The organism is Streptomyces sp. NPDC034084 (assembly GCF_055575535.1).
Genome location: NZ_JBVISK010000002.1, coordinates 169,728 through 226,750 on the forward strand (window position 1 = coordinate 169,728; position 57,023 = coordinate 226,750).

Genomic DNA, 57,023 nt, shown 5'->3' on the forward strand with positions numbered 1-57,023 from the left:
ACGTGATGGACCGACTCGAGGACCGGGTGACGGGCCCCACAGAGGTGCCGTCGGGCCAGGCCCGTCACGCCAGGCACCGACATCTTCGTCTCGTACCGGACTCCTCGCCGCTCGCTGACGTACCCGCGCGCGCCGACCGCTCGGACACCTCGGCCGACGCAGCTTGAGGGCGTCGGGCGCGCCGGGTGCTTCCGTGGCGGGGACTGATCCTTCTGGCTCCGAGAGGTTTTCACTCCTCTCTCACAGGAAGAGGAGGCGTGGAATCCGTGTCCGGGGTTACGAGCGGGGTACGGCGCCGCCGACGCAGCGGCGCGACCTCCCGACGGAACTGGTTGACGATGTCTGAAACGAGCCGGCACGAGACCACCCAGCCGCCCTCGGCACCCCCGGTGCCGTCCTGGCCCACCACCGCCCACCAGGTCCACGGACGGCTCACCCTTCCCGTCCAGGCCACCTTCCACTACGACCCCCACGACCCCTGGGCGGTACGCGTCTCCTTCCGGTTGCCGCCCAGCACCATCGTCAACTGGACCTTCGCCCGCGAACTGCTGCACTCCGGGACCCGCGTCCTGAGCGGCGAGGGCGACGTCCGCCTGTGGCCCCTGCGTACCGGAGGCAGGGAAGGACGCGTCCGCATGCGCCTGGGCAACGCCGAGGCGTCCGCCGTCGTCGAGGTCGACCGCGCCGGCCTGCGGACCTGGCTGGCCGAGACGTACCGCGCCGTGCCCGAGGGGCAGGAGCCCGCGCGCATCGACTGGGCGGCCGAGACCACCCAGCTCCTGACCCCGCCCTAGAACCGCATTCCGAACGACAGGACAGACGAACACACACGACAGGAGGAACCGATGCTGGAGAACTGGCGCGCACGTGCCGCCTGCCAGGGCCTCGACCCCGACCTCTTCTTCCCCGTGGGAACCGGCGCGCCGGCGCTCGTCCAGGCCGAGGAGGCCAAGGAGATCTGCCGGGTCTGCCCCGTCCGCGAGGAATGCCTGCGCTGGGCCATGGACGATTCCCGCCAGGTGACCGGCGTCTGGGGCGGCCTGCGCGACGACGAGCGACAGGCGCTGAAGCGGCGATCGCGCCGCCGGGCGAGCAAGGCGGAATGAGCCCGCGGGGTGTGCTGCGGCACGGGGTGTGCTGCGTCTCCCACTCCGTGCCGGGGGGCATCACGTGCGGCGAGAAGTGACGGTCCGACCAGGTCCGGACATGCACGAGCGGCCTCACCAGAAGGGGGTTGGTGAGGCCGCTCCGTTCGGGGGATCCCGTCAGCGTCGAACGCTGCCCACGTCTACGACTGGTCGAGCATGCCCCGGCGCAGGCGCTCCAGATTGCGGGAGAGCAGTCGTGAGACGTGCATCTGCGAGATGCCGAGCTCCTCGCCGATCTCCGACTGCGTCATCTCCTCGACGAAACGCAGATGCAGGAGCCGACGGCTCCGCTCGTCGAGCTGACCGAGCAGCGGAGCGAGCGTGTGGAAGTCCTCGAAGAGCTCCAGCGCGGGGTCTTCCGCCCCGATGAAGTCGGCGAGGCCCGCCGCGTCCTCGTCACCGTCCGGACCGACAGCCGCGTCGAGCGACGCGGAGTTGTATCCGTTGGCGGCGATCCGCGCCTCGATCACCTCGTCCTCGGAGAGGTTCATCAGGGCCGCCAGCTCCGCCACCGTCGGCGCGCGGCCGAGCCGGGAGCCCAACTCCTCGGTGGCCTTGGCCAGCTCCACCCTGGCCTCCTGCAACCGGCGCGGCACATGGACCGCCCAGGAGGTGTCCCGGAAGAAGCGCTTGATCTCGCCCACGATGTAGGGGACGGCGAAGCTGGTGAACTCCACGCCCCGGGCGAGGTCGAACCGGTCGATCGCCTTGATCAGACCGATGGTGCCCACCTGGACGATGTCCTCCATCTCGTCAGGGCGGGCCGCCCGGAACCGCCCAGCCGCGTAGCGGACGAGCGACATGTTCATCTCGATCAGCGTGTTGCGTACGTACTGATAGTCATGTGTCCCCTCCTCCAAGACCGCCAGCTTGTCGAAGAACACCTTCGACAGCTCACGCGCGTCCTTCGGAGCGACCTTGCGAGGAGATTCAAGTACGGGAAGGCCCCCCACGCCCGTCTCGACGCTGGCCCTCGTCTCCGTCGTCACCGCAGTCGGCACTCTGATGACCTTCTCTCGTTCATCGGCAACCGGTACCCCCCGTGAGGCGTCCCCCTACCCCCACTTCGCCGAAGCATGTAAAAAATCTTGAGAAGAATAAACCCGACTGATCGGGTCCGGTCACCAGGCCTGTCACACGAGGGAAAGACGCGCCCGGACACGCTTGCCGGACCGCTGCGGCTCGACCACGACGCTCTCGCAGACCGCCATCACGATCTCCAGACCGTGCTGCCCGATGCGCTGCGGATCATGAGGCCGGGCGGCAGGAGCGGCCGTGAGCCCGTCGACCACCGAGATCTCCAACGCGTCCTCGAACCGTTCGAGGACCATCCGGCAGGGGCCGGGCGCGTGGCGCACCGCGTTCGTCACCAGTTCGCTGACGACCAGCCGCGCCAGATCGACGCGTTCCCGGGGCACCCCGCCCCCTCCCCCGGCCGGCGCGGACGTGAGCAGGTCAGCCGCGAAGTCCCGGGCCGAAGCGATCACCCCCTCCCCCACGTCACCTTCGTACGCCACGCTCGCCGACAGCGAGGGCCGACGCAGCACGCTCGCCCTGGTGATCACCTCACTCATAACCCGTCCTTCCCTACGAAAATGTCGCTCTTGCCCCTACCCGTCGGATTTCCCCGCGTACCCGTCCCACACATGCCCACACCCCGGGAAGACGGAAGCCCTGGCCGTTATCGGCGATGCAGGAGGTCGGCCCGGGGAGGGAATCGGCATTCTTCCGATTCCTGGTTTGCCGTCGCGTTTCCCGGTCAGGCGGTCTTCGTCAGACATGTCGAGCGAACGAGGAGTGATCGCCGGTGTCCGGTGAGAAGAAGATGAAGGCCAAGGGCGAGCAGGCCAAGGGCAAGCTGAAGGAAGCGGCCGGCCGGGCGACCGGGGACGAGCGTCTCGAGGCGGAAGGCCGCGCCGAACAGACGAAGGGCGACGCGCGCGACGCCGCGGAGAAGATCAAGGACACCTTCAAGCACTGACGCACTCACCTCACCCTGCAGCGACGAGGGGCGGCTCCGCGACGGCGGGCCGCCCCTCGTCGCTGCACAGGCAGGGCGTACCACTCACCCTTCGGCGTCGCCTGGCGCTCGTACGCAAGATCAGCAAACGGGGGCTTCAGCCAGGCCGACGTCCCCCATTCCTCTCCCGGAGGTGACTCGGCCCGGGGAGTCCCGCGCGTCGCGATGAACCTTCCGGCGTCCGGCGGTCGTACTGTCGAACCCCTTACCGAGGAGGACTTCTGATGCGCAGGGTGACCTATTCGATGAGCGTCTCCCTTGACGGCTACATCGTCGGGCCGGACGGCAACTTCGACTGGACGGTGCCCGACCAGGAAGTCTTCCGCTTCTGGATCGACGAGATCCGAGACGTCGGTGTCCACCTGCTGGGACGACGGTTGTACGAGACGATGCTGTACTGGGAGACCGCCGACCAGGATCCCTCGCTCGACGACTCCATGCGCGAGTGGACCTCGCTCTGGAAGCCGCTCCCGAAGGTGGTGTTCTCCACGACCCTGTCGGAGGTGGAGGGCACGGCCCGCCTGGCTTCGGGCGGCCTGACGGAGGAGATCGAGCGGCTGCGCGCCGAGCCGGACGAGAGCGACATCGCGATCGGGGGCGCGACCCTTGCCGCCGAGGCCGCCGCGTCGGGTCTGATCGACGAGTACCGGACCATGGTCTACCCGGTGCTGGTGGGCGGGGGCACTCCCTTCTTCCCCCGGCACGAGCGTCGGGTGGATCTCGAACTCGTCGAGACCCGCACCTTCAGCTCACAAGTCGTCTACCTCCGCTACCGCGTGGCGCGCTAGGGGCCGCCGCTTCGGCCGTGGTGCCGGGCTCGACCGGCCTGACGCTGCGTCCGTGGGAGCCGGGTGACGCCGACTCACGCGCGTGCGGGCCGTCCCGCCGTCTTCGCGCTCGCCGTCCGTGTCGGTGGTGGGGCGGTGCTCTTCCTGGTGACGAGGCTGGTCGCGAGTTCCATGCGGGTCACCGAGGGCTCCCCGGCGCGCAGCCGGAGCAGCATCTGGACCGCCTGCTCGCCCATCTCGCGCAGCGGCTGGTGGACGGTGGTGAGCGGGGGGCTCGACCAGCGCGCGATCATCACGTCGTCGTACCCGACGACGGACAGGTCCTCGGGCACCCGCAGCCCGCACTCCCGGGCCGCCTCCATGACGCCGAGGGCCTGCAGGTCGCTTCCGGCGAAGACGGCGGTGGGCCGGTCCGGCGTCCGCAGCAGCTCCATCGCGTGCGCGTATCCGCCCTCGACGTGGAAGTCGCCGAACCGGACGAGGGAGGCGTCGTGGTCCAGGCCCGCCATGTTCATAGCGGACCGGTAGCCGTCGAGTCGGGCCAGTGAACACAGCATGTCCTCGGGGCCGGTGACGATGCCGATGCGGCGATGGCCGAGGTCGATGAGATGGCGGGTCGCGGCGACGCCGCCGGCCCAGTTGGCGGAGCCGACGGACGGTACGTCCGGTTCGGGGTCACCCGCCGGGTCGACGATCACGAAGGGGATCGACCGCGCGTCGAGCTGCCGCTTGACGGCATCCGGCAGAGACGAGAAGACCAGGACCACACCGATCGGCCGGCGCTGGAGCACCCCTTCGATCCAGTCCGGTGCCGGGGCGTGCCGTGTGCCGCTCTCGGTGAGCACGACGCTCGCCTGGTGTGCCTTGGCGAGGTTCTCCACCCCGCGGATCAGCTCCATGGCCCACACGCTGTCGAGCTCGTGGAAGACGAGCTCGATGAGGGGCGCCTCCCGGGCGACGCGGGTGGTCCGCCGGTACGAGTGCGCTTCGAGGAGCCGCTCCACCCTGCCCCGGGTGGCCGATGAGACGTCCTGTCTGCCGTTGAGGACTTTCGAAACTGTCGAAAGCGATACCCCGGCCTGCTCCGCAACTTCCGCCAGCGTGATTCGCCGGTTCTCCTCGCTCTCTCGCATCCGAGCAGCATAAAGCACCGCTCTCCACGCCGAACCGTCACGCTTTGATAACGGGCTACCGGAGGGTTGACCCCCTCAGCGTGCCCGCTTTAGCGTCCGGCCACGTGAAGTTTCGGTGACTTGACCGAAACTCTTTCGAAAGGTGGGACGATGAAACGGCACGCACGGCTCCTCAGAATCACTGTCGCCGGTGGGGCGTCGCTGGCCATGACCCTGTCCCTGGCCGCCTGCGGGGGCTCGGGGGACGCCGCCGGAGGCGGCCCGGACAAGATCCACGTTCTGGTGTACGGCGATGCCGCCAACAAGGTGGAGAAGCAGCTCGTCGACACCTTCAACAAGACCTCGAAGGTCAAGGCTGTCCTCGACACCGTTCCGGGCGCCGACTACCAGTCCAAGCTGCAGACGATCATCAGCGGGAAGCAGGCGCCGGACGTCTTCTTCAACTGGGGCGGCGGCAGCATCAAGCCCTACGTCGACGCCGGTCTCCTCATGCCCCTGGACGACTTCATCGCCAAGGACCCCGGCCTGAAGTCCCACTTCCTGCCGTCGGTCTTCAACACCGCGGTCGTCGACGGCAAGCCCTACGGCATACCGATGCGCGGCACCCAGCCCGTGCTGCTGTTCAGCAACAAGAAGGTCCTGGCGGAGGCCGGCGTCACCGCACCGCGCACCTGGGACGAGCTTCTGACCGCCGTCAAGGCGCTGAAGGCCAAGGGCGTCACCCCCATCGCCCTCGGGGGCGGCGACAAGTGGCCGACCCAGATGTGGTTCCAGTACGTCTACGACCGGGTGGCCGGCCCCGACCACTTCCGGAAGGCGGTGGACGGGGACAAGAGCGTCTGGGCGAGCGCCGACAGCAGGAAGGCCCTCGGCATGCTCAAGGAGCTGATCGACGCCGGCGCCTTCGGCACCACGTACGACTCCGTGAAGTTCACCGACGGCGGCTCCCCCGCCCTCCTCGCCACCGGAAAGGCCGCCTTCGAGCTCATGGGCTCCTGGGAGTACTCCACCCTCCAGGACGCCTACCCGGACTTCGTGAAGGACGACCTCGGCTACGGCACCTTCCCGACCGTCGAGGGCGGCAAGGGCGACCCGGGCAACCTCGCGGGCAACACCAACAACTTCTACTCGGTCCTGAAGAACACCCAACACCCCGAGGCCGTGGCCGAGTTCCTGAAACTCATGTACTCGGACGAGTTCGTCAAGGGCCAGCTCGGCATCGGCAACCTGCCCACCACCACGAACACCCCCGCGTTCCTGGACGGCTCTGCCAGCCCCGCCTACTCGAGGTACCAGTACGACCTGGTGAAGAAGGCCCCCGCCTTCCAGCTCTCCTGGGACCAGGCCTATCCCCCGGCGGCCACCACCACCATCCACCAGGCCGTCCAGCAGTTCTTCAACGGACAGTCGGGTCCTGACGACTTCATCGCCGCCATGCAGCGCCTCCCCGCGGCCTGACCCCCGGAGCGCCTGACATGACCACCGCCACAGCTCCCGCCGTGGACAGCGCCGAGAAGACCGGCCGCCGCGCGCGGTCCGGCCGCCACGCCACCGGTGTGGGCCGTCCGGGCATCGCCTGGGCAGCGCCCGCCGCCGTCTTCTTCGGCCTGTTCGCCCTCGTACCGCTCGCCCTCGTCGCGGTGCTCTCCTTCACCCGCTGGAACGGCCTCGGCTCCCCGGAGTTCACCGGCCTGGACAACTGGGGCCGGCTGCTCGACGACCCCGTGATGGTGAAGAGCCTCTGGCTGAGCCTGCTTCTCACCGTCCTCGGCGTCGTCGTCCAGACGCCGATCAGCATCCTCCTCGGCGTGTGGGCCGCCGGGCACCAGCGCAACAGGGCCGTCCTCTCCGCCGTCTACTTCGTCCCCCTCCTGCTCTCCGTCACCGCCGTCTCCGTCCTGTGGCGCGCCGTCCTCGACCCCAACTTCGGTGTCCCCTCCCAGGCGAAGTGGCTCTTCGGCGACGGCAACCTGTTCGGCACGCAGACGGGCGCCCTCGGTGTCCTCGTCTTCGTCGGCACCTGGCAGTTCACCCCCCTGCACACCCTGATCTACCAGGGCGCGGCCCGAGCCGTCCCCGACGTGCTCTACCAGGCCGCCCAGATCGACGGTGCCGGCCGGTTCCGCCGCTTCTTCCACATCACCCTGCCGCAGCTGCGCAACACCATCGTGACCTCGATGATCCTGATGGTCGTCGGCGGACTCACGACCTTCGACACCGTCCTGATCCTCACCCAGGGCGGACCGGGCACCGACACGACGAACACCGCCTACTACATGTACCAAAAGGCCTTCAAGGGCTTCGACTTCGGTACGGCCTCCGCGACGGCCCTGCTCCTCGTCCTCGTCGCCACGCTCGTCTCGCTGGTCCTGGTGCGTCTGACCGGCTACGACAGGATGCGCAGCACCATGGAGGGCGTGTGATGAGGGGACGCCCCAACTACGCGGCCGGCTTCGGCTCGTCGATCTGGCTGCTCGTGGTCGGCCTTCCGCTGTACGTGATGCTGATCGCCACCTTCCAGTCCCGGACGGAGTACGCGCGGAACGGCCCCCTGGCCTTCCCCGAGCACTTCACGCTCGACAACTACGTGAACGACCTGAACGACGGCTTCGCGCGGTACTTCCTCAACACGGTCGTCGTGACCGTCTGTGTGGTCGGCATCGTCCTGCTGCTCGTGCCGCCCCTGGCGTACGCCATCGTGAGAAGCGACGGCAGGGCCACCGGGCGGGTCTTCCGGCTCTTCCTGCTCGGCCTGGCCATTCCGTCCCAGGCCGTCATCGTCCCGATGTTCTACCTGATCAACGAGGCCGGCCTGTACGACAACCTCCTCGGCGTCATCCTGCCGACCGCGGCCTTCACCATGCCCGTCTGCGTCCTGATCGTCTCCGGCGTCATGCGGGACATCACGCCAGAGCTGTACGAGGCCATGACCGTCGACGGGGCCTCAACAGTGAGGATCTTCTTCCAGCTGGTGCTGCCCCTGTCGAAGAGCGGTCTGTCCACCCTGGTGGTGTTCTCCTCGCTCCAGGCCTGGAACGGCTTCCTGTTCCCGCTCGTCCTCACCCAGTCCTCGGAGAACAAGGTGATCACCATGGGGCTCTACGACTTCCAGACGGAGCACGGGGTCGACATCCCCGGCCTTCTCGCGGCCGTCGTCCTGTCCATGCTCCCGATCCTGCTCGTCTACCTGTTCGCCCGTCGCGCCCTGGTCCAGGGTCTGATGGGAGTGGGAGGAAAGTGACCGACCACCTGGCCACCGAGCCTCACGTCCCGTACCGCGCCTGGCGCGATCCCGCGCTGAGCGCGGAAGCCCGCGTCGACGCGCTGATCGGCGAGATGACCCTGAAGGAGAAGGTCGCCCAGCTCTTCGGCGTGTGGGTGGGGGCGTCCGACGAGGGCGCCGAGGTCGCCCCGCACCAGCACGACATGGAGGAGCCGGTCGACCTCGACGACCTGCTGCCCGACGGTCTCGGCCAGCTCACCCGGCCGTTCGGCACCGTCCCCGTCGACCCGGCGCTCGGCGCCCTCTCCCTGATGCGGACGCAGGCGCGGATCACCGCCGCGAACCGCTTCGGCATCCCGGCCGTCGCCCACGAGGAGTGCCTCGCCGGCTTCGCCGCCTGGGGCGCCACCGCGTATCCCGTCCCCCTCTCGTGGGGAGCCACCTTCGACCCCACGCTCGTACGGGAGATGGCCGCCGCCATCGGCCGTGACATGCGCGCGGTCGGCGTGCACCAAGGGCTCGCCCCCGTCCTCGACGTCGTCCGCGACGCCCGCTGGGGCCGCGTCGAGGAGACCATCGGCGAGGACCCGTACCTCGTCGGGACGATCGCCACCGCCTACGTCCAGGGGCTGGAGTCCGCCGGCGTCGTCGCCACCCTCAAGCACTTCGCCGGCTACTCCGCCTCCCGGGCGGGCCGCAACCTCGCCCCGGTCGGCATGGGCCCCAGGGAACTCGCCGACGTCATCCTGCCCCCGTTCGAGATGGCGGTCAGGGAGAGCGGGGTCCGTTCGGTGATGCACGCCTACACCGACACCGACGGCGTCCCCTCCGCCGCCGACGACCGGCTGCTCACCGGGCTCCTCCGGGACACCTGGGGCTTCACCGGCACCGTCGTGGCCGACTACTTCGGCATCGCGTTCCTGAAGAGCCTGCACGGGGTCGCCGGCACGTTCGGCGAGGCGGCCGGGGCGGCCCTCGCCGCCGGCGTCGACGTCGAACTGCCCACCGTGAAGACCTTCGGCGCCCCCCTCCTGGAGGAAGTCGGGCAGGGACACGTGTCCGAAGGGCTCGTCGACCGGGCCGTCCGGCGGGTCCTCCTGCAGAAGACCCGGCTCGGTCTGCTCGACCCCGGCTGGAGCCCCGTCCCCCCGGCACTCCGCGACGCCGACACCACGGCCGGCCCCGACGCTCTCCGGGGCTCGGTCGACCTGGATACGGCCGCCAACCGGAGACTGGCCGGCCGCATCGCCGAGCGGGCCGTCGTCCTGCTCCGCAACGACGGCACCCTGCCGCTCGACCCGCGTGCTCCCCGCCGGATCGCCCTGATCGGACCCAACTCCGAGGCCCCCACGGCCGTCCTCGGCTGTTACTCCTTCCCCGTCCACGTCGGCGGACAGCACCCCGACACTCCCCTCGGCATCGACCTGCCCACCCTGCGCGAGGCACTCGTGGCCGAGTTCCCGGGCGCCGAGGTCCTCGTGGCGCGCGGAACCGGCGTCGACGACCACGGCACCGAGGGGTTCGCGGAGGCCCTCCGGCTCGCCCGCCGCGCCGACGTCGTGGTGGCCGCCCTCGGCGACCGTGCCGGGCTCTTCGGGCGGGGCACCAGCGGCGAGGGCTGCGACGCCGAGTCCCTCGTCCTGCCGGGAGCGCAGCAGCAACTGCTCGACGCCCTCCTCGACACCGGCACACCGGTCGTGACGACCCTGCTGGCCGGCCGTCCCTACGCGCTCGGCCGGGCGGTCGACGAGTCCGCGGCCATCGTGCAGGCCTTCTTCCCCGGCGAGGCCGGAACCTCCGCCGTCGCCTCCGTCCTCAGCGGACGGACCGCCCCGAGCGGACGGCTGCCCGTCAGCGTGCCCCGCCACCCCGGCGCCCAGCCGTCCACCTACCTCGCCTCCCGTCTGGGCCACGGCAGCGAGGTCTCCAGCATCGACCCGACGCCGGCGTTCGGTTTCGGACACGGCCTCACCTACACCACCTTCGAATGGAGCGAGCTGACCGTCCAGGAGACCGAGGTTCCCACGGACGGCGCCGTGCGGCTCGCCTTCACCGTGGCGAACACCGGCGAGCGCGCCGGCACCGAACTCGTACAGCTCTATCTGCACGATCCCGTGGCCACCGTGGTCCAGCCCGTGCGGAGACTCATCGGGTACGTACGTCTCGACCTGGTTCCCGGCGAGAGTCGGCGGATCCACGCCGAGGTCCCTGCGGACCTCGCGTCGTTCACCGGCAGGACGGGCACGCGCATCGTGGAACCGGGCGAACTGGAGCTGCGGCTGAGCGCCTCCAGCACGGAGCCACGGCTGACCGCCCGGGTGACCCTGACCGGCCCGGTGCGACGGGTGGACCACCGCCGGCACCTGCACCCCGACTTCGAGATCCACCCGGGGACGCCCCACTGACCGGGTTCCGGCCGTGGCACCGGTCGGAACCGACAGACCAACCGCACGGATCACCCATCACGACCCACAGGAGTCGCTCATGTCCCACCCCACCCCGACGTCACGCCGCCCCTTACGGATCTCCGCCGCCCTGCTGACGGGCGCCCTCCTCCTCGGCGGTGTCATGACCGCACCCGCCGCCGCGGGCTCCACCGCCACCACGGCGGCGACCGGCGCGGTGCGCGTCAACCAGGTCGGCTATCTGCCGGACGGCCCCAAGCGCGCCACCGTCGTCACCACGGCGGCCCAGTCGCTCACCTGGCAGCTGCGGAGCGCGTCCGGGACGGTGGTGGCCTCGGGCGCGACCGTCCCGCGCGGCGCCGACGCCCCCTCGGGCCAGTCCCTCCAGGTGGCCGACTTCTCCTCGTACCGGGAGACGGGCCAGGGCTACGTCCTGGCGGTGGACGGCAGCAGCAGCGTGCCCTTCGACATCCGCCCGGATCTCTACGACGCGCTGCGCGCCGACTCGATGGCCTTCTTCCACCACCAGCGCAGCGGCATCGCCATCGACGCCTCCCTCGTCGGCTCCGCCTACGCCCGCCCGGCCGGCCACCTCGGCATCGCGCCGAACAAGGGCGACACCTCCGTCCCCTGCCAGGCCGGGGTCTGCGACTACACCCAGGACGTCAGAGGCGGCTGGTACGACGCCGGCGACCACGGCAAGTACGTGGTCAACGGCGGCATCTCCACCTGGTTGGTCGTCAACTCCTTCGAGCGGGCCAAGCGGGCGGGGAAGGACGCGGCCCTCGGCGACTCGACCCTGCGCGTCCCCGAGCGCGGCAACGGAACGCCGGACGTCCTCGACGAGGCGCGCTGGGAGCTCGACTTCCTGATGCGGATGCAGGTGCCCGCCGACAGGCCGTACGCGGGCATGGCGTTCCACAAGGTGCACGACGCGGCCTGGACCGGCATGCCCCTGCGCCCCGAGCAGGACCCCCAGCCCCGCGAGCTCCACCGCCCGTCCACGGCGGCGACCCTCAACCTCGCGGCGGCCGCCGCGCAGTGCGCCCGGGTCTTCCGTCCGTACGACTCCGCCTACGCCGACCGCTGTCTGTCGGCGGCCCGACGGGCCTGGACGGCGGCGCAGGCGAACCCGGCGCTGTACGCCCCGGACTCGGACAGCACGGGCGGCGGGGCCTACGGCGACACGCGGGTCACCGACGAGTTCTACTGGGCGGCCGCCGAGCTGTACGCGACGACCGGCGAGAACGTCTACCGGGACGCGGTCACCGCCTCGCCCTGGCACACCTCCGCCGACGCCTTCACGCCGTACGGCTTCGGCTGGGCGGACACGGCCGCGCTCGGCCGGCTCACCCTGGCCACGGTCCCCAACGGGCTGCCCGCCACCGACGTGGCCCGTGTCCGCGCCTCGGTGACCGCGGCGGCCGACGGCTATCTGTCCAGGATGGCCGCGCAGGGCTATGCCGTGCCGGTCCCGGCGGACGGGTACTTCTGGGGCTCGAACGGCGAGGTCGCCGACGACGCGGTCGTCATGGCCGTCGCCGGGGAGCTGACGGGCGACGGACGCTACCGCGCGGGCGCGCTGGAGGCGCTGGACTACCTCCTGGGCCGCAACGCCCTCGGCCAGTCCTACGTGACCGGCCACGGTGAGACGTCCTCGCAGAACCAGCACCACCGTTTCTGGGCCCACCAGTACGACGCCTCGCTGCCCCACCCTCCGGCGGGGTCGCTCGCGGGCGGGCCCGACAGCGCGCTCCAGGACCCGGTGGCGGCGGAGAAGCTGGCCGGCTGCGCCCCCGCCGCCTGCTACATCGACGACATCGGCTCGTACTCGACCAATGAGGTGGCGATCAACTGGAACGCCCCGCTGGCCTGGCTGTCCGCTTACGCCGCCGAACGGTCCTCCGCGGGCGGCGAACCGCCCGCCGCGGCCTGCGCCGTGACGTACAAGGTCGACAACGTCTGGAGCACCGGCTTCACGGCGACCGTCACGGTCAGGAACAGCGCCCCGGCGGCCGTGGACGGATGGCGGCTGACCTGGGCCTACCCGGGCGGCCAGCGCGTGACGTCCGCCTGGAACGCGACCGTCACCCAGAGCGGCACCGCCGTCGTCGCCCGCGACGCCGGCTGGAACCGGGCGATCGCCCCCGGTGCGTCCGTGAGCTTCGGAGTCCAGGGCGCCCACAGCGGGACCAACCCCTCCCCGCAGGCCTTCGCGCTCAACGGCAGCGCCTGCGCCTGACCGGCAGATTGAACGGCCTCCTGACGGACGCGGTGTCCGTCAGGAGGCCGTCTTCGTCGCCTAAGCGCCGACCCGTCGCTTGTTCCAGACGTCGAAGCCGACCGCGGCCAGGAGCACGAGACCCTTGATGACCTGCTGCCAGTCGGTGCCGATGCCGACGAGGTTCATGCCGTTGTTCAGGACGCCGAGCACCAGGCCGCCGATGATCGCGCCGAGCACCGTGCCGACGCCGCCGCTCATCGAGGCGCCCCCGATGAACGAGGCGGCGATGGCCTCCAGTTCGAAGTTGAGCCCGGCCTTCGGGGAGGCCGCGTTGAAGCGGGCCGCGAAGACCATGCCGGCGAGCGCCGCCAGCATGCCCATGTTGAGGAAGACCAGGAAGGTGACCTTCTTGTCCCGGACGCCGGACAGCTTCGCCGCCGGCAGATTGCCGCCGATGGCGTACACATGGCGGCCGATGACCGCGTTGCGCATCAGGTAGCCGAAGCCGACCAGGAGCGCCGCCAGGATCAGCAGCACCACCGGCGCGCCCTTGTAGCTGGCGAGCAGCATCGTGAAGATCAGGACCGAGGCGGTCAGCGCGGCGAGCTTCACCGCGAAGAGACCGGCCGGCAGTACCTCCAGCGCGTACGTGCTCTGCCGGCGGCGGTCGCGGACCTCCTGGCGGATCACCACGGCGATCAGCACGAGCCCGAGCACCAGGGTCAGGTTGTGGTAGTTGGTGCTGGGGCCGACCTCGGGCAGGAAGCCGTTGGCGAGCTTCTGCAGGCTTTCGGGGAACGGACCGAGGGTCTGTCCCTTGAGGAAGACCTCGGTCAGTCCCCGGAAGACCAGCATCCCGGCGAGCGTCACGATGAACGACGGCATCCCGGCGTAGGCGATGAGGAGTCCCTGGGCGGCTCCCGCGACGGCGCCGATGGCCAGGCACAGCAGCACCGCGACCGGCCAGGGCAGGTCGTGCTGGACCATGAGGACGGCCGCCACTCCGCCGACGAAGGCGGTGATCGAGCCGACCGAGAGGTCGATGTGCCCGGCCACGATGACGATCATCATGCCGATGGCGAGGATCAGGATGTAGCTGTTCTGCAGCACCAGGTTGGACACGTTGCGCGGCAGCAGCAGGTCGCCGCCGGTCCACACCGCGAACAGCGCCACGATGACGCCGAGGGCGATCAGCATGCCGTACTGGCGCATGTTCCGGCGCATGCCGTCGAGCAGGGGGCGGGTGGTGCCCCCGGTGGGGCGGGACACCGGCGTCTTGGCCGTGACCTCAGCGCTCATCGTCGTTCTCCCTCGTGTCTTCCCTGGTCATATGGCGCATCAGCACGTCCTGCGTCGCCTCGGAGCGGGGCACCTCGCCGGTGAGCCGGCCCGCGGCCATGGTGTAGATCCGGTCGCACATGCCGAGCAGTTCGGGCAGTTCGGAGGAGATGACGATCACCGCCTTGCCCTCGGCGGCCAGTCGGTCGATCACCGTGTAGATCTCGTACTTGGCGCCGACGTCGATGCCCCTGGTCGGCTCGTCCAGGATCAGTACGTCCGGCCCGGCGAAGATCCACTTGCTGAGGACGACCTTCTGCTGGTTGCCGCCGGACAGCCGGCCCACCGGCTCGAAGACGGTGGGCGCCTTGATGTTCATGGAGGTGCGGAACCCCTCGGCGACCCGGCGCTCCTCGTGGGCGTCGACGACGCCCCGCCGGGCGACCCTGCCGAGAGCGCTGAGCGAGATGTTCCGCCCGATGGTGTCGATGAGGTTCAGGCCGTAGTGCTTGCGGTCCTCGGTGACGTACGCGATGCCGTGGGCGACCGCCTCCGGGACGGTACGGGTACGGATCACCGCGCCGTCCTTGAGGACGGTGCCGCCCCCGTGCCGCCCGTACGAGCGGCCGAAGACGCTCATCGCGAGCTCGGTGCGGCCCGCGCCCATGAGGCCCGCGATGCCCACGATCTCGCCGCGCCGGACCTGGAGCGAGACCCCGTCGACGACCTTGCGCTGCCGGTCGACCGGGTGGAGCACGGTCCAGTCACGGATCTCCAGGGCCGGGGCGGTGCCCGGTTCGCCCTCGTACGGGGTGCGGTCGGGGAAGCGGTGGTCGAGGTCCCGGCCGATCATGCCGCTGATGATCCGGTCCTCGGTGGTGGCCGGGTCCGTCACGTCGAGGGTCTCGATGGTCCGGCCGTCGCGCAGGATCGTCACCCTGTCCGCGACCCGCCGGATCTCGCCCAGCTTGTGCGAGATGATGATCGAGGTGATCCCCTGCTGTTTCAACTCCAGGATCAAATCCAGCAGTTGGGCGCTGTCCTCGTCGTTGAGCGCGGCGGTCGGCTCGTCCAGGACGAGCAGCTTCACCTCCTTGGACAGCGCCTTGGCGATCTCCACGAGTTGCTGCTTGCCGACGCCGATGTCCGCGACGCGGGTCTGCGGGTGCTCGTCGAGGCCGACCCGGCGCATCAGCCGGGCCGCCTCCCTCAGCGTCTCGTTCCAGCTGACGATCCCGCGCGCCGCCCGTTCGTTGCCGAGGAAGATGTTCTCGGCGATGGACAGGTAGGGCACGAGCGCCAGTTCCTGGTGGATGATCACGATGCCGCGCCGCTCGCTCGCCCGGATGTCCCGGAAGCGGCAGGCGGCCCCCTCGAAGAGGATCTCCCCCTCGTAACCCCCGTGCGGGTGGACGCCGGAGAGGACCTTCATCAGGGTCGACTTGCCGGCGCCGTTCTCCCCGCACAGGGCGTGGACCTCGCCCCGGCGGACGGTCAGGGTGACGTCCGAGAGCGCCCGGACTCCGGGGAAGGTCTTGCCGATGGAACGCATCTCCAGGACGGGTCCTGTCATGGTCGCCTCCTCCCGGTTACTTCAGGTCCGCGGCGGTGTAGTAACCGCTGCCGACGAGCACCCGCTCGTAGTTGGTCCGGTCCACGCTCACCGGCTGGAGCAGATAGGCGGGGACGACCTTGCTGCCGTTGTCGTAGGTCTTGTCGTCGTTGACCTCGGGCTTCTTGTCGTGCAGCACCGCGTCCACCATGTTCGCCGAGACCTTCGCGAGCTCCCGGGTGTCCTTGTACACGGTCTGGGTCTGCTCGTTCGCGATGATCGACTTCACCGAGGCCAGCTCGGCGTCCTGGCCGGTGACCACCGGCAGCGGCTTGGACTTGGAGCCGTAGTCGTCGGACTTGAGCGCGGAGAGGATGCCGATGGAGATGCCGTCGTAGGGCGAGAGCACGGCGTCGACCCGCTCGGTCTTGTACGCGGAGGTGAGGATGTCGTCCATCCGCTTCTGCGCGGTGCCGCCGTCCCACCGCAGGGTGGTGACCTGGTTGAGGGCCGTCTGGCCCGATCCGACCACCAGCTGCTTCTTCTCCACGTACGGGTTGAGGACGCTCATGGCGCCGTTGAAGAAGTACTTGGTGTTGTTGTCGTCGTTGGAGCCGGCGAACAGCTCTATGTGGAACGGGCCCTTCTTCGACCCGTCCTTCAAACCGAGCTTCTCCACTATGTACGTGGCCTGGAGTTCGCCGACCTTCTCGTTGTCGAAGGAGGCGTAGTAGTCGACGTTCTTCGAGCCGAGGATGAGCCGGTCGTAGGCGATGACCGGGATGTGGGCGTCGGCGGCCTGCTGGAGCACGTTGTTGAGGGACTTGTTGTCGATCGCGGCGATCACCAGGGCCTTCACGCCCTGCGTGATGAGGTTCTCGATCTGGGCGACCTGCTGGTCGGGGTCGTCCTCGCCGAAGACCAGCTTGGTCTTGTACCCCTTCGCCTCCAGGTTCTTCACGACGTTCCTGCCGTCGGCGATCCACCGCTCGGAGGACTGGGTCGGCATGGCGATGCCGATGGTGGCGCCCTCGGCGCCGCCCGAGGCATCCTTGCCGCCACCCTCGGCGTTCTGCCCGCAGGCGGCGAGCGCGAGGGAGGCGGTCACGGCCAGGGCGCCGGTCACGACGGCTCTGCGGTTGCGCATGGTCATCAGTCCTCGTTCTTCTCGTCGTTGAGATCGAATCGATTCAGGAGCCCCGGCAGCCGGGAGCCGAGCGGCGCCATCGCGCCGTCCGCGCCGTGCCGGGCGAGCAGGTCCAGGGCGAGGCGGCCGCGCCGCACCCGCTCCCGGGCGGTGTCCAGGGCGAGGGTCCGCAGATGGGCGCCGTACGGGTAGATCCCGGGCGCCTTGGACAGGCCGAACTTCAGGTAGAGCGGTGCGCCGCGCCGGATCAGCTCGGCGAGCTCGTACATCCGCACATAGCCGCCGAGGTCGTCGGGGGCCTCGATGTACATGTCCATGGGCGCGGCGGACACGCGCCGGATACCGGTGAGGTGATCTGGTGTCAGGTCGCTGGGCACGTTGATCGAGTCGGCGCCGAGCCGTTCGTACACCGCGTACGCGGCGGGGTTGACCGGTCCGATCAGCGCGGAGACCTTGAGGGTGGTGTCGGTCGGGATGATGCCCTGGAGGCGTGCCCTGTGCAGCGTCCACAACACGCCCTCGTCGGCGACGAGCAGGCACTTCACGCCCAGTTCGGTGGCCCGGACGGCGTCCTCGACGCACCCGGCGACGGCTTCGTGGCCCCGCGCGCGGGGTCCCGCTCCTCGCGAGTCGGTGCGCACGGAGGCGCCGATGTCCCAGGTGCCGCGCGGGCCCGTGAACAGGCAGAGCTCGATGCCGCGTTCGGAGGTGGCGGCGACCATCTCGGTGATCTCGGCGTCGGTCAGCATCCACACGCCGCTGCCCTGGCTGATCCGGTGCACCGGCACGTCGAGCCGCTCGGCCTCCGCCAGGACGACGGCCAGCGCCTCGGGCCCTTCGCAGGACGGGATCTCGGTGCGCCAGCGGCCGCCGCCGGGGAAGGTGTGCGGTGAGGCGTCGGCGGGGGCCGGCGCGGGCGCCGCCAGGCCGAGGGCGGCGAGCGCCTGCTCGGCGGGGCGCCGGGAGGTCGGGGAGGGAACATCGGTCACGGACTGTCCTTCGCGTTCGATATATCGGACATTGTTCGAAGTCGGGGGTACGGGCCTTCGCACGTGCCGGGCGTCGCGAGCCAGGCGGGGCTTCCGGACATGGCCTAGGGGCGCAGCAGCACCTTGCCGACCTTCGGGTCACCGGCGCCCACGAGTTCCATGGCCTGGCCGAACTCGGACAGGGGCAGCTCGTGGGTGATCAGGGGCAGGGGGTCGAGCAACCCGGCCGCGAACAGGCGCGTGGCGTGCGCCCAGGCGGCCGGCGGGGCGCCGAAGACGGTGTGCACGGTCAGCTGACGCACGACCAGGCCGGTGGGGTCGAGCCCCTCGGCCCCGGGGGCCGGGATCCCGGTCAGGACCAGGCGTCCGCCGCGCCGCAGCAGGCGGGCGGCGGTGCGGGCGGCGTCGGCGGAGCCGGCGGCTTCGATCACCACGTCGAGGTCGTCCGGGAGGTCCTGGTCGCGGGTACGGAAGTCGGTGGCGCCCAGGTGACGGGCGAGTCCCTCCCGTTCGGCCCCGGCGCCCACGACGAGCAGCCGCGCCGGGGAGGCCGCGGCGAGGAACCGCACCGCGAACAGGCCGAGGGTGCCCGTGCCGACCACCCCGACCCGCTCCCCCGGCCGGGCGGCCGCTTCGAGCGCCGCCGCCGCCACGCAGGCCGCGGGTTCCAGGAGGGCGGCCGCGGTGAGGTCGGCGTCGTCCGGCAGGACGTGCAGCAGCCGGGCCGGGAGGGTGAGGGTGGGGGCCATGGCGCCGGGCCGGGTGAAGCCGGTCTCCTCGTACCCGGCGGTGCACAGGGTCGTCTCGCCCGCGTGGCACCGCTCGCAGACCTGGCAGTTCCGGAAGCCCTCCCCGACCACCTTGCGGCCGGCCAGTGTCCCGGGCACGCCGGCGCCGACCCGCTCGACGGTCCCGGACCACTCGTGGCCGGGGACGAGCGGGTAACGGACGTACCCCTCGGGCCGCTTGCCCTGGTAGACCTCGCGGTCGCTGCCGCACACGCCGACCGCGTGGACGGCCACCAGCGCCTCGCCCGGTCCCGGCTCGCGCGGCGCGTGGGGGACGAGCCGGAACGCGCCCGGTTCGTCGACGACGAGGGCCTCGCCGCTCACCGGGACCCCTGCGGCCTGCGCCGCTCCCAGCCCTCGGCCCACAGGTCGAACCGGGCCTGCTGCTGCGGGAACTCCGCCGCCGCGTCCACGTCCAGCTCGACGCCGAGGCCGGGCGCGTCCGAGAGGTGGAAGCAGCCCGTCTCCGGGTCCACCTGCGGGGCGCCCTTCACCACCTTCTTGATCTCGGCGTCCGCGAAGTCGTTGAAGTGTTCCAGGATCTTGAAATTGGGGGTGGTGAAGCCCACCTGCAGGGAGGCCGCGGTGAGGACGGGGCCGCCGACGTTGTGAGGGGCGACCATCATGTAGTGGGTCTCGGCGGTGGCAGCCAGCTTGCGGGTCTCCCAGATGCCGCCGATGTGGCCCACGTCCGGCTGGAGGATGTCCACGGCCTGGTTCTCGAACAGCTCGCGGAACTCGATGCGGTCGTGGATCCGCTCACCGGTGGCGATCGGCATGTCCACCTTGTCGGCCACCTTCTTCAGGGCCTTGAGGTTCTCCGGCGGCACCGGCTCCTCCAGCCAGGCCGGCCGGAACGGCGCGAGGTCGTGGGCCAGGCGCACCGCCGTGGCGGGCGAGAAGCGGCCGTGCATCTCCAGCATCAGTTCGGTGTCGGGGCCGATGGCGTCCCGCACCGCCTCGACGAGGGAGACCGCGTACCGGCTCCGCTCGTGGTCGAGCTCGTAGTGGCCGTTTCCGAAGGGGTCGATCTTCAGCGCCCGGTAGCCGCGTTCGACCACGTCCCGGGCGGCCTTGTGGTAGGCCTCCGGGGTGCGTTCGGTCGTGTACCACCCGTTCGCGTAGGCCTTCACCCGGTCGGTCACCTTCCCGCCGAGCAGCTGCCAGACGGGGACACCGAGCGCCTTGCCCTTGATGTCCCAGCAGGCCATCTCCACGACCGCGATGCCGGACATCACGATCTCTCCGGCCCGGCCGTAGTCCCCGTACTTCATGCGCCGTACGAGGTCCTCGACGGCGAACGGGTCCGAGCCGCGGACGTGGTTGACCTCGGCCTCGCGCAGATAGCCGAGAAGCGCGTCGGTGTGCCCCAGCATCCGGGTCTCGCCGACCCCGGTGAGTCCCTCGTCGGTGTGGACCTGCACATAGGTCAGGTTGCGCCACGGTGTTCCGACGACGTGCGTGCTGATTCCCGTGATCCGCACAGCGGTTGCCCCTTGCCGATTGTTCGAGATTTCGTCATGCATTCGAAATGCTGGCGTGACAGTAGGGAGGGCTCGGGAGGGGCGTCAAGAGGTGTGCGGCTGCCGGGCAGCGGGGGACGACGCGCTGCAGGCCGGCGCGGTCGGTACCGGCATCCGGTGGGAACCCGCGCGAGACCCGCCGACGATCCGCACGCCGTGGTCGACGGGGAGGGCCGCGTGTACGGTGGCGCGAACCCGCGGGTGGCGGACGCGTCCGTACTGCCGACGGTTCCCGCCGCCCACACGCAACTGCCCGTCCTGGGCGCCGCCGACATGCCGGCGGCCGCCCCGGCGGCCTCATGACCCGCCCCGTAGCGACCTCGGAGGATCGACAAGCATGACGGAGAGTCCCGCCGCCCGCGGCGGACGTCTGGTGTACGGCTGCATGGGGCTGGGCGGTGACTGGGACACCCTGCCTCACCGGGCCGCCGACGTCGCCCACGCCGAAGCCGCGGTCGAGGCGGCGCTGGACGCCGGCATCACCGCGTTCGACCACGCGGACATCTACCGGTACGGAAAGTCCGAGGCCGTGTTCGGTGAGGTGCTGTCCCGGGCGCCGGGGCTGCGTGACCGGATCACGCTCCAGACCAAGGTCGGCATCCGGCTCCCGGAGGGCGGCCGGCCGGGTCTGTACGACCTGCGCGGCCCGAGTGTGCTGCGCCGGGTGGAGGAGAGCCTCGCCCGCCTGCGGACGGACGCGGTCGACGTCCTGCTGCTGCACCGGCCCGACCCGCTGGCCGACCCGGAGGAGCTCGCGGAGGCGCTCGCCTCCCTGCACCGTCAGGGTCTGGTGCGCCGCTTCGGTGTGTCCAACATGAACGCCGCCCAGATCGCGCGTCTGCAGTCCTTCCTCGACGTGCCGCTGACGGTCGACCAGCTGGAGATGAGCCTGCACCGCAGGGACTGGGTGGAGGAGGGAGTGCTCGTCAACACCCCGGCCGGCGCCGGGGTCGGCTTCCCCTCGGGCACGGTGGAGTACTGCGGCGAGCGGGGCATCGAGCTCCAGGCCTGGGGTGCGCTAGCGGGCGGGCGCTTCTCCGACCCGGAGGCCGGTCCGGCGGCCGCGCTCGTGGCCAGGCTCGCCGAGGCGAAGGGGACCACCCCGGAGACCGTGGTGCTGTGGTGGCTCCAGCGTCATCCGGCCGGGATCGTCCCGGTCGTCGGCACTTCCCGACCGGAGCGGATCCGCGCCTGCCGCGACGCGGTGGGACGGCCGCCCGGCCTCGGTCACGAGGAGTGGTACGAGCTGTGGACGGCCGCGCGGGGCGCGCCGCTCCCGTAAGACGTGCGCACCCCGGTGGGGAGTGGTGGCCGGCGCCGAGTTCCTGGCGCCGCTGTTCACGCGCCGCCGGACGCGAGGGGGCCGTGAGTCTCCGCGCCCCCGTCCGTGAGGTCGGCGGCTCGGAGCGTCTCGCGCTGCCGGCTCGCGCGGCGGCGGCTACGCGGCGACGGCGAGCTCGGCGCGGCCGAACAGCAGGGCGTAGCCCGGGGGGAGCTGCTGGAGGATGCGGTCCAGCAGCTCGGGGCCGGCGTAGGCCGTGACGGCGGAGAACACCGAGCCGGTGTCCCAGCGAGTGGTGGCCAGGGAGGCGCCGGTGCGGGCGGCGAGATCCTTGACGAAGGCCCAGCCCCCCAGCGGCTTGGGGTCGGGGATCTGGGCGGTGAGGATCCGTGCGGCTTCGACGGGCAGGCGGGCGGCCAGTTCCACCCGTTCGTCGCCGGTCAGCCGGCGTCCCAGGCCCGCGAGGACGAGGCGGACGGCTTCCTCGGCCCTGTCGCGGTCGGGGTAGGCGCCGTCGTAGCGGACCTTTTCCAGCATCTGCTCGTACGCCCTGCTGTAGGGCTGCCGGAGCGGCGCGCTCTGGTCGGACATCACTGCGGTGGTTGCCTTTCTGTCACCAGGGTCGTGATGGTCGGGGGGTCAGGTGGGCTGGGGGCGGCCGAAGAGGAGGTCGTAGCCGGCGGGCAGCTGGAGCAGGATCTCCTGGAGGAGGTCGTCTCCGGCGACGTCGGCGACCGTGGAGAGGGCGGCGCTGACGTCCCAGGCCGCGGTCCGTTCGGTCGCGCCCTCGATCCAGGCCGCCGTCGCCCGTACGAACCGCTCGGGCGAGAGCGGCTCGGCGCTCTGCAGCGGGTTGAGCAGGATCAGGGCGTAGCCCTCCGGCAGCCGCGCGGCCAGCCGGGCCCGTACCTCGCCCACCAGATGTGCGCCCAGCAGGGCGAGCACCACGCGGGCCGCGCGCTCGGCCTCCTGCCAGGTGTCGTACTTGCCGCGTTCCTTCACCTGTTCGAGAAACGCTTCCCGTCGCACGGTCACGTCGGCCGCCACCCTTCATCGGTCCACGGGGTCCACGGGGCGCGGAGGACGGGCGAGGGGGAGATCGATGCCCGTCCTCAGCCGCTGTTCAGCCCTTGTCCGTCTCCGGCTCAGCCGGAGATCTCCTTGCGTCCGGAGCGGACGCCGATGGCGATCTTGCGCGGCTTGGCGCGTTCGGCGATCGGGATGCGCAGGGTGAGCACGCCCGCGTCGTAGTCGGCCTGGATGCGCTCGGTGTCCAGGGAGTCGGCCAGCACGATCTGGCGCGAGAAGACTCCCAGCGGTCGTTCCGAGAGCTCCATCTGGACGTCGTCGGCCTTCGTCACGGGCCGGCGTTCGGCCTTGACGGTCAGCATGTTCCGTTCGACGTCGATGTCGATCGCGTCCGAATCGACGCCGGGCATATCGAAGGCCACCACGTACTCGTCGCCCTCGCGGTACGCGTCCATCGGCATCGGCGACGGTCGCGTCCAGGTCCCCGGACTCATCATCTGCTGCGCCAGCCGGTCCAGCTCACGGAAGGGGTCAGTGCGCATCAACATCGGAAACACCTCCAGAAGGTTCGGGCAGTTGCTGCCAATGCGCCTCACGGAAACCGTTGTAACATGTCATCCAATGGATGACAAGCCTGGTGTCATCCAAAGGATGACGACCGAGGGAGATGCCCATGACCCCGGCCGACCGACCGGCACCGTCCGGCGCCGACGCACTGAGCCCGGCGTCGTTCCTGGCCGCCTCGGCAGCCCTGCACGCCATAGAAGAAGCCCTGCGGACCGCCCGGCACACGGACCCCGGCGCCGACGATGCCCACGACGTGGGCTCGGATCAGGCCCTGGCCTCCCTTCTGCTGCTGCGGCAGGTACGCGAGCAGCTCGCCGGCTGGGAGACCGGCCTGATCGAGACCGCCCGCCACGCGGGCGCGAGCTGGGCCGACCTCGCCCACCCCCTCGGCGTGGCGAGCCGCCAGGCCGCCGAACGCCGCTATCTGCGCAACCGGCCCGGTCCCGCCGGGACCACCGGCGAACAGCGCGTCCAGGCCACCCGCGAGCGCCGCGCCGCCGAACGCACCACCGCCGGCTGGGCCCGCCGCAACGCGGCGGACCTGCGCAGCCTCGCCGGCCGGATCACCGCCCTCACCGACCTGCCCACGGCGGCGAGCCTCCCGCTCAGCGAGCTCCACGCGGCCCTCGCCCACAGCGACCCGGCGGAGCTCATCCGGCCCCTCAACGCCACCCGCCCCCACCTGGCGAGCAGCCACCCGGATCTGGCGGCCCAGCTCGACGACCTCACGCCTCCCTGAACCCACCGGGCCCGACCGGAGGGTCGGTGGTGTCCGCAGCGGGCGTCGTGGTCCGGCCGCGCGCATGCGTGCCCCGGCCGCCCGGGTGCCACTCGGTGAGCAGGATGGTGGCGTCGTCGCGCAGCTTGTGGTCCTGGTGCTGCCGCAGGCCCTGGACCAGGCGCCGGAGGGCCTCGGGGGCGGGATCACCCGCCGCGGTGGCCCGGATGACGGTGTCGGCCAGCCGTTGCTCGCCGTACAGACCGCCGTCGGGTGAGCGGGCCTCGGTGACGCCGTCGCTGTAGAGGAGGATCCGGTCACCGGGCTGGAGACGCTGGGAGTGCTCGGTGGGCGGCGACTCCTTGAGGAATCCCCACCCGAGCGGCAGGTCGGGCTCCCGGGCCAGCGCCTGCGGCAGCACCTTCCCCTGCCGGATGAGCAGCGGCGGCGGGTGGCCGCAGTTGATCCAGGTCAGCCGTCCGTCGGCGGTGTCGAGGTGGGCGACGACGGCGGTCATCAGCCGGTCGGTGAACCACTCGTCGAGGATCCGGTCGATCGAGGTGACGATGTCGGTCAGCGAGCCGCCGGAGCGGCGGGTGGCGCGGCAGGCGGCGAGCCCGGCGGCGCTTGCCCCGCCCGACGCGAGGTCGTGGCCCATGGAGTCGATGACGGTCAGGTGCAGGCCGCGGTCGTCCAGGGTGTGGTCGAAGGTGTCGCCGCCGATGTCGTACGCGGGCTCGAGGACCGCCGAGGAGGTCACGTCCGCCGTCCCGATGGTCCGCGGCGGCAGGAAGGCCCACAGGAGTTCGGCCTGCACGGTCATCGCCCGCATGCGCTCGGCCTCGACCAGCAGATCGCTGTGGGACGACTTCGAGACCACGAGCAGGGCCGCCACACCGGCGAGCGCCTCGCTGCGGCGGAGCAGCGGGGCGTCCAGCGAGGACGCCGTCACCATGAGGACGCCGAGACGCTCGATGCCGTCGATCATCGGCAGCCAGGCGGTGCTGCCGTCCCTCGACCGCTGCACCTGCTGCGTACGGTAGGCGAGGCCCGCCAGCGACGTGTCCACGTCGAGCATCTCCTGCCGCGCGGCACCGGGCTGGGGCAGGGCGACGAGCCGGATCTGCTGGAGGTCCGCCACGTACATGGCCGTCCCCTGGAGCCCCATCCGCCGGCCGGCGTCGTGGACGAGACCCGCGAGCTCCCGCCCGGACAGCAGGTGGGAGCTGGCCAGCAGATCGGCCAGGACATCCTCGTACGTCGACACACGACCTCCGCGGCTCTCCTCCGGCGTCACTCGGGGCGGCGGCAGTGGCTCTCAGGGTACGGCGACCCTCCGGTGATCGCAGCCCCACGAGCCGGCCGCGCTCGCTCACCTCCCGGTGCCGGATTCCCTCCCGAGCGGGAGAGCGTCAGGTTCGGCTCCGCTGCCACCAGTGGCGCCGGCGGCGCGGATGCACCGCCCGGCCCATGCGGCGGCCCACCAGTGCGTAGCCGAGCAGCGCGCCCGCGGTGTTGAGCAGCACGTCGTCGATGTCGAAGGCGCGCCCCGTGATCAGGGCGCCCTGCACCAGTTCGACCAGGAGCATGGTCGCCGCCGTCAGCAGGGTGACCCGTACGAATCCACGGGTCCGGGGGGACACGATCGGCAGCAGCAGGCCGAACGGCACGCCCAGAAGCACATTGCCGCCGAGTTGCTTGACGGTGTCCCGGAAGGCGGGCTGCCCCAGGTAGGCGCGGATCGAGTCCCCGGGCCGGACGTTGTCGTGGGTGAGGGCCTCCGAGGCCGGCGACGGCTGGAGGGTCAGCCGGGCGAGGACGACTCCGAAGGCGACCATCGCCGCCAGCGCGAGGATGGTGACGACGACGCGGACCCAGCGCCCCGGTCCCGCCCTCGTGGCCGTCGTCTCCTCCCCCTCGGCCGGCTGCTGGATCTTCGGCCGCCGCGTCGTGACGCGGCGCCATACGGTACGTGATGACATGGCCCCCCACTCCATGGTTGGTCAGGACGACGAGTACGTGACGGTGACCTGCGCGAAGCCGAGGGCGCGGAGCAGGCCTTGGAGCATCGACGCGGTGTTCTTCTCGGCGCGCCGAGTCAGGTCGCTCTCCTCGGCGGCGTCGCCGATGCGGTCGGCGGCGAGGACGTGGACGGCGCGCTCGTCGGCCGGGTTGTCGGAGAACAGGTCGCCGAGCCGGTCGAGCAGGCCTCGCTGCTTGGAGACGGTGTAGGAGCGCTTGGGGTCCACGACCGGCTCGGCGAGGCGGGCGTGCGGCAGACGCACGGTGGCGGTGGTGCGCTTCTCGTCGACGGTCACGCTGCCCTCGCCGATGCCGCCGAAGTCGACGTACGCGGCCACGCTGCCGCTCGCGACGAAGAGGGTGCGGGTTCCGCGGATCGAGTCGGGCAGCAGCCGGGCGTCCTTCTCCAGGTCGACCACGACCTGGTAGTTGCCGACGGCGCCCTCGTAGCGGTGCATGTCCTGGATGGACTTCAGCACCGCCGGACCGGAGCGGTCCCGCGTGTCGACGCCGAAGACGTCGTCGAGTCCCGGCACGTGGAGGAACCGTCCCAGAAGGAACAGGAGGGAGAGGAGCAGGGAGAGGACCACGAGCACGACGGCGGCGGTGCGCCACCCGCGCGGGGACCGTCCGCGTCTCGGTGCCGAGTGCGTGGGCGTTCTGTGCGGAGGCTTGTCTTCTGCGTCTTCTCGCATGTGTTGCTGGTGCCCCGCAGGCGGGTTGTCATTCCCAACGAGCTTATTTCTGAGGTGAGTTCGCGCGCCCCAGGAACGGCAGGAGCCCCCTGGAAGGTCCAGGGGGCTCCTGCCGGTCGGAGTGCGCCGTACCCGCGGGGACGGGGTCACGCGCGGAGCAGGCGTTCCGTCACTTCACGGTAGGTCCGCAGGGTGAGCCGGAGCTGCTCGGTGTCGGGGCCCGGCCCCTGCGGATCGCCGTTCTCCTGCCAGCCCGCCCGCAACGCGGAGCGGCGGTCCCTGAGGGAGGCGATGAGCTGCTGCTCCGCCGCCGCGAGGATGTCCGCCGCCTCGGCGACCGAGTCGTGGGGCGAGTCGACGAACCGGGCGAGCGCGTGGTGCAGGCGCTGTCCGAGACGGTCGCGTTCGACGTCGTCGAGCAGCGGTCCGGCCGGCCCGCCGGCCGCGGGCGCCTGTCCCGTGCCGGACGTGGGGCCGGCCACACCGCCGGCCTCCGTCGTGTCCCCTCCGCGCGGCGCGGCGGGGGTCGCGGCGGGAGCGTTCGTGCGACTCCCGTCGCTCCGGCCCGTGGCACCGGGGTCGTCGGAGGGGACGGCGGACTGGGGCGCCTGCGAGAGCGGAACCGCCGGGGGCGGGGGCGGCGGCGGAGGGACCGGCGGCGCGGGAGGCGGGGGCGCGGGATGCCCGGCTCGCTGGGCGGGTACGGCCGCGCGGCCTCCCCCGCGTCCCCTGGACGGCCCGCCGGCGGTCCCCCGGTCCCTGTTCTCGCCTGCCATTACGCGCCACTTCCCTTCGGCTTGAGGAGATGTGCCCGGTGTCGCCCGGACCCCGGGCGTGTGTGTGCGGGCGCCGTGCCGGCCCGTGTCCCGGCCCGCGTCAGATCCTCGAACAGATCACGTGCGTGGACCAGCGCCTCCCGCAGCTGCTCGGTGGAGGCGGATGCGGAGCGCGCCGCACGGCGTATCGTGCGCAGGCCCTCCACATGGTGCGGGTGGTGCACCGACAGAGCGGCGAGCTGTTCCTCGCGCCGGTCGGGCTCCGGGAAACCGCGGGTCGCGGCGATCCGCGTCAGGAGCTCGTCGGCGTCGGTGACGGCCTGCCGGGGCGCGTCGACGAAGCGTTCCTGGAGCATGGTCCACTGAGCGGTGTAGTGCTCGCGGACCGCCGGCTCCAGCGGCAGAGGATGGATCGCTCCATACCGCTCGACCCGCTCGCGCAGGTCCCGCTGGGCGGATTCGCTGTCGCCGCCGTGCCGTTCGAGGGTGCGGTGGTACTCGGGGCCGAAGCGCCGTTCGAGGGAGCGTGTGCCGCTGTCCGTGCCCGTGCGGGCCCGGAGCACGACACCCGCCACCACCAGTAGCGCGACGACCGCCGCCACGATGATGAGGACTGTGGTCAGGGTCGACATGACTGCCTTCCTGGACGGTGATGACTCCTGGCTGGCTGTTCGTCACTGTTTGCTGGGCGCCTGTCGTTTCGGCTTGCCGGTTCTCGCCCGGTCAAACCCGACGCGTTCCGGGACCGTCGGCGCGGCCCCGGCGTCACGGGGTAGGAGAGCGGTATGGACAGCACCTTCTGGATCGTCGTGGCCGTGCTCCTCCTGCTCGCCGGAGCGGGAGTCGCGGCCGTCCTCCTCGTACGGGTCTTCAGGGCGCGCCGACTGCTGCTGGACGCGGGCGTTCCCCTGCGGTCCAAGGCCCTGTTCTGGGCGGCGGTGGTCTACACGGTCTCGCCGGTCGACCTGATCCCGGACCCGGTCTACCTGGACGACATCGGCTTGCTCCTGGTCGCCCTGCGGGCGCTGCACACGGCGGCGGCGAGAGCCGGTGCGGACGCCGGAGGGGTGCCCAAGGGCACGGAGGACCGCCCGGCCGTCCGGTGAAGGGTGCCGCCACCCGGGTGATCCGCAGACGGGCTCCTGCCGTCCTCAGGACGGCAGGTTCTGTTCCGCCCAGACCACCTTGCCGGTCACCGTGCGGCAGGAGCCCCATCGGCGGCACAGCATGTTGATGAGCTGCAGGCCCCGGCCGCCCTCGTCGCTGAGTTCGGCGTGCTGGATCTGCGGGAGGTCGGGGCCCGTGTCCGAGACCTCCACGACGAGGCGCTCGCCGCGCAGCAGCCGGAGCGTGCCGGGTCCGTTGCCGTAGCGCAGGGCGTTGCCCACGAGTTCCGAGACGACGAGTTCGAAGACGTCGGCGAGCTCCGTCAGGTCCCACGCGGCGAGCTGGTCCGTGACCAGACCCCGGGCGACGGACGCCGCGCGCCCTTCCCGGGGCAACTGCCACTCGCGCAGGTCCGCAGGGCCGTCGGAGGCGGCCGGCGCGGTGGTGGCGACGAGGAGCACGGCCTCGTCGAAGCGGGCGGCGCCGGCGGGCGCGCAGTCGATCAGTCCGCCGCCTTCGAGAGCGGCGGGCGCCAGGCCGCGCGCCGCCACGCGCAGACCGTCCAGCTGGTGGTCCAGGTCCTCCTGGCGCGACTTCACCAGACCGTCCGTGTACATGACGAGGTGGGCGCCGGCCGGGACTTTCAGCTTGACCGGATCGTACGGAATGACTCCCGCGCCGAGCGGCGCGCCGATGGGTACGTCCACGAACTCGGCGGAGCCCTGTCCGTCGAGGAGCAGCGGTGGCAGGTGCCCGGCGCTGGCCAGCGTGTACGTGGAGTGGGCGGGGTCGAAGACGGCGCAGAGGAAGGTGGCGACCTGCTCGTCCTCCAGGTCCCGCGTGGCGAGGTCGAGTCGCGCCAGGACGCGCTCCGGAGCCATGTCCAGGGTCATCAGGGTGCGGGCCACCGTCCGCAGTCGCCCCATGGTGGCGGCGGCGGGCAGCCCGTGGCCCATGACGTCGCCGACCATGAGGGCCGTACGGCCGCCGGGCAGGGCCATGACGTCGTACCAGTCGCCGCCCACTGCGTGGTGGCCCGTCGAGGGCGCGTACTCGGCCTGCACGCTCAGCCCGGGCGTCACCGGGGTCACGCGGGGCAGCAGAGTGCGCTGCAGGGAGACGACGTGCTCGCGCTCACGTCCGTACAGGCGGGCGTTGTCGATGTAGACGGCGGCCTGGGAGGCCAGCTGTTCCGCCAGGGCGAGGTCGGTGGTGGAGAACGGGGGTGCTCCGGGGCCGCGGACGAAGTCCACGCTGCCGAGCAGCAGCCCGCGGGCGATGAGCGGCACCGCGAGATAGCTGTGCACTCCGGCCGCCCGCATCTTCGCCGCGGCGCTGTCCGTCGGCGCGACCTCGGCGAAGTCGTCGTCCCTCATACGGCTCACCAGCACCGGCAGGCCCTGCCGCAGACAGTAGCGGTGGAGCAGCGTCTCGTGCGCCTCCTCGGTGCGGGCCGAGGTCTCGCCGACCGGGGTGGGCTCCAGGGAGGACAGCTCGTCCACGGCACACAGCGCGGTGGCCCGCATGAGCGGGAGGCCCTTCCCGGTCCAGCGCAGGCCCTCGTCGCCGCGCAGGACGCTCTCCAGGATGTCGACGGCGGCACCGTCGGCGAAGTCGGGCACGGTGAACTCGGCCAGTTCCTGCGCCGTGCGCTCCAGGTCGAGGGTGGTGCCGATCCGGGAACCGGCGGAATTCAGCCAGGCGAGCCCGTCACGGGTGGTGAGCCGGTCGAGGGGTCTGCCGCCGGTCCTGCCGAGCCGCCTGCGGGCACCCGCCGAGCGGTGCGCCGCGACGCCCCTGCCGGCCGATGCCCGGCCGACCAGGCGTCGTCTCCCCTTGCCACCGTTCACTCTTTCGGCCTCCAGACAGGAACTCGACCGCTGCTGATGCCCAGCATGCACCTCTTCCCGGCCGATTGGCTCGCGGCAGGCGTCTCTTCCCAGCCGATCGGGTCGCTCAGGACCGCCGGACGACCGGAACGACACGGAGGGCGGGCGTCGGGACGCCGGCGGGAGCCGCGCCGAGGGGGCCGGCGAGCCGCCGGGAGCCCGTCGGCGTCACGGTTTCCGGGGGCGCTTTCCGGGCCGTGGACGAAGCCCCAAATCTTGAGCACAAATTTCACACATCCCCTCTTCATACCGGCTCGCCATGGTCTACATTGACCGTGCTTCATCAACGTTCCGTGGATCCGGCGCTACGGAACGCCAGCAGTCCCGTACCGCTCGCCGGACATGGGGATGATCGATTCGGGAGCCCGAGAGGGGCCCCGGGTGCGGGGAGCACCCGAGGTTCCGACGGATTTCCGTGCACGTCGAGGGCCTGGCAGGGCATGCGAGCCTGCTGCCGCCAGGGTCAGTTGCTCACGTAACTCTGAACGAGCCGGCATGGCATGCGCCGGGGGGTGGGGGCCTCCGGGGCGGACACAGCGTGAGTCGACCACGTCGAACCACTGGGGACCTGGGGGGTTCTGTGCGGCAAGGGGGATTAGTCAGCCCTTTTCCGTCGACGCGCGAGCGTCTGGCGGCCGGGGCGATCAGCCGGCCTGCGATCGACTGGGAGCAGCGCTACCGCCGTACCGTGATCCTCAGCGATGCCGTGGCCACCGCTTGTGTCGTGGGGGCGATCGGCGAGTTCTTCGGGGCGCGGGACGCGGCCAACTGGCACGAGAAGTGGGGGATTCTCGCCTTCGGCACCGAGCTTCTGGTGCTGGGAGCGCTCGCGGTGAGCCGGTCGTGGGCTCCGGCCGTGCTCGGCCAGGGCGCCGAGGAGTTCCGCCGCCTCGGGCGTTCCCTGTTCGCGGCGACCGTCGTCCTCGCGCTCGGCGGGATCGCTCTGACCTCGCGCAACATCAAACTGTGGATCTTCGTCGCGATCCCCGCGATCGCGCTGGTCACCATGACGGCCCGGTATCTGCTGCGCCTCTGGCTGCACAGACAGCGGAACGAGGGACGCTGTCTGCGACCGGTGCTCGCGGCCGGGAGTCCGGAGACCGTCCGGGACCTGATCGACCGCACCCGTAAGTTCCCCCACCTCGGCTGGCGGGTGGACGCGGTGTGCACGACGGACGGTCTGGGGCCCGACGGCGACCAGCTGGACGGGGTGCCGGTCGTCGGCCCGCTCGCGGACGTCGCCAACCACGTCCGGCGCGACGGCTACCGTGTCGTCGCGGTCACCCCGGACCCGCACTGGTCACCGGACCGGCTGCGACGGCTCGCCTGGAACCTCGAGGGCAGCGACGCCGAGATGGTGGTGGCGCCCGTGCTGATGGAGGTGGCCGGCCCGCGGCTGCACGTCGACGCGGTGCTCGGGATACCGCTTCTGCGTGTCAGCATGCCGGCCTTCACCGGGGGCCGCCGGGCCGTCAAAGAGGTCGTCGACCGGCTGGGCGCCACGCTCCTGCTCCTGCTGTTCGCGCCGCTCATGACGTTCGTCGCCCTGCTGATACTCCTGGACAGTCGCGGCGGGGCCTTCTACCGGCAGCGCAGGGTCGGCAAGGACGGCCACGAGTTCACCATTCTCAAGTTCCGCACCATGGTCACGGGGGCGCACGGGGCACGGGCCGAGCTGGCCGCGGGCAACGAGGGCGCCGGACCGCTGTTCAAACTCCGCCGCGATCCGCGGGTGACCCGGGTCGGAGCGGTACTGCGCCGGTACTCGATCGACGAGCTGCCGCAGCTGTTCAACGTCCTCACCGGATCCATGTCGCTCGTCGGCCCGCGGCCTCCGCTACCGGAGGAGTGCGCCGCCTACGGCCCGGACATCCGGCGGCGGCTGCTCGTGAAGCCCGGACTGACCGGGCTGTGGCAGATCAGCGGGCGCAGCGACCTGCCGTGGGAGGAGGCGGTCCGGCTGGACCTGCGGTACGTGGAGGACTGGTCGCTCGCCCTGGACACGGTGATCTTGTGGAAGACGCTGCGCGCGGTGCTCCACGGACAGGGGGCCTACTGATGCGCGGGAATCGCCGTCCGGCCGGCGCGTGGACCGCAGGCCGCGAGGGCCTGCCTGGGGGGAGGAACGGGTCATGAGAGTCAGCGTTTTCGGCCTCGGCTACGTGGGCTGTGTGTCGGCCGCGTGCCTGGCCAGCATGGGCCACGAGGTCATCGGGGTCGACGTGAACCAGGTGAAGGTCGACCTGGTCAACGACGGCAAGGCGCCGGTGGTCGAGGAGGGCATCGGCGAGCTCGTCGCCGAGGTCGTGCGGACCGGAGCCTTACGCGCCACCGGCGACGTCCGCGAGGCGATCATGGACAGCGAGGTCTCGCTGGTCTGCGTGGGCACGCCCTCGGAGCCCAACGGCAGCCTGTGCACCACCTACTTGGAGCGGGTCACCGAGGAGATCGGCGCCGCGCTCGCCGAGCGGGGTGGGCGGCACACCGTCGTGTTCCGCAGCACCATGCTCCCGGGCACCTGCCTGAACCTGCTGGTGCCGATCCTGGAGAAGTACGTCGGGGGCACGGCCGGCGTGGACGTCGGGGTCGCGGTCAACCCGGAGTTCCTGCGGGAGGGCACCAGCGTGCGCGACTTCTTCGACCCGCCCAAGACCGTGATCGGCGAGCTCGACCCGGCGAGCGGCGACGTGGTGACGACGCTGTACGACGGCTTGCCCGGCGAGGTGTTCCGGGTGCCGGTCCCGACCGCCGAGGCGATCAAGTACGCGGACAACGCCTTCCACGGCCTCAAGATCGGCTTCGCGAACGAGCTGGGCGCGGTGTGCCAGGCGCTCGGGGTGGACTCGCACCAGGTGATCGACGTGTTCCTCGCCGACCGCAAGCTGAACATCAGCCCCGCCTACCTGCGGCCCGGCTTCGCCTTCGGGGGCTCCTGCCTGCCGAAGGACCTGCGCAGCCTGGTCCACGCGGCGCAGCGGGCCGACGTCTCGGTGCCCATCCTCGCCCATGTGCTGCCCTCCAACTCCGACCATCTGCAGCGCGCGGTGGAGCTGGTCGAGCGCACCGGGAAGCGCCGGGTCGGACTGTTCGGCCTCTCCTTCAAACCCGGCACCGACGACCTCCGCGAGAGCCCGCTCGTCGAACTGGCGGAGCGGCTCTTCGGCAAGGGGTACGACCTGCGGATCCACGACGCGAACGTGAGCCTCTCCCGGCTGCTCGGCGCCAACCGCGAGTACATCGAGACGCGCCTGCCGCACCTCGCGCAACTGCTCGCGGACTCCGTCGACGAGGTGCTCGACCACGCCGAGGTCTGCCTGGTGGGAACCAGGGATCCGGCCGTGGTCGCGGCGCTGCCCCATGGCGGCAGCCCGATGATCATCGACCTCATCCACCTTCCCGACGCCGCGGCGCGCCGGGCCGAACCTGGGTACGTGGGCCTTGCTTGGTGACACATCGTTGAACGACACGGCCGGCGGCGGCCGGCCGGGCCGGCGCGCGCTGATCCTCGTGGAGAACCTGTCGGTGCCGTTCGACCGGCGGGTGTGGCAGGAGTGCACGACGCTGCGCGACGCGGGCTGGACGGTGCACGTCATCTGCCCCCAGGGGAGCAAGCGGGACACGGAACCGGAGGCCGAGATCGACGGGGTGCGGATCCACCGCTACCCCCTGCGCGCGGCCACCGGAGGGCCGGCCGGGTATCTGCGGGAGTACGGAACGGCCTTGTGGCACACGCTCCGGCTGGCCCGGAAGGTGGGCCCGGTCGACGTGGTCCACGCCTGCAACCCGCCCGACCTCCTGTTCCTGCCCGCGCTGTGGCTCAAGCGGCGCGGGGCGCGGTTCGTCTTCGACCAGCACGACCTGGTTCCCGAGCTGTACCTCTCCCGCTTCGGCCGCGGCGAGGACCTGCTCTACCGCGCGGTGTGCGCGCTGGAACGGCTGACCTACCGGGCCTCGGACGTCGTGCTCGCCACGAACGAGAGCTACCGGGACGTCGCGGTGCGCCGCGGCGGCCGGCGGCCGGCGGACGTCTTCGTGGTGCGCAGCGCGCCCGACACCGCCCGCTTCCACCCCGTACCGCCCGAGCCGGAGCTGAAGCGCGGCAAGCCCCATCTGCTGTGCTACCTGGGCGTGATGGGACCGCAGGACGGGGTCGACTACGCCCTGCGGGCGCTCGCGAAACTGCGCGACGAGCTCGGGCGTACCGACTGGCACGCGGTGTTCGTCGGCGGCGGCGACACCTTCGACGCGATGGTGGAGCTGTCCCGGCGGCTGGGGCTCTCGGAGCAGGTGGAGTTCACCGGACGCGTGCCGGACGCCGATCTGGTGCGCTATCTGTCCACCGCCGACGTGTGCCTCTCCCCCGACCCGCACAACCCGCTCAACGACGTGTCGACCATGAACAAGGTCCTGGAGTACATGGTGATGGGCCGGCCCGTCGTCTCGTTCGACCTCCGGGAGGCGCGCGTCTCCGCCGGTGACGCCGCCGTCTACGCGGCCGCCGACGACGAGGCCGAGTTCGCCCGACTCGTCGCCCTGCTCCTGGACGATCCGGAGAAGCGGAACCTGATGGGCAAGATCGGCCAGGAGCGGATCAACGGGCCGCTGGCCTGGCGGCACTCCCAGCGAGCGCTGCTCGCCGCCTACGCCGCTGCCTGCCGTGACCGGGCACCCGGCCCGACGGGCGGGCCCGACGGCGCGGGGACGAGGCCGCGCCGTTGAGCGACGACACGATACGCCTGGTCACGATCGGGCGGATTATCCGTCGGCGCCGACGGCTGCTCACCCTCCTCGCCCTGCTGGGCGCGCTCGTCGGTTACGGCACCTCTCTGCTGTTCCCGCCGCGTTACGCGACCTCCGTGTCGGTCCTGCTGCCGGGGGCCTGGGAGGAGCGCGAGCTGCTGACCCAGGCGCAGGTCGCGACCAGTTCGGTGGTCCTCGACCGTGCGGCCGCCTCGCTCCACTGGGCCGGAGGCGGCAGCGAACTGCGGGAGCACGTGAGCGCCAAGGCCGCCGACGGGAACATCGTCAAGATCTCGGGCACCGCCGACACCCCGGAGCGCGCGCAGCGGCTCTCCGACCAGGTCGCCCGGGAGTTCGTCACGTTCGCCACGCGGATCATCGGGGACGACACCGACCCCGAGGCCGCGGCGCGGCTCGACGCCCTGCGCAAGACGGTGGCGCAGACCGGCCGCCGCATCACCGAGCTGGCCGACGCGGCCGGCCCGGGGCGGAGCGTGGAGAGCGTGCAGACCCGCACCGAGCTGGAGGGGCTGCGCACCGCGCTGCAGGAGTCCATCGACAAGCTGGAGCAGGCCGACCCGACCGCCGACAAGGCCAACATGGTCGTCATGGGCCCGGCGGCCCGGCCGGCCGGCGAGGCACCCCCGACGCGGCCGCAGCTCATCGCCGCCGGGGCGCTCCTGTTCTTCCTGGGCGCGGTCATCGCCCATCTCACCGCCGCACGGATGAACCGCCGGCTGCGCACCGAACCGGAGATCGCGGCGGCGCTGGGCTCGGTGCTCCTCGGCACCGTGGACGTACCGGGTGAAGGGTCCGCGCACCGGCCGGAACGCCGTGGCGCGCGGGCCCGGGTCCGCCGGCTCCTCGGCGTCGACGTCCGGTGGGACGTGCCGGCCCCCCGGACCTCCGGTGACGAGGCCGGCCGGCGGATCCGGTACCGGCGGGTGTGCGCCCGTCTCCGGGACCGGCTGCCGGACCCGCGGCGGCTGCTCGTCGTCGTCCCGGACGGCGACGATGCCGCCCGCCGGGCCGCCGCGGAGCTCGTCGCCGAGGCCGGGAGCCCTTCGGCCGCCTCCACGAGCGGGGGAAAGACCATGCTGCGGGTGGTGGAGGTCGCCGCGGACCGGCCGATGGTGCCGGACAGCGAAGGTGACGAGTCCGGTGCCCTGGTCGTCCTCTCCGTGGGCGGCTGGACCTCGGGGGAACTCGCCGGCATCGCCGACGCGTGTGCGGACGCCAAGCACGAGGTCGTCGGCATCGTCGCCGTCAACACGGTCCGGACCCGTCCGGCGCGGTCCGCCGGCCGCTCCCGGGAAGCCGCCGCTCCCGCGCTCGCGGCGGCCGACGACGCGCACGGAGGTGCGGCGTGACGACACGTACGACCGCGGAGTCACCGGCCGCCGCTCCGCTCCTCGACCTGCAGGCGCTGGTGGTGGCGGTGCGCAGGCGGCGGCGCCTCTGGGGCTCCCTGGCGCTGCTGGGTCTGCTCGTCGGCGCGGCGGTGGCGGTCCTGCTGCCGCAGCCGCCGACCGCCGTGACCAAGGTGCTGGTCGCCCATCAGGAGGACCAGCCGAACGACCCCGGAACCCTGATCCGTACCGATGTCGCGCTGCTGCGGACCACGCGCATCGCCGACGCGGCCCTGAAGACCCTCAAGTCCACGGAGAACCCGGAGGACTTCATGCGGGACTACGAGGGCAGCGGGGTGACGAACAACCTCCTGCAGATCACGGTGACGGGTGACAGCGACGCCGAGGCGGTGGCCCGTGCCAAGGCGCTGGCCGACGCGTTCGTCGCGGACCACGTGCGGCGGATCCGGCAGGCCGCGAACGCCGACGCCAAGGCCCTGCTCGACCAGCGTGACCGGCTGCGGGGCGAACTGGCCCAGGTCAACAAGGAGATCGCGGACGGTTCGCCGGAGGGAAGGCCGACGGCTTCGGCGAACATGGAGTCGCTCTTCGCCCGCCGGGCCGAACTCACCTCGCGCGTCTCCGATTTCGGGCAGCGTGCCGAGGAGGCGCGCATCGGCACGCCCCGGCTCATCGCCGGCACCCAGATCGTGGACGCCCCGCGTCCGGTCCGGCGCTCCCTGCTGAAGACCGCCGCCACCGACGCCGCGATCGGGCTCGTCCTCGGCCTCGCCCTGGGCCTCGCGGTCGCCGCCGTCGGCACGGTGGTGGCGGACCGGCCCGTGCTGCGCCGGGAGATCGCGGCGCACCTCGGCGCCTCGGTGATCGCGGAACTGCCCGGCCGGTCGCCCCGGCTGTGGCGGCGCGGGCGGATCCGGGAGGCCCGGACGAGGCTCACCGTCTCCCTGGCCCGCACCGCGCGCAGCTCAGCGGAACCGGTGTCCCTGCTGGAGCTGGGCTGTGCGCGCGCCGCGAGCCTGATCGCCCTGGATCTGTCCCGGGAACTGGGCGCGGAGGGCCCGGTGGTCGTCATCGACGGGCTGTCAGGCCCTCAGCTCACCGACCGCCGCCCGGAGCCGGGCGACCCGATCGTGGTCGGCGCCGAGCGTGCCGCGGCCGTGTCGCACCAGGAGCGCAGGATCGGCGTCGGCTCGGTGGCGCCCGGCACGGCCTGGACCGAGCTCCCGTACCTCGGGACGCGGACCGTGCTCGTCGTACGGGCCGGGCACGCCGGCGCCACATGGCTGCACACCGTGGCACGGCACCTCGCGGACCAGCGCGTCCTCGTCATCGGTGTGGTGCTGATCGACCCCGATCCGCGTGACCGGACCGACGGCACCCTGTGGGAGGGGCCGCGGACCGCGCCGCACGGCCAGAACGAGCTGTCGGCCCGTCAGAACGGGGCGGGCCGGCGGCGCAAGGACCGGCTGCCCCTGTGGGCGGCGGCGGTCCCGGACAGCGACCAGGAGGCACGGTAGGACATGTGTGGCATCGCAGGGACCTACCGCTGGCCGGACGGGAAGGCCGTGACCGACCGGCTCACCGACACCCTCGCCCACCGCGGTCCGGACGGGGCCGGCCGTTACAGCCACCTCCTCGGTGACGGCGAGGTGCACCTCGGGCACCGCCGGCTGGCCATCGTCGACCTCTCGGAGACCGGCGCCCAGCCGATGGTCTCGGACGGCCTCGTCCTCACGTACAACGGCGAGCTGTACAACGCGCCCGAGCTGCGTGCCGAGCTGACGGCCGCCGGGGTCCGCTTCCGCGGCACCTCCGACACCGAGGTGCTGCTCGAGGCCTGGCGGCGCTGGGGCACGGACTGCCTCCCCCGGCTGCGCGGCATGTTCGCGTTCGGGATCTTCGACGAACGGACCGGTGAGCTGGTGCTCGCCCGCGACCAGCTCGGCGTCAAGCCGCTGTTCCTGCTCCGGCGCGGCGAGGGGCTGGTGTTCGCCTCCGAGTTGAAGGCGCTGGCCGCCGTGACCGGCGGTTCGCTGGAGGTGGACCACGGGGCGCTCGTGGCTTCGCTGCTGTACTACTGGGTGCCCGACTCCCGGTGCGCTTTCAGGGAGGCGGAGAAGCTGCCGCCGGGGAGCTGGCTGCGGTGCCAGCCCGACGGCCGGGTGGAGCGCGGCCGGTTCTGGCACCTGAAGGACGTCGCCGCCGAGGGCCGGGAGAGGGCCCTGTCCGGCGAGCGGCCTGACCTGGCCGCGATCGTCGAGGAGTCGACCCGGCGCCATCTGCTCTCCGACGTCCCCGTGGCCACCTTCCTCTCCGGCGGCCTGGACTCCAGCTACCTGACCGCGCTGGCGGCCCGCGACCGCCCCGGGATCTCCGCCTACACGATCGGCTTCCGCGCCGAGGACTCCCGGTTCGAGGCGATGCCGGACGACCTGCGCTACGCCCGGCAGGTGGCCGAGCGGTACGGCGTCGACCTGCACGAGATCGAGATCGCTCCGGACGTGCTCGACCTGCTGCCGCGGATGACGTACCACCTGGACGAGCCGATCGGTGACCCCGCCGCGATCAACACCTTCCTGATCTGCTCGGCCGCCCGGGAGGCCGGGGTCAAGGTGATGCTCTCGGGGATGGGTGCCGACGAGCTGTTCGCCGGGTACCGCAAGCACCTGGCCAACCTGATCGCCCTGCGCTACCAGCGGGTCCCCCGGCCCCTGCGGCGCGGCCTCTCCGCGGCCGTGGACCGGCTGCCGGTCGCCACGGCCCGCCGGGGGTACCGGTCGGTGCGCTTCGCGAAGCGGTTCCTCTCCTTCGCCGATCTGCCCGAGGAGACCGCGTTCCGGCGCAGTTACACCATGTACGACCGGGGCGAGCTGCTCGCCCTGCTCCATCCGGACCTGGCCGGGACCGTGGACGACGTGCTGACCGAGCACGCGGACGTCTACGAGGACAACGAGCTCGACGACTTCGTCAACCGCATGTGCCTGGGCGACGCCCGGATGTTCCTGCCGGGCCTGAACCTCGCCTACACGGACCGGTCGAGCATGGCCGCGTCGACGGAGGTGCGGGTGCCGTACGTGGACGTCGAGGTGGTCAAGGCGGCGTTCACCGTGCCCGGCGATCGCAAGATCGTCGGACGGCAGGGCAAGGCCGTCCTCAAGGAGGCGGCCACCTCGGTGCTGCCCCGGGAGATCGTGTACCGCCCCAAGGGCCTGTTCAGCGCGCCGCTGCGCGCCTGGATGAGCCGGGACCTGGCGCCGCTGGTGCGCGAGGTGGTGAACGACGGCGTGCTCGTCAACTCCGGGATCCTGCGCCGGGACGCGCTTCAGCGGCTCGTCGCCGAGGACGCCGCCGGGCACAGCGACTACTCCAAGCACCTCTGGCATGTGCTGACCCTCGAGTACTGGTATCGCGGCGCGACCTCCGGGTCCGGCCAGAACGCTTCCTTGACCGCGTAGAGACAAGAGGACTTCGGTGAAACAGGTCGTGCAGAACTACAAGAGCGGCGAGCTGACGGTGCTGGACGTGCCGGCGCCGGGATGCAAGCCGGGCGGTGTGCTGGTCCGCAGCGCCTACTCGCTGATATCCACCGGGACCGAGCTCATGAAGGTGTCCGAGGCCGGGATGTCGATGCTGGGCAAGGCCCGCTCCCGGCCGGACCAGGTGGCCAAGGTCATGCAGAGCGTGGCCACCAACGGGGTGCCCGCCACCTATCGCAAGGTGATGGGCAAGCTGGACTCGTACACGCCGCTGGGCTACTCGCTGTGCGGCGTGGTCGAGCAGGTCGGCGCCGGGATCGACGACGTGAAGGTCGGCGACCTCGTCGCGTGCGCCGGCAACGAGCACGCGCTGCACGCCGAGCTGAACTGGGTGCCGAAGAACCTCTACACCCCGGTGCCGGACGGCCTCGCGCCGCGGCACGCGGCCTTCGGCACGGTCGGGTCGATCGCGCTGCAGGGCATCCGCCAGGGCGAGCCGCAGCTCGGCGAGGTGGCCCTGGTCATCGGTCTCGGGCTGATCGGGCAGCTGGTGGTGCAGCTGCTCGCCGCCTCGGGGGTCCGGGTCGTCGGGGCGGACCCCGATCCGCTGCGCTGCGAGCTCGCCGAGCGCCTGGGCGCGGCGGCCTGCGGCGACCCCGCGTCCGCGGCCGTGGAGGCGGCCGTCGCCGAACTCACCGGCGGTCACGGGGTGGACCAGGTGTACCTGGCGGCCGGTGGCGGCAGCAACCAGCCCGTCGAGCTGGCCGCCCGGCTGTGCCGGGACCGCGGCCGGGTCGTCGACATCGGCAAGTGCCGCCTGGACCTGCCGTGGAACGCGTACTACGAGAAGGAGCTCGACGTCCGGTTCTCCCGCTCGTACGGCCCCGGGCGCTACGACCCGGAGTACGAGCTGGAGGGGCGGGACTACCCGATCGGCTACGTGCGCTGGACCGAGCGCCGCAACCTGGCGTGTTTCCTCGATCTCCTCGCCCGTGGCAGCGTCGACGTGGAGCCCCTGATCTCCCACATCGCCGACTTCGACGACGCCGTCGAGACGTACCGGTCGCTGAAGGACGGCGACCTGAAGGCCGTCGCCGTGCTCTTCCGCTACCCCGGCCCCACGGCGGAGTCGGAGGCGGAGGCCCCGGCGGTGGCGGTGCCCGCGGTGCGCGTGGAGCGGAGTGCGGCCAGGGTCTCCGGGAGGCCGGTGCGGCTGGCGTTCGTCGGCGCGGGCAACTACGCCACGTCGATGCTGCTGCCGCACCTGGTGGGCCGCGAAGGTGTCGAGTTGTCCACGGTCGTGACCACGACGGCGCTGTCCGCGGCCAACGCGCAGCGGAAGTTCGGCTTCGCCGGGGCGACCACCGATCTCGACGCCGTGCTCGGGGACAAGTCGATCGACGCGGTGTTCGTGGTGACCCGGCACAGTTCGCACGCCGAACTGACCCGGCAGGCACTGCTCGCCGGCAAGACGGTGTTCGTGGAGAAGCCTCTGGCCCTCACCGAGGAGGAGCTGGCGGGCGTGCTCGCGGCGGTGGAGGAGTCCGGCAACGACCGCCTGCAGGTGGGCTTCAACCGGCGGTTCGCGCCGCTCCTGACCGAGGCCAAGAAGCGGTTCGGCGCCCGGACGGGTCCCGCGAGCCTCCGCTACCTGGTCAACGCGGGCCGGCTGCAGCACGGCAGCTGGTACCTCAAGCAGGGCACCGAGGGCTCCCGGTTCGCCGGCGAGGGCGGGCACTTCATCGACACGGCCGGCTGGCTGCTCGACGCCGACCCGGTCTCGGTGTACGCGGCCGCCACCCCCGGCAACGAGGACCTCCAGGTCGTCCTCGGCTACCCGGACGGCTCCACCGCCACCATCAGTTACGTCACGACGGGCGCGCCCGGCTTCCCCAAGGAGACGCTGGACCTCGTCGCGGACGGCAAGGTGCTGCGGCTCGACGACTTCGTCCGTGCCTCGGTGCACGGCCCCGAGAAGTGGGTCAGTTCGCGGCTGCCCAAGGCCCGGGACAAGGGCCAGAACGCCGAGCTGGCCGCGTTCGTCAAGGCCGTGCGCACCGGCGGACCGATGCCGGTGCCGCTGGAGTCGCTCGTCGCCACCACGGCGGCCACCCTCGCCGTGCGGGCCGGTCTGGCGGCCGGTGCGCCGGTGACGCTGGCGAGGACGCGATGACGATGAGCGCGGGCTGGTACCTGCGGAGGCTGTCCCGGATGGGACCGCGCGAGGTCGGCGGCCGGACCGTCGACGCGGTACGGAGGCGGCGGTGGCGGTCGGCGCGGCCGGCCGCCCCGCGGGTGACGGGCACCCGGTTCACCGCCGTGCTGCCCGCCGGGGCGGTCGCCGCGATCCCCCCGGACGCCGCGAAACGGCTCGTCGCCGAGGCGGACCGGCTGATGGCCGGGCACATCGCGTACTTCGGGGTGGAACGCGACGACCTGGTCGACCCGGACTGGTGGTACGACCCGAAGACCGGGCGCCGCGCTCCCCGGGGCTACGCCTTCGACGTCCCGTACCGGAACGAGGAGGCGGTCGGGGACATCAAGCAGATCTGGGAGCTGTCCCGGCACCAGTACCTCACCGTGCTCGCCGCCGCGTACGCGGTCACCGGGGACGAGCGGTACGCGGAGCGGGTCGCCGAGCACCTGCGGTCCTGGTGGGCGGTGAACGCGCCGCTGCGGGGGGTGCACTGGACCAGCGGCATCGAGCTGGGGATCCGGCTCCTGTCCTGGGTGTGGATCCGCCGGCTGCTCGACGGCTGGCCGGGCGCGGCCGGGCTGTTCGAGGACAACCCGGTGGCGCTCCACCAGATCTGGCACCACCAGCGCTGGCTGGCCGCCTTCCCCAGCCGGGGGTCCTCGGCGAACAACCACGTCATCGCCGAGGCCGCCGGTCGGTTCGCCGCGGCCTGCGCGTTCGGCTGGTTCCCCTCCTCGGCGCGGTGGCGGGCCGACGCGCTGCGGTCCCTGGAGCGGCATCTGCGGAGCAACACCTTCCTCTCCGGCCTCAACCGCGAGCTGGCCACCGAATACCACGGCCTGGTCCTCGAACTCGGCCTCGCCGCGGTCGCCGAGGCGGACACCGCGGGCGTGCCTGTTCCCGCGACGGTCCGGCTGGTGCTGCTGCGCATGACCGACGCGCTCGCGGCCGTCGTCGACGGCCGGCTGCGGCCGCCTCGCCAGGGGGACGCGGACGACGGGCACGGTCTGGTCGTGGACGGCACGGGAACCGACCGCTGGGCCTCGCTCCTCGCCACCGGGGACGCCGTGTTCGGCCGGCTCGGCTGGTGGCCGGCGGTGACCGGCACCGATGTGCGCACCCCTCTGCTCACCGCGCTCATCAGGCCCGCCGACCTGTCCGTGCGCCGCCCGGCGGACCGGCCGGCGCATTTCGCGGACGCGGGCATGACGATCCTGCGTGGCCCCGGGGAGATCTGGTGCCGCTGCGACGGCGGCCCGCACGGCTTCCTGTCCATCGCCGCGCACGCGCACGCGGACGCGCTGTCCGTGGAGGTCCGGCACGACGGCGTCGACGTGCTCGCCGACCCGGGCACGTACTGCTACCACGGGCAGCCCGAGTGGCGGCGGTACTTCCGGTCGACCCTCGGCCACAACACCCTCGAGCTGGACGGCGCCGACCAGTCCGTCTCCGGCGGCCCGTTCCTGTGGACCCGGCACGCCCGCAGCCGCGTCCTGGTCGCGGACACGTCCGGCGCCTCGGACGGGGGGACGGCCCGCTGGTGCGCCGAGCACGACGGATACCAGGGCTCCGTCCACCGCCGCCGGGTGGAGCTGACCGCCGCGAGCCGGGAGCTGCGGGTGGTGGACGAGGTCCGGGGCGGTCGCGGACCGGTGCGCCTGGCGTTCCACCTCGGACCGGCCATCACCGCGGAGCTGGAGGGGAACCGGGCGGTGCTCACCTGGGACCGGGACGGGGAGGACCGCTCCGCGGTGCTCGACCTGCCCGGGCAGCTGAGCTGGCGGGCGCACCGCGGGGAGACCGAGCCGCCGCTCGGCTGGTACTCCGCGGGCTTCGGGCGCAAGCAACCCGCCACCACGCTGGTCGGCACGGGGTTCGCCGAGGGCGCGGAGTTCAGCACCGTACTCAGGTTCCGCGGGGGCGCGGGGTGACCGAGCGGCGGCATCGAAGGGTGCCGGCGGCACCGCTGGTGCTGCTCCTGCTGGCGGTGGCCGGCTGTACGAGCACGTCGGAGGCCCCGGCGAAGCCGACGGCCGCGCCCGCCGCGCCCGGGGCGCCCGCCGCCTCAGTGGCCCGTGTGTGCGCCGCGCCCGCCGACGGGCCGGCGAAGGCGCCGGCGGGCGCGGTGACGGTCGACCCGGCGGTGGTCGGTGACCTGGCGGCGAAGACCGAGGGCAGCCCCCCGCACACCACGTTCTGGCTGCGGCCGGGGCAGCACAGGCTCGGGCCGGACGCCTACGACCAGGTCGTGCCCAAGGAAGGGAACGTCTACCTCGGCGCGCCCGGCGCGGTGCTCGACGGTCTCAAGGTCAACCAGTACGCGTTCGGCGGGACCGCCCGGGGCGTGACCATCCGTCACCTGACCGTGCAGCGCTTCGCCGCGCCGAACAACGAGGGCGTGGTCAACCACGACATGGCCGACGGCTGGGTGATCGAGCACGCGAAGATCCAGTACAACTCCGGCGCCGGGCTGATGGCCGGCGCCCGCCAGCGGCTCCGCGCCAGCTGTCTGCGCGGGAACGGACAGTACGGAATGAACGCCTACAAGACCGGTGACTCCATCAGGGGCCTGGTGGTCGAGGGCAACGAGGTGGTGGGCAACAACACCGACGACTGGGAGCGGCGGCAGCCGGGCTGCGGCTGCACCGGTGGCATCAAGTTCTGGGCCGTCGACGGCGCCGACGTCCGGGGGAACTGGGTGCACGACAACCGCGGGGCCGGTCTGTGGGCGGACACCAACAACAACGACTTCCGCATCGAGGACAACGTCCTCGACTCCAACGACGGTGCCGCGCTGATCTACGAGACGAGCTACAACGCGGTCATCCGGAACAACACGATCCGGCGGAACAACCGGGTCGAGGGCCGGCACTACGCCGAGGAGGGCGACGACTTCCCGTACGCGACCGTCTACCTGTCCGAGTCCGGCGGCGAACCACGGGTGCCGGCCCGCACGGACCGGATCGAGGTGTACGGGAACGTGCTGGAGAACAACTGGTCCGGCATCACCCTGTGGGAGAGCGCCGACCGGTTCTGCAACAGCCCGGCCAACACCTCGACCGACTACTGCACCCTGCTGGTGAAGGACACCGGCCGCTGTGCGCCGCCGGCGATCGCCACGGCTCCGCTCTACGCCGACTGCCGCTGGAAGACCCAGCGGGTGGACATCCACGGAAACCGCTTCGTCCTGGACAAGGCCGTCGTCGGCTGCACGGAGGGGTGTGGCCGTATGGCGGTCCTCGCGGACCGGGGCACTTCTCCGGACTGGTCGCCGTACCGGGGCGGGCGCGTGGCCGAGGCGATCACCGGCGGGCAGCACAACCGCTGGCATGACAACGTCTACGTCGGACCGTGGACGTTCGTCGCCCGCGACCCGGGCCGGACCCTCGACGCCGGACGGTGGCAGGCCGCGCCGTACCGGCAGGACGCGGGCAGCACGTTCCGCGTACGGGACGGTGGTTGAGATGGTGCCGGACCACACGTCGAAGATCGTCGGGACGGTGTGGGGGCTGCTGGCCCTCAACACGCTCGGCTCCGCGGGGGCGAGGACCGTCCTCCCGATCCCCCGTTCCCTCATCCAGATGGTCACGATGGGCGCCCTGGTCGTGGCGTTCGCCCTGGCGCTCGTGATCAATCGCCCGCTGCAAGTCCGGGCCAGCGCCTTCGTGTTCCTGCTCACCCTGCTCCTGGTGCCGAGCGTGATCTCCAGCGTGCACCCGGACGTCGGGGTCGGCGCGCTGTTCCGCTGCGCCCGGCTCGCTCTCTTCATCGGCACGCTGTGGCTGCTCAGCCGCTGGTGGGACGGCGGTCTGACGTTCGTACGTCACCACATCCGGATCTACTTCGCGGTGCTCGTGCTGGTCGCCGCCGGACTGGTCGTCTCGCCGGGGACGGCCATGCCCGAGTACTACGGCGGGCGGCTGGTCGGCGCTCTGTGGCCGCTCACCCCGCCGCAGATCGGGCAGTACGCCGCGGTGATCATCGGGCTCACCGTGCTGCTTCTGCTGGGGCACCGGACCACCGGGACCGGCGCGGCGGTGGTCATCGTGCCGGCTCTCGTCCTGCTCGCGATGACCCACACCCGAACGGCCACGCTCGGCCTGATCATCGGCTTGATGCTGGCGATCGGCTCGCTCTTCCTGACCAGCGCGGCCGCGCGCCGGTTCTTCGCCTGGGCGGTGCTGTGCGCCGCGGTGGCCGCGGTGGTGTTCAGCTCCGCGCTGCGGGCGTGGTTCCTGCGTGGGCAGAGCCAGGAGAACTTCGCCAACCTGACCGGCCGGGCCAAGGTGTGGGACGCCCTCCTCTCCGCGCCCCGGACGACCACGGAGACGGCGCTCGGCACCGGGCTCGGCGACAAGTCGTTCGACGGACTGCCGATCGACAACAGCTGGCTGGCCGTCTACAACGAGCAGGGCCTGGTCGGCGTCGCCATCGTGGCGGCGATGCTCCTCGCCCTCGGCGGTGTCGCGCTGCTGCGGCCGCCGTCGTTGCCGAGGGCCTGCGCGATCTTCCTGATCAGCTACGTCGCGATGTCGTCGTACACCGAGGCCGGTCTCGGTGACGCCTCGGCGTATCTGCTGCATCTGGCCCTGGCCGCCTCGCTGCTGGTCGCGCCCGCCCCGGCGACGCCCCTCCCGGTGGCCGAGGTGCCCCGACAACGCATCCCGCGATGGGCACGGAGGTGACCTGAGCATGCATGTCCTGGTGGTGCACAACCGCTACTCCTCGGCGCAGCCGAGCGGGGAGAACAGAGTCGTCGACGAGGAGGTGGGGCTGCTGCGCTCGGCCGGGCACCGGGTCGAGTTGTTCGAGCGGCGCAGCGACGACATCGCCGGCCGGTCCCTCCTCGCCAAGGCCGCGGTGCCGCTGCTCGTGCCGTGGAACCCGGCGGTCCGGGCGGAGCTCGCCGCCCGGCTCCGCGCCGAGCGGCCGGACGTGGTGCACGTCCACAACGTCTTCCCGCTGCTGTCGCCCGCGGTCCTGGCCGCCTGCGCCGACGCGGGCGTGCCCGTGGTCGCCACGCTGCACAACTACACCCAGGTCTGCCCGCCGGGCACCCTGCACCGGGACGCCCGGCCGTGCGGCGAGTGCGTCGGGACGAGGGCGTCGCTGCCCGCCGTCCGGCACGGCTGCTACCGGAACTCCCGGCTCGCCACGATTCCGCTCGCGGTCAGCCTGTCGGTCAACCGGCGGCGCTGGTGGTCCGGGGTGGAGCGGTTCCTCTGCATCTCCGCGGCGCAGCGCGACATCCTGGTGCGGGCCGGCATGCCGGCCGAACGTCTCGTGGTGAAGCACAACTTCGTGCCCGACCCGGGCGCCGGGCGAGCGGTCGACGGCGAGCACCTGCTCTTCCTGGGCCGGCTCGCGGAGACGAAGGGCGTGCCGCTGCTCATGGCCGCGTGGGACGAGATCGCGGCGGGCGGCGGGGTCGGTGTGCCGCTGGTCATCGCCGGGGCGGGGCCGCTGGAGCGGGAGGTGACCGCCTGGGCGGCGGGCCGGGACGACGTGCGGTACGTCGGCCTGTACGAGCCGGCCCAGTGTCGGCAAGCCGTCGCGCGGGCGGTCGGCGTGGTGGCTCCGTCGATGGCGCGGGAGACGTTCGGCCTGGTGGTCGCGGAGGCGATGGCGGCCGGGGTCCCGGCCGTCGCCGCCGGTCACGGCGCCTTCGTCGAACTCGTCGAGGACGGGGTGACCGGGCTGTTGCACCAGCCGGGCGATCCCGCCTCGCTCGCGTCCTGCCTGCGCCGGATCGCGACCGAACCGGCCCGCAACCGGGAGATGGGCCGGGCGGCCCGGCGCCGTTACGAGCAGAACTTCAGCCCGGCCGTCGGGCTGGAGCGTCTGGTGGACGAGTACCGCACCGCGATCGCGGGTCGGACGGAATCAATGGGGGGCAGTACATGACACGATGCCGACTCTGCGGCTCGGCGGCGCTGGGGAGCGTCGTCGACCTGGGGGCGACCCCGCCGTGTGAGAGTTTCCTCGCCGCGGACCAGCTGGATCTGCCGGAGCCGGCGTACCCGCTGCACCTGCGGGTCTGCACCGAGTGCTGGCTGGCGCAGATACCTCCGCTGATCACGCCGGAGGAGACGTTCAAGGAGTACGCGTACTTCTCCTCGTACTCGACGTCCTGGGTGGAACACGCCCGGAGCTTCGTGGCCGACGCCGTGGAGCGGCTCGGTCTCGGCGCGGACGCCTTCGTGGTCGAGGTCGCGAGCAACGACGGGTACCTGCTGAAGCACGTGGTGGACCGGGGGATCCGCTGTCTGGGCGTCGAGCCGTCGGTGAACGTCGGGGCGGCGGCGCGGGAGGCGGGGGTGCCCACGCTCACGGAGTTCCTGTCCCCGGAGACCGGCGCGGCCGTCCGCGCCGAGCACGGCCCGGCGGATCTGGTCGTGGCCAACAACGTGTACGCGCACATCCCGGACGTGGTGGGGTTCACCCGGGGGCTGCGCGCCCTGGTCGCCGACGACGGCTGGGTCTCCATCGAGGTGCAGCACCTGCTGACCCTGATCGAGGAGAACCAGTACGACACGATCTACCACGAGCACTTCCAGTACTACACGGTGGCGTCCGCGATCCGGGCTCTCGCGAGCGGCGGCCTCACGCTCGTGGACGTGGAGCTGCTGCCCACGCACGGCGGCTCGATCCGGCTGTGGGCCCGGCCGTCCGGGGCGGCCGGCGAGCCGTCGCGGCGCGTGGCCGAGGTCCTGGACCGGGAGAAGGCCGCCGGGCTGCGGGAGCTGTCCGGGTACACCGAGTTCTCCGACCGGGTGGCCAAGGTGCGCCGGGACCTGCTGCGGTTCCTCATCGAGGCGGCGGAGCGCGGCGAGACGGTCGTCGGCTACGGCGCCCCGGGCAAGGGCAACACCCTGCTCAACCACTGCGGCATCCGGCCCGACCTGCTCCCGTACACGGTCGACCGCAACCCGTACAAGCACGGCAGGTTCACCCCGGGCACCCGCATCCCGATCCTGCCGCCCGAGCGGATCGCCGCCGACCGACCGGACTACGTCCTCGTCCTGCCGTGGAACCTGCGGGCCGAGCTCGTCGAGCAGCTGTCCTTCGTGCACGAGTGGGGCGGTCGACTGGTCTTTCCCATCCCGGAACTGAGCATCGTCGAGGTGACGTCATGAAGGTCGTACTGTTCTGCGGCGGTTACGGGATGCGCATGCGCAACGGCGCCGCCGACGACGTGCCCAAGCCGATGGCGATGGTCGGCCCGCGACCGCTGATCTGGCACGTCATGCGCTACTACGCGCACTTCGGGCACACGGAGTTCATCCTGTGCCTCGGGTACGGGGCCCACCACATCAAGGACTTCTTCCTCAACTACGAGGAGACGACGTCCAACGACTTCGTGCTGCGCGGCGGGCGGACCGAGCTGCTGTCCACCGACATATCGGACTGGACGATCACCTTCGCGCAGACCGGCATGGAGTCCCCGATCGGGGAGCGGCTGCGCCGGGTGCGGCACCACCTGGACGGCGACGAGATGTTCCTCGCCAACTACGCCGACGTGCTCACCGACGCCCCGCTGCCGGAGATGATCGACCGGTTCGCCGGCCGCGACGCGGGCGCGTCGATGATGGTGGTGCCGCCCCAGTCCTCGTTCCACTGCGTGGAGCTGGGCGAGGACGGGCTGGTGGGGGGCATCACCGCGGTGAGCGAACTGCCGCTGTGGGAGAACGGCGGCTACTTCGTGCTCCGCCAGGAGGTGTTCGACCACATCCCGGAGAACGGGGACCTGGTCGCCGACGGATGCGCCGGACTGGCCAAGGAGGGCCGGCTCGTGGCGCACCGGCACCGCGGCTTCTGGAAACCGACCGACACCGTGAAGGAGCGGGCCGCGCTCGACGACGCCTACGCCCGGGGCGAGCGCCCGTGGGCCGTGTGGGAGCAGGACGGGGCGGGGGTGGGGACCGCGTGATCCGGCTCGGAACCGGGCCCCTGGAGCGGGTCGTCGCGGTGGGCGCCCACTGCGACGACATCGCCATCGGCGCCGGCGGCACCCTTCTCACGCTGTGCCTCGCGCGGCCGGGCGTCCGCGTCGACGCGCTGGTGCTCTCCGGCGGCGGCAGCGAGCGGGAGGAGGAGGAGCGGGCCGCGCTCGCCGCCTTCTGTCCGGGCGCCGACCTGCGGCTGACCGTGCTCAAGCTGCCGGACGGCCGGATGCCGGTGCACTGGGACGAGGCCAAGGCCGCGGTCGAGGAGCTGCGCGGGGCGACGGAGCCGGACCTGGTCCTGGCCCCGCGCACCGACGACGCGCACCAGGACCACCGCGGTCTGGCGCGGCTGATGCCCACCGCGTTCCGCGACCATCTCGTGCTCGGCTACGAGATCGTCAAGTGGGACGGTGATCTCGGTCGTCCGGCGGCCTACCAGCCGCTGACACCGGAGGTCGCCGAACGGAAGGTGCGGCTGCTGCAGGAGCACTACCCCTCGCAGCGGCACCGGCCCTGGTACGACCGCGAGGCCTTCCTGGGCCTCGCGCGGATCCGCGGCATCGAATGCCACGCGCGTTACGCCGAGGCGTTCGCCGTCACCAAACTCACTCTCGACCTGGGGGAATGAACCTTGCGCGTACTGCTGACCGGACACCAGGGCTACCTGGGCACCGTGATGGCCCCGGTCCTCTCTGCCGCCGGGCACGAGGTCGTCGGTCTCGACGCCGGCCTGTTCGCCGACTCCGTCCTCGGCCCTCGGCCCACGGACCCGTCGGGGCACCGGGTGGACCTGCGCGACGTCACGGCCGAGCACGTGGCGGGGGTGGACGCGGTGATCCACCTGGCCGCGCTCTCCAACGACCCGCTGGGGTCGCTGGCGCCGGACCTCACCTACGACATCAACCACCACGCGTCCGTACGCCTCGCCCGACTGGCCCGCGACGCCGGGGTGACCCGCTTCCTGTACGCGTCGACGTGCTCGGTGTACGGCGCCGCCGGAGGCGACGACCTGGTGGGCGAGGACGCGCCGCTGCGGCCGGTGACGCCGTACGCGGAGTCCAAGGTGCGGGTGGAGGACGATCTGCACGCGCTCGCAGACGGCGACTTCACCCCGGTGTACATGCGCAACGCCACCGCGTTCGGCTACTCGCCCCGGCTGCGCGCCGACATCGTGCTCAACAACCTGGTGGGCCACGCGCTGCTGTCCGGTGAGGTGCTCGTGCTCTCCGACGGCACGCCGTGGCGCCCGCTGGTGCACGCCGCCGACATCGCGAGGGCCTTCGCGGCCGCGCTGACCGCGCCGCGGGAGGCGGTGCACGACCGGGCGTTCAACATCGGCAGCGAGGCCAACAACGTCACGGTCGCCGAGATCGCCGACCAGGTCGCCGAGGCGGTGTCCGGCGCGAAGGTGGTGATCACCGGGGAGACCGGCGCGGATCCGCGGTCCTACCGGGTGGACTTCTCCCGGTTCCGCACCGCGATACCCGGCTTCGACTGCCAGTGGTCGGTGAAGCAGGGCGCGCTCGAACTCGCCGACGCCTACCAGAAGTTCGGGCTGACCCGGGAGGACTTCGAGCGCCGTTTCACCCGCCTCGCCGTGCTGCGCGCGGCGTCCGAGGCCGGTGCCGTCGACGACACCCTGCGGTGGCGCCGGTGACCGCGGCCGCCGGGCAGCCGGTGACGACCACGGTCGGCGAGGAGATGTACGCGCTGGTGGAGCGGTTGTACCCGCTGTGCCGGAGCATCACCGGCGACGGTGTGCGCGCCACCCTCGACATCGTCGGTGAGTACCTCCCGCTGGAGGTGCGCGAGGTGCCGACCGGGACGCAGGTGCTGGACTGGACGGTGCCGCAGGAGTGGAACATCCGCGACGCGTATGTCGCCGACAGTGCCGGCAACCGGGTCGTCGACTTCGCCGCGTCCAGCCTGCACGTGCTCGGGTACAGCGTGCCGGTGTCGGCGACCATGCCGCTGTCCGAGCTGCGCGGGCACCTGCACACCCTGCCGGACCAGCCTTCCCTGGTGCCGTACCGCACCAGCTACTACAAGCCGGACTGGGGGTTCTGTCTTGCCCAGGAGACCCTGGACGCCCTGCCGGACGGCGACTACGAGGTGCGCGTCGACTCCACGCTCGCCGACGGCCACCTCACCTACGCCGAGCACGTGGTCCCCGGGCAGGTCACCGACGAGGTGATCGTCTCCTGTCACGTCTGCCACCCCTCGCTCGCCAACGACAACCTGGCGGGCATCGCGGTCGCGACGTTCCTGGCGCGGGCGCTCGCGGAGCGGACGCCGTACTACACGTACCGGTTCCTCTTCGCGCCCGGCACCATCGGGGCGATCACCTGGCTGGCCCGCAACCAGGAGCGGATCGACCGGGTCAAGCACGGGCTCGTGCTGGCCTGCGCCGGTGACCCGGGGCAGCTGACGTACAAGCGGAGCAGACGGGGGGACGCGGAGATCGACCGGGTGATGGGGCACGTCCTCGCTGCCTCCGAACGCCCGCACAGCGTCAACGAGTTCACTCCGTACGGCTACGACGAGCGGCAGTTCTGCTCCCCCGGGTTCGATCTCGGCGTGGGCTCGCTCACCCGGACCCCGTACGCCGGCTACCCCGAGTACCACACCTCGGCGGACAACCTGGACTTCGTCTCCCCCGAGGCGATGGCGGACACCCTCGCCGTGTGCCGCGAGGCGTTCGGCGTCCTCGACCGCAACCGGCGGTACGTCAACCTCAGCCCGTACGGCGAACCGCAGCTGGGCCGGCGCGGGTTGTACGAGGCGCTCGGCGGCCGCAGCGACACCCGGCAGGCCCAGATGGCCATGCTCTGGGTGCTCAACCTCTCCGACGGCGAGCACACTCTGCTGGACGTGGCCCAGCGGTCCGGGCTGCCGTTCGACACCGTCGCCGCCGCGGCCGACGCCCTGGGCGCCGCCGGGCTGATCAAGGCATGACGCCGGTGACCACCGACGAGGAGCAGGCGGGGGCACCGGCCGGATCGGCCGGGCGGGCGCTCGTCGGCCGGCTGTCCTGGGGGCTGGCCGACCAGGCGGCCTCCAGCATGTCCAACTTCGCGGTGGGGATCTACGTGGCCCGCTCGCTCGGCGTGACCGCGTTCGGCGTGTTCAGCCTGGCCTGGGTGACGTACGGGGTGGTGCTCAACGTCTCCCGCGGCCTCGCCACCGACCCGCTCGTGGTGCGCTTCAGCGGAGTGCCGGACGCGGCCTGGCGCGCCGCGGTGGCCCGGTCGTCGGGTACGGCGCTCGGCGCCGGCGCCGCCCTCGGCGCGGTGTGCCTGGTGGCCGGGCTCGGCCTCGGCGGCACTGTGGGGCACGCGTTCGCGTGCCTCGGCGTCGTCCTCCCCGGGCTGCTGCTCCAGGACGCGTGGCGGTTCGCCTTCTTCGCCGCGGGCACCGGGCGGAAGGCGTTCGTCAACGACCTCGTGTGGGGCGTCGCGCTCGTCCCCGCCCTGCTGGTGGCGGCCGGCATGGGCAACGTGGGCGCGTTCGTGCTCGCCTGGGGCGGGTCCGCCGCGGTGGCCGCCGTGTACGGCTGGTTCCAGTCCGGCGTCGCGCCCCGGCCGGCCGGTGCGGGCACGTGGCTGCGCACGCACCGGGACCTCGGCTCCCGGTACCTGGTCGAGAACGTCAGCAACAGCGGCGCCAGCCAGCTGCGGGCGTACGGGCTCGGCGCGATCGTCGGGGTCGGCGCGGTGGGCGTGGTCCGCGGCGCCGAGCTCCTGCTCGGCCCGTTCATGGCGGTGCTGATGGGTCTCTCCCTGGTGACCGTCGCGGAGGCGGCCCGGGTGCTGCGGCGGGCGCCGCACCGCCTCGCCGCGTTCTGCCTGCTCCTCGGCGGCGGGCAGGCCGCCGCCGCGCTGCTCTGGGGCGGGGCGCTGCTCCTCGTCCCCGACCGGCTCGGCACGTTCGTGCTCGGCGGCGTCTGGAGCGGTGCCGCGGAACTCGTCGTTCCGGTCACGCTCGGCGTCGCGGGCGCGGGACTCGGCACCGGCGCGGCGGCCGGGCTGCGCGCGCTCGGCGCCGCCCGGCGCAGCCTGCGCAGCCAGCTCATCGCCTCCGCCTGCTACGTCACCGGCGGTCTGGGCGGGGCGGCCGTGGCCGGCACGGCCGGCTCGGCCTGGGGCGTCGCCGCCGCGACGCTGGGCAGCTCGGCCGTGTGGTGGCTGCAGCTGCGCCCCGCCCTGCGCGAGCACCACCGGAACCCCATCCCCGAAGTGAGGACCTCATGACCGCCCGACCCAGGCTGAGCATCGGCCTGCCCGTGTACAACGGCGAGGAGTACCTCGCCGAGTCGCTCGACGCCCTCCTCGGCCAGACCTACGAGGACTTCGAACTGGTCGTCTCCGACAACGCGTCGACCGACGGAACCCAGGACATCTGCCGCGCGTACGCCGCGCGGGACCCGCGCGTCCGGTACATCCGGCTGCCCCGGAACATCGGCGCCGCGCCGAACCACAACTACGTCTTCACCCAGTGCCGCGGCGAGCTGTTCAAGTGGGCCTCGCACGACGACCTGTACGCCCGGGACCTGCTGCGGCGCTGCGTGGAGGCGCTGGACGAGCGGCCGGAGGTGATCCTCGCCCACGCCGACCAGGCGGTCATCGACGAGGACGGCCAGGTGAAGGTCCCGTACGAGTACACGCTCGCGACGGCCTCCCCGTCGGCGCCGGAGCGGTTCCGCAGCATGCTGTTCGAGCCCGGCGGCGACGACTTCTACGGGGTGATCCGGGCCGACGTGCTGCGCCGGGTGAAGCCGCACGACAGCTACCACCACGCGGACCGCACGTTCGTCACCGAGATCGGCCTGCACGGGCCCTTCCACCAGGTGCCGGAGCTGCTGTACTTCCGCCGCGACCACCCGACCCGCGCCGAGCGGGCGAACCCGTCCAAGCGCTCCCGGTGCGTCAACCTCGACCCGCGCCGGGCGGGCCCGCTGCACCCGACGCCGCGGCTGCTCGCCGAGTACGTCTGGGGCTTCGTCTCGGCGATCCGGCGGGCGCCGCTGTCCGCCGCCGACCGGCGCGCCTGCTACCGGCACCTGGCGGCGTGGATGACCAGCCGGGCCCGGCCGGGCGCCGGCGAGCGCGTCGAGGACCGCGCCCCCGTCGACCCGGCCGCGCTCACCGTCTCCGTCGACGCCCTCGTCGCGGGCCGTGAGGGGCGGGGGGCATGACGACGGCGCCCCGGGTGGGGGTGTTCGGCCTGCTCGGCTCCGGCAACCTCGGCAACGACGGCTCGCTCGAAGCCGTGCTCGGGTACCTCCGCTCCGAGCACCCGGAGGCCGTCGTGGACGCGCTGTGCGGCGGACCCGAGGTCGTCACGGCCCGGTACGGGATCCCCGCGACGCGGCTCCACTGGTACCGCGGCGAGTACCGGACGGCGTCGCGTGCGGGGGCGATCGCCGGCAAGGGCCTCGGCAAGCTCGTCGACGCCGTCCGTACCGCCGCCTGGGTGCGGCGGCACGAGGTGGTGATCGTGCCGGGCATGGGCGTCCTGGAGGCCACGCTGCCGCTGCGGCCGTGGGGCTTCCCGTACTCCCTGTTCCTGCTCTGCGCGAGCGGCCGGCTGCTGCGCACCCCGGTCGCGCTGGTCGGCGTCGGAGCCGCCCCGATCGGCGACCCGGCGACCCGCGCCCTGGTGCGGTGGTCGGCGCGGCTGGCCGCGTACCGCTCGTACCGGGACGACCTGTCCCTCGACGCGATGCGGGCGATGGGCGTGGACACGGCGCGAGACGAGGTCCACCCGGACCTCGCCTTCGCCCTGCCGGCACCTCCGGCGCGGACGCCCTCGGGGACGCCCGGCCCGGTCTGCGTCGGCGTCATGGACTTCCACGGCGGCAACGACGACCGCGCCCGGTCCGAGGAGATCCACCGGCGCTACGTCGACGGGACGACCCGGTTCGTCCGAGCGCTGGTCGAGGAGGGCAGGCCGGTCCGGCTGCTCACCGGCGACGCGTGCGACGCCCCGGTGGTCGCCGCGATCCTCGACGCGGTGGACTCGCCGCTGGTCACCGCCGCCGAGGCGGCCTCCCTCGCCGACCTGATGAAGGAGACGGCGGCCGCCGACGCCGTGGTGGCGACCCGCTACCACAACCTGGTCTGCGCTCTGAAGACCGGCACACCCACGCTCGCCCTCGGTTACGCGGCGAAGAGCGTCGCGCTCATGGAGCGGATGGGCCTCGCCGCCTACTGCCACCCGGCCCGCGAGATCGACGCCGACCGGCTCCTCGAACAGTTCCGGGCACTGGAGAAACACGCGGCCGAGCTGCGGCGGACCCTCACCGAGCGGAACCAGGCCGCGGCACGGCAACTCGCCCGGCACTTCGCCGCCTTGACCACGGCACTGTTCCCGGCCGCCGACCCCGCGCGAGCCCACGCCCCCCTCTCTCAGGAGACCCCGTGAAAGCGATCGACGTCCCGGAGATCTCCGGCGCGTACCTGTTCGAGCCGACGCCGTACGCCGACGAACGCGGCTTCTTCTGCCGCACCTTCGACGCCGACGTCGTCCGGTCGGTGGGCCTCGACCCGCACGCCTTCGTCCAGGACAGCCTGTCCCGCTCGGTCCGGGGCGTCCTGCGCGGCCTGCACCTGCGCTCGGGCGCCGGCGAGGCCAAGCTGGTGCGGTGCTCGTACGGGAGGGTCTTCGACGTCGTCGTGGACCTGCGGGCGGACTCGCCGACCTACCTGGGGCGGGCCTTCTTCGAGCTGTCCGGCGAGACGCAGACGACCCTGTACATCCCGGCGGGCTGCGCACACGGCTTCCAGGCGCTGAGCGAGACCGCCGACACCTCGTACCGGATCGACCGCCCACACGATCCGGCCGAGGACGTGACGATCGCCTTCGACGACCCGGAGCTCGCCATTCCGTGGCCTCTGCCGGTCACGTCGATGTCCCCGCGGGACCGGGAGGCGCCGAGTCTCGCCGAGGTCCTGAAGCAGAAGGAGAGCTGAGGCCCGCGTGGACACCGAAG

At 72.1% G+C, this 57,023-nt stretch carries 53 protein-coding genes (2 of these 53 cut by a window edge); 35 read left to right on the forward strand and 18 right to left on the reverse strand.

Going from position 1 to position 57,023, the window contains the following annotated elements; all coding sequences use genetic code 11:
• The 3 genes from ACZ51I_RS06260 to ACZ51I_RS06270 form a co-directional block, all read left to right on the forward strand.
• Nucleotides 1-167: the 3' portion of a hypothetical protein gene (locus tag ACZ51I_RS06260; protein ID WP_468871900.1), read on the forward strand. Its footprint begins 49 nt before the window's first position; 167 of the gene's 216 nt are visible here — the last part of the coding sequence; the start codon falls outside the window, past its left edge; the stop codon is at nt 165-167.
• A gap of 171 nt (nt 168-338) precedes the next feature.
• Nucleotides 339-794 (forward strand): SsgA family sporulation/cell division regulator, encoded by a 456-nt coding sequence (locus ACZ51I_RS06265; RefSeq protein WP_468871901.1) that lies wholly within the window; start codon nt 339-341, stop codon nt 792-794.
• A 54-nt stretch (nt 795-848) separates the two neighbouring features.
• Nucleotides 849-1,106: a WhiB family transcriptional regulator gene (locus ACZ51I_RS06270; RefSeq protein WP_468873780.1), complete on the forward strand. Its 258-nt coding sequence runs from the start codon at nt 849-851 to the stop codon at nt 1,104-1,106.
• Nucleotides 1,107-1,288: 182 nt separating this feature from the next.
• Here the strand turns inward: ACZ51I_RS06270 and ACZ51I_RS06275 are convergent, their stop codons facing one another.
• The gene (locus tag ACZ51I_RS06275) at nt 1,289-2,101 is read right to left on the reverse strand and encodes an RNA polymerase sigma factor SigF (protein ID WP_468873781.1); all 813 of its coding nucleotides are present in this window, start codon (nt 2,099-2,101) and stop codon (nt 1,289-1,291) included.
• Nucleotides 2,102-2,281: 180 nt separating this feature from the next.
• On the reverse strand, nt 2,282-2,722 hold the full coding sequence (locus ACZ51I_RS06280; protein WP_468871903.1) for an ATP-binding protein: 441 nt from the start codon (nt 2,720-2,722) through the stop codon (nt 2,282-2,284).
• A gap of 251 nt (nt 2,723-2,973) precedes the next feature.
• Between ACZ51I_RS06280 and ACZ51I_RS06285 the strand changes: the two genes are divergently transcribed.
• Complete coding sequence (locus tag ACZ51I_RS06285) at nt 2,974-3,129, forward strand: CsbD family protein (protein ID WP_468873782.1); 156 nt, start codon at nt 2,974-2,976, stop codon at nt 3,127-3,129.
• Nucleotides 3,130-3,392: 263 nt separating this feature from the next.
• On the forward strand, nt 3,393-3,956 hold the full coding sequence (locus ACZ51I_RS06290; RefSeq protein ID WP_468871904.1) for a dihydrofolate reductase family protein: 564 nt from the start codon (nt 3,393-3,395) through the stop codon (nt 3,954-3,956).
• Nucleotides 3,957-4,030: 74 nt separating this feature from the next.
• Here the strand turns inward: ACZ51I_RS06290 and ACZ51I_RS06295 are convergent, their stop codons facing one another.
• On the reverse strand, nt 4,031-5,089 hold the full coding sequence (locus ACZ51I_RS06295; protein ID WP_468871905.1) for a LacI family DNA-binding transcriptional regulator: 1,059 nt from the start codon (nt 5,087-5,089) through the stop codon (nt 4,031-4,033).
• Between the two features lie 150 nt (nt 5,090-5,239).
• On the opposite strand from ACZ51I_RS06295, the gene ACZ51I_RS06300 reads away from it, so the two are divergent.
• The 5 genes from ACZ51I_RS06300 (at nt 5,240) to ACZ51I_RS06320 (ending at nt 12,959) form a co-directional block, all read left to right on the forward strand.
• A complete protein-coding gene (locus tag ACZ51I_RS06300) occupies nt 5,240-6,547 on the forward strand; it encodes an ABC transporter substrate-binding protein (RefSeq protein WP_468871906.1) in 1,308 nt (435 codons plus the stop codon).
• A gap of 17 nt (nt 6,548-6,564) precedes the next feature.
• Complete coding sequence (locus tag ACZ51I_RS06305) at nt 6,565-7,512, forward strand: carbohydrate ABC transporter permease (protein ID WP_468871907.1); 948 nt, start codon at nt 6,565-6,567, stop codon at nt 7,510-7,512.
• Entirely contained in the window at nt 7,512-8,330 is an 819-nt protein-coding gene (locus tag ACZ51I_RS06310) for a carbohydrate ABC transporter permease (RefSeq protein ID WP_468871909.1), read from the forward strand. Before ACZ51I_RS06305 ends, ACZ51I_RS06310 begins: the two co-directional genes overlap by 1 nt.
• An 8-nt stretch (nt 8,331-8,338) precedes the next feature.
• Nucleotides 8,339-10,717: a beta-xylosidase/alpha-l-arabinosidase gene (locus tag ACZ51I_RS06315; RefSeq protein ID WP_468873784.1), complete on the forward strand. Its 2,379-nt coding sequence runs from the start codon at nt 8,339-8,341 to the stop codon at nt 10,715-10,717.
• A 79-nt stretch (nt 10,718-10,796) separates the two neighbouring features.
• Nucleotides 10,797-12,959 (forward strand): glycoside hydrolase family 9 protein, encoded by a 2,163-nt coding sequence (locus tag ACZ51I_RS06320; protein ID WP_468871910.1) that lies wholly within the window; start codon nt 10,797-10,799, stop codon nt 12,957-12,959.
• Between the two features lie 60 nt (nt 12,960-13,019).
• On the opposite strand, the gene mmsB is transcribed toward ACZ51I_RS06320, so the two are convergent.
• From mmsB to ACZ51I_RS06350, 6 genes are all read right to left on the reverse strand, one after another.
• Entirely contained in the window at nt 13,020-14,240 is a 1,221-nt protein-coding gene (mmsB, locus tag ACZ51I_RS06325) for a multiple monosaccharide ABC transporter permease (RefSeq protein ID WP_468871911.1), read from the reverse strand.
• A complete protein-coding gene (gene mmsA, locus ACZ51I_RS06330) occupies nt 14,230-15,792 on the reverse strand; it encodes a multiple monosaccharide ABC transporter ATP-binding protein (protein ID WP_468871912.1) in 1,563 nt (520 codons plus the stop codon). Before mmsA ends, mmsB begins: the two co-directional genes overlap by 11 nt.
• Nucleotides 15,793-15,808: 16 nt before the next feature.
• Nucleotides 15,809-16,918: a multiple monosaccharide ABC transporter substrate-binding protein gene (chvE, locus tag ACZ51I_RS06335; protein ID WP_468871914.1), complete on the reverse strand. Its 1,110-nt coding sequence runs from the start codon at nt 16,916-16,918 to the stop codon at nt 15,809-15,811.
• A gap of 5 nt (nt 16,919-16,923) precedes the next feature.
• Complete coding sequence (locus tag ACZ51I_RS06340; protein ID WP_468871915.1) at nt 16,924-17,907, reverse strand: hypothetical protein; 984 nt, start codon at nt 17,905-17,907, stop codon at nt 16,924-16,926.
• Nucleotides 17,908-18,011: 104 nt separating this feature from the next.
• The gene (locus ACZ51I_RS06345) at nt 18,012-19,019 is read right to left on the reverse strand and encodes a zinc-dependent alcohol dehydrogenase (RefSeq protein WP_468871917.1); all 1,008 of its coding nucleotides are present in this window, start codon (nt 19,017-19,019) and stop codon (nt 18,012-18,014) included.
• Nucleotides 19,016-20,179 (reverse strand): mandelate racemase/muconate lactonizing enzyme family protein, encoded by a 1,164-nt coding sequence (locus tag ACZ51I_RS06350; protein ID WP_468871919.1) that lies wholly within the window; start codon nt 20,177-20,179, stop codon nt 19,016-19,018. The genes ACZ51I_RS06345 and ACZ51I_RS06350 overlap by 4 nt, the downstream gene beginning before the upstream one ends.
• A gap of 36 nt (nt 20,180-20,215) precedes the next feature.
• Between ACZ51I_RS06350 and ACZ51I_RS06355 the strand changes: the two genes are divergently transcribed.
• Together ACZ51I_RS06355 and ACZ51I_RS06360 are read left to right on the forward strand one after the other, a co-directional pair.
• Nucleotides 20,216-20,521, forward strand: coding sequence for a GMC oxidoreductase (locus tag ACZ51I_RS06355; protein WP_468871920.1), 306 nt, complete (start codon nt 20,216-20,218; stop codon nt 20,519-20,521).
• Nucleotides 20,522-20,555: 34 nt separating this feature from the next.
• Entirely contained in the window at nt 20,556-21,500 is a 945-nt protein-coding gene (locus ACZ51I_RS06360; RefSeq protein ID WP_468871922.1) for an aldo/keto reductase, read from the forward strand.
• A 156-nt stretch (nt 21,501-21,656) separates the two neighbouring features.
• Here ACZ51I_RS06360 and ACZ51I_RS06365 read toward each other — a convergent pair whose 3' ends face one another.
• The 3 genes from ACZ51I_RS06365 to ACZ51I_RS06375 form a co-directional block, all read right to left on the reverse strand.
• Complete coding sequence (locus ACZ51I_RS06365) at nt 21,657-22,091, reverse strand: DUF2267 domain-containing protein (RefSeq protein WP_468871923.1); 435 nt, start codon at nt 22,089-22,091, stop codon at nt 21,657-21,659.
• Between the two features lie 48 nt (nt 22,092-22,139).
• Complete coding sequence (locus tag ACZ51I_RS06370; protein WP_468871925.1) at nt 22,140-22,535, reverse strand: DUF2267 domain-containing protein; 396 nt, start codon at nt 22,533-22,535, stop codon at nt 22,140-22,142.
• A 110-nt stretch (nt 22,536-22,645) separates the two neighbouring features.
• The gene (locus tag ACZ51I_RS06375; protein ID WP_468871926.1) at nt 22,646-23,077 is read right to left on the reverse strand and encodes an Hsp20/alpha crystallin family protein; all 432 of its coding nucleotides are present in this window, start codon (nt 23,075-23,077) and stop codon (nt 22,646-22,648) included.
• A 125-nt stretch (nt 23,078-23,202) separates the two neighbouring features.
• Between ACZ51I_RS06375 and ACZ51I_RS06380 the strand changes: the two genes are divergently transcribed.
• The gene (locus ACZ51I_RS06380) at nt 23,203-23,835 is read left to right on the forward strand and encodes a type III effector protein (protein WP_468871928.1); all 633 of its coding nucleotides are present in this window, start codon (nt 23,203-23,205) and stop codon (nt 23,833-23,835) included.
• Here ACZ51I_RS06380 and ACZ51I_RS06385 read toward each other — a convergent pair.
• The 5 genes from ACZ51I_RS06385 to ACZ51I_RS06405 all read right to left on the reverse strand — a co-directional run bounded on the left by ACZ51I_RS06385 (nt 23,822) and on the right by ACZ51I_RS06405 (nt 27,939).
• Nucleotides 23,822-25,081: a PP2C family protein-serine/threonine phosphatase gene (locus tag ACZ51I_RS06385; protein ID WP_468871929.1), complete on the reverse strand. Its 1,260-nt coding sequence runs from the start codon at nt 25,079-25,081 to the stop codon at nt 23,822-23,824. The two genes, ACZ51I_RS06380 and ACZ51I_RS06385, sit on opposite strands and share 14 nt — an antisense overlap.
• A 145-nt stretch (nt 25,082-25,226) precedes the next feature.
• A complete protein-coding gene (locus ACZ51I_RS06390; protein ID WP_468871931.1) occupies nt 25,227-25,796 on the reverse strand; it encodes a VanZ family protein in 570 nt (189 codons plus the stop codon).
• A gap of 21 nt (nt 25,797-25,817) precedes the next feature.
• Entirely contained in the window at nt 25,818-26,531 is a 714-nt protein-coding gene (locus ACZ51I_RS06395; protein WP_468871932.1) for a DUF4230 domain-containing protein, read from the reverse strand.
• Nucleotides 26,532-26,677: 146 nt separating this feature from the next.
• Complete coding sequence (locus ACZ51I_RS06400) at nt 26,678-27,013, reverse strand: hypothetical protein (protein ID WP_468871934.1); 336 nt, start codon at nt 27,011-27,013, stop codon at nt 26,678-26,680.
• Between the two features lie 293 nt (nt 27,014-27,306).
• On the reverse strand, nt 27,307-27,939 hold the full coding sequence (locus tag ACZ51I_RS06405) for a hypothetical protein (RefSeq protein ID WP_468871935.1): 633 nt from the start codon (nt 27,937-27,939) through the stop codon (nt 27,307-27,309).
• A gap of 153 nt (nt 27,940-28,092) precedes the next feature.
• On the opposite strand from ACZ51I_RS06405, the gene ACZ51I_RS06410 reads away from it, so the two are divergent.
• Nucleotides 28,093-28,413: a YkvA family protein gene (locus ACZ51I_RS06410; RefSeq protein ID WP_468871937.1), complete on the forward strand. Its 321-nt coding sequence runs from the start codon at nt 28,093-28,095 to the stop codon at nt 28,411-28,413.
• A 45-nt stretch (nt 28,414-28,458) separates the two neighbouring features.
• Here ACZ51I_RS06410 and ACZ51I_RS06415 read toward each other — a convergent pair whose 3' ends face one another.
• The gene (locus tag ACZ51I_RS06415; RefSeq protein ID WP_468871938.1) at nt 28,459-30,264 is read right to left on the reverse strand and encodes an ATP-binding SpoIIE family protein phosphatase; all 1,806 of its coding nucleotides are present in this window, start codon (nt 30,262-30,264) and stop codon (nt 28,459-28,461) included.
• Nucleotides 30,265-30,883: 619 nt separating this feature from the next.
• Between ACZ51I_RS06415 and ACZ51I_RS06420 the strand changes: the two genes are divergently transcribed.
• The 21 genes from ACZ51I_RS06420 to ACZ51I_RS06520 all read left to right on the forward strand — a co-directional run.
• Nucleotides 30,884-32,362, forward strand: a complete 1,479-nt coding sequence (locus ACZ51I_RS06420) for a sugar transferase (RefSeq protein ID WP_468871939.1) — start codon at nt 30,884-30,886, stop codon at nt 32,360-32,362.
• 73 nt (nt 32,363-32,435) lie between these two features.
• Nucleotides 32,436-33,752 (forward strand): nucleotide sugar dehydrogenase, encoded by a 1,317-nt coding sequence (locus ACZ51I_RS06425; protein WP_468871940.1) that lies wholly within the window; start codon nt 32,436-32,438, stop codon nt 33,750-33,752.
• Complete coding sequence (locus ACZ51I_RS06430; protein WP_468871941.1) at nt 33,742-35,022, forward strand: glycosyltransferase; 1,281 nt, start codon at nt 33,742-33,744, stop codon at nt 35,020-35,022. The genes ACZ51I_RS06425 and ACZ51I_RS06430 overlap by 11 nt, the downstream gene beginning before the upstream one ends.
• Nucleotides 35,019-36,413 (forward strand): YveK family protein, encoded by a 1,395-nt coding sequence (locus tag ACZ51I_RS06435; protein ID WP_468871943.1) that lies wholly within the window; start codon nt 35,019-35,021, stop codon nt 36,411-36,413. The genes ACZ51I_RS06430 and ACZ51I_RS06435 overlap by 4 nt, the downstream gene beginning before the upstream one ends.
• Nucleotides 36,410-37,930, forward strand: coding sequence for a Wzz/FepE/Etk N-terminal domain-containing protein (locus tag ACZ51I_RS06440; RefSeq protein ID WP_468871945.1), 1,521 nt, complete (start codon nt 36,410-36,412; stop codon nt 37,928-37,930). Before ACZ51I_RS06435 ends, ACZ51I_RS06440 begins: the two co-directional genes overlap by 4 nt.
• A 3-nt stretch (nt 37,931-37,933) precedes the next feature.
• A complete protein-coding gene (gene asnB, locus ACZ51I_RS06445; RefSeq protein ID WP_468871947.1) occupies nt 37,934-39,868 on the forward strand; it encodes an asparagine synthase (glutamine-hydrolyzing) in 1,935 nt (644 codons plus the stop codon).
• A gap of 16 nt (nt 39,869-39,884) precedes the next feature.
• Nucleotides 39,885-42,062 carry a bi-domain-containing oxidoreductase gene (locus ACZ51I_RS06450; RefSeq protein ID WP_468871948.1) on the forward strand — a complete coding sequence of 726 codons (2,178 nt, stop codon included), beginning with the start codon at nt 39,885-39,887 and terminating at the stop codon, nt 42,060-42,062.
• A complete protein-coding gene (locus tag ACZ51I_RS06455; protein ID WP_468871950.1) occupies nt 42,059-44,017 on the forward strand; it encodes a heparinase II/III family protein in 1,959 nt (652 codons plus the stop codon). The genes ACZ51I_RS06450 and ACZ51I_RS06455 overlap by 4 nt, the downstream gene beginning before the upstream one ends.
• Before the next feature lie 20 nt (nt 44,018-44,037).
• Entirely contained in the window at nt 44,038-45,549 is a 1,512-nt protein-coding gene (locus tag ACZ51I_RS06460) for a right-handed parallel beta-helix repeat-containing protein (RefSeq protein WP_468871951.1), read from the forward strand.
• Nucleotide 45,550: 1 nt separating this feature from the next.
• Nucleotides 45,551-46,771: an O-antigen ligase domain-containing protein gene (locus tag ACZ51I_RS06465; RefSeq protein ID WP_468871952.1), complete on the forward strand. Its 1,221-nt coding sequence runs from the start codon at nt 45,551-45,553 to the stop codon at nt 46,769-46,771.
• A 7-nt stretch (nt 46,772-46,778) separates the two neighbouring features.
• The gene (locus ACZ51I_RS06470; protein ID WP_468871954.1) at nt 46,779-47,990 is read left to right on the forward strand and encodes a glycosyltransferase; all 1,212 of its coding nucleotides are present in this window, start codon (nt 46,779-46,781) and stop codon (nt 47,988-47,990) included.
• The gene (locus ACZ51I_RS06475) at nt 47,987-49,222 is read left to right on the forward strand and encodes a class I SAM-dependent methyltransferase (protein ID WP_468871955.1); all 1,236 of its coding nucleotides are present in this window, start codon (nt 47,987-47,989) and stop codon (nt 49,220-49,222) included. The genes ACZ51I_RS06470 and ACZ51I_RS06475 overlap by 4 nt, the downstream gene beginning before the upstream one ends.
• Complete coding sequence (locus tag ACZ51I_RS06480; RefSeq protein ID WP_468871957.1) at nt 49,219-50,016, forward strand: glycosyltransferase family protein; 798 nt, start codon at nt 49,219-49,221, stop codon at nt 50,014-50,016. The genes ACZ51I_RS06475 and ACZ51I_RS06480 overlap by 4 nt, the downstream gene beginning before the upstream one ends.
• Nucleotides 50,013-50,660: a PIG-L deacetylase family protein gene (locus ACZ51I_RS06485; RefSeq protein ID WP_468871958.1), complete on the forward strand. Its 648-nt coding sequence runs from the start codon at nt 50,013-50,015 to the stop codon at nt 50,658-50,660. The genes ACZ51I_RS06480 and ACZ51I_RS06485 overlap by 4 nt, the downstream gene beginning before the upstream one ends.
• Nucleotides 50,661-50,663: 3 nt before the next feature.
• On the forward strand, nt 50,664-51,689 hold the full coding sequence (locus ACZ51I_RS06490) for an NAD-dependent epimerase/dehydratase family protein (protein ID WP_468871960.1): 1,026 nt from the start codon (nt 50,664-50,666) through the stop codon (nt 51,687-51,689).
• On the forward strand, nt 51,677-52,987 hold the full coding sequence (locus ACZ51I_RS06495) for a DUF4910 domain-containing protein (RefSeq protein WP_468871961.1): 1,311 nt from the start codon (nt 51,677-51,679) through the stop codon (nt 52,985-52,987). The genes ACZ51I_RS06490 and ACZ51I_RS06495 overlap by 13 nt, the downstream gene beginning before the upstream one ends.
• A complete protein-coding gene (locus ACZ51I_RS06500; RefSeq protein ID WP_468871962.1) occupies nt 52,984-54,282 on the forward strand; it encodes a hypothetical protein in 1,299 nt (432 codons plus the stop codon). Before ACZ51I_RS06495 ends, ACZ51I_RS06500 begins: the two co-directional genes overlap by 4 nt.
• Nucleotides 54,279-55,226: a glycosyltransferase family 2 protein gene (locus ACZ51I_RS06505; protein ID WP_468871963.1), complete on the forward strand. Its 948-nt coding sequence runs from the start codon at nt 54,279-54,281 to the stop codon at nt 55,224-55,226. Before ACZ51I_RS06500 ends, ACZ51I_RS06505 begins: the two co-directional genes overlap by 4 nt.
• Nucleotides 55,223-56,455 (forward strand): polysaccharide pyruvyl transferase family protein, encoded by a 1,233-nt coding sequence (locus ACZ51I_RS06510; protein WP_468871964.1) that lies wholly within the window; start codon nt 55,223-55,225, stop codon nt 56,453-56,455. The genes ACZ51I_RS06505 and ACZ51I_RS06510 overlap by 4 nt, the downstream gene beginning before the upstream one ends.
• A complete protein-coding gene (rfbC, locus tag ACZ51I_RS06515) occupies nt 56,452-57,003 on the forward strand; it encodes a dTDP-4-dehydrorhamnose 3,5-epimerase (protein ID WP_468871966.1) in 552 nt (183 codons plus the stop codon). Before ACZ51I_RS06510 ends, rfbC begins: the two co-directional genes overlap by 4 nt.
• A gap of 7 nt (nt 57,004-57,010) precedes the next feature.
• On the forward strand, nt 57,011-57,023 hold the beginning of the coding sequence (locus ACZ51I_RS06520) for a glutamate-1-semialdehyde 2,1-aminomutase (protein ID WP_468871968.1). 1,313 nt of this gene lie beyond the right edge of the window; the window shows 13 of its 1,326 coding nt (coding positions 1-13); the start codon lies at nt 57,011-57,013; the stop codon falls past the right edge of the window.

Coding starts and splice junctions, on each gene's coding strand:
- ACZ51I_RS06470 (WP_468871954.1), top strand. CDS start 46,779: ATGCATGTCCTGGTGGTGCACAACCGCTACTCCTCGGCGCAGCCGAGC.
- ACZ51I_RS06265 (WP_468871901.1), top strand. CDS start 339: ATGTCTGAAACGAGCCGGCACGAGACCACCCAGCCGCCCTCGGCACCC.
- ACZ51I_RS06425 (WP_468871940.1), top strand. CDS start 32,436: ATGAGAGTCAGCGTTTTCGGCCTCGGCTACGTGGGCTGTGTGTCGGCC.
- ACZ51I_RS06375 (WP_468871926.1), bottom strand. CDS start 23,077: ATGTTGATGCGCACTGACCCCTTCCGTGAGCTGGACCGGCTGGCGCAG.
- ACZ51I_RS06505 (WP_468871963.1), top strand. CDS start 54,279: ATGACCGCCCGACCCAGGCTGAGCATCGGCCTGCCCGTGTACAACGGC.
- ACZ51I_RS06290 (WP_468871904.1), top strand. CDS start 3,393: ATGCGCAGGGTGACCTATTCGATGAGCGTCTCCCTTGACGGCTACATC.
- ACZ51I_RS06410 (WP_468871937.1), top strand. CDS start 28,093: ATGGACAGCACCTTCTGGATCGTCGTGGCCGTGCTCCTCCTGCTCGCC.
- ACZ51I_RS06300 (WP_468871906.1), top strand. CDS start 5,240: ATGAAACGGCACGCACGGCTCCTCAGAATCACTGTCGCCGGTGGGGCG.
- ACZ51I_RS06320 (WP_468871910.1), top strand. CDS start 10,797: ATGTCCCACCCCACCCCGACGTCACGCCGCCCCTTACGGATCTCCGCC.
- ACZ51I_RS06280 (WP_468871903.1), bottom strand. CDS start 2,722: ATGAGTGAGGTGATCACCAGGGCGAGCGTGCTGCGTCGGCCCTCGCTG.
- ACZ51I_RS06305 (WP_468871907.1), top strand. CDS start 6,565: ATGACCACCGCCACAGCTCCCGCCGTGGACAGCGCCGAGAAGACCGGC.
- ACZ51I_RS06455 (WP_468871950.1), top strand. CDS start 42,059: ATGACGATGAGCGCGGGCTGGTACCTGCGGAGGCTGTCCCGGATGGGA.
- ACZ51I_RS06285 (WP_468873782.1), top strand. CDS start 2,974: ATGAAGGCCAAGGGCGAGCAGGCCAAGGGCAAGCTGAAGGAAGCGGCC.
- ACZ51I_RS06380 (WP_468871928.1), top strand. CDS start 23,203: ATGACCCCGGCCGACCGACCGGCACCGTCCGGCGCCGACGCACTGAGC.
- ACZ51I_RS06480 (WP_468871957.1), top strand. CDS start 49,219: ATGAAGGTCGTACTGTTCTGCGGCGGTTACGGGATGCGCATGCGCAAC.
- ACZ51I_RS06365 (WP_468871923.1), bottom strand. CDS start 22,091: ATGTCCGACCAGAGCGCGCCGCTCCGGCAGCCCTACAGCAGGGCGTAC.
- chvE (WP_468871914.1), bottom strand. CDS start 16,918: ATGCGCAACCGCAGAGCCGTCGTGACCGGCGCCCTGGCCGTGACCGCC.
- ACZ51I_RS06405 (WP_468871935.1), bottom strand. CDS start 27,939: ATGTCGACCCTGACCACAGTCCTCATCATCGTGGCGGCGGTCGTCGCG.
- ACZ51I_RS06510 (WP_468871964.1), top strand. CDS start 55,223: ATGACGACGGCGCCCCGGGTGGGGGTGTTCGGCCTGCTCGGCTCCGGC.
- mmsB (WP_468871911.1), bottom strand. CDS start 14,240: ATGAGCGCTGAGGTCACGGCCAAGACGCCGGTGTCCCGCCCCACCGGG.
- asnB (WP_468871947.1), top strand. CDS start 37,934: ATGTGTGGCATCGCAGGGACCTACCGCTGGCCGGACGGGAAGGCCGTG.
- ACZ51I_RS06360 (WP_468871922.1), top strand. CDS start 20,556: ATGACGGAGAGTCCCGCCGCCCGCGGCGGACGTCTGGTGTACGGCTGC.
- ACZ51I_RS06390 (WP_468871931.1), bottom strand. CDS start 25,796: ATGTCATCACGTACCGTATGGCGCCGCGTCACGACGCGGCGGCCGAAG.
- ACZ51I_RS06295 (WP_468871905.1), bottom strand. CDS start 5,089: ATGCGAGAGAGCGAGGAGAACCGGCGAATCACGCTGGCGGAAGTTGCG.
- ACZ51I_RS06475 (WP_468871955.1), top strand. CDS start 47,987: ATGACACGATGCCGACTCTGCGGCTCGGCGGCGCTGGGGAGCGTCGTC.
- ACZ51I_RS06395 (WP_468871932.1), bottom strand. CDS start 26,531: ATGCGAGAAGACGCAGAAGACAAGCCTCCGCACAGAACGCCCACGCAC.
- ACZ51I_RS06355 (WP_468871920.1), top strand. CDS start 20,216: ATGCATTCGAAATGCTGGCGTGACAGTAGGGAGGGCTCGGGAGGGGCG.
- mmsA (WP_468871912.1), bottom strand. CDS start 15,792: ATGACAGGACCCGTCCTGGAGATGCGTTCCATCGGCAAGACCTTCCCC.
- ACZ51I_RS06500 (WP_468871962.1), top strand. CDS start 52,984: ATGACGCCGGTGACCACCGACGAGGAGCAGGCGGGGGCACCGGCCGGA.
- ACZ51I_RS06465 (WP_468871952.1), top strand. CDS start 45,551: ATGGTGCCGGACCACACGTCGAAGATCGTCGGGACGGTGTGGGGGCTG.
- ACZ51I_RS06310 (WP_468871909.1), top strand. CDS start 7,512: ATGAGGGGACGCCCCAACTACGCGGCCGGCTTCGGCTCGTCGATCTGG.